This is a genomic window from Candidatus Eisenbacteria bacterium (genome assembly GCA_026388185.1).
Lineage (GTDB): Bacteria > Eisenbacteria > RBG-16-71-46 > JAFGJU01 > JAFGJU01 > JAPLKG01.
The window spans coordinates 346028-403698 of the sequence record JAPLKG010000008.1; the positions used below are offsets into that span (position 1 = coordinate 346028).

The 57671-nt window shown below is 55.7% G+C and carries 46 protein-coding genes (2 of these 46 running past the window's edge); 27 read left to right on the top strand and 19 right to left on the bottom strand.

The genetic code is table 11. From position 1 onward, the window contains the following. Both NTX17_04275 and NTX17_04280 read right to left on the bottom strand, forming a co-directional pair. A protein-coding gene (locus NTX17_04275; protein ID MCX5800582.1) for a hypothetical protein crosses the window boundary here: on the bottom strand, positions 1 to 455 show its start. It extends 1243 nt beyond the left edge of the window; 455 of the gene's 1698 nt are visible here — the first part of the coding sequence; its start codon is at positions 453 to 455; the stop codon falls past the left edge of the window. A 614-nt stretch (positions 456 to 1069) separates the two neighbouring features. After that, complete coding sequence (locus NTX17_04280) at positions 1070 to 4033, bottom strand: TIR domain-containing protein (protein ID MCX5800583.1); 2964 nt, start codon at positions 4031 to 4033, stop codon at positions 1070 to 1072. A 269-nt stretch (positions 4034 to 4302) separates the two neighbouring features. On the opposite strand from NTX17_04280, the gene NTX17_04285 reads away from it, so the two are divergent. Together NTX17_04285 and NTX17_04290 are read left to right on the top strand one after the other, a co-directional pair. Next, a complete protein-coding gene (locus NTX17_04285; protein ID MCX5800584.1) occupies positions 4303 to 6465 on the top strand; it encodes a DUF4062 domain-containing protein in 2163 nt (720 codons plus the stop codon). A 50-nt stretch (positions 6466 to 6515) separates the two neighbouring features. Further along, entirely contained in the window at positions 6516 to 7070 is a 555-nt protein-coding gene (locus NTX17_04290; protein MCX5800585.1) for an HAD family hydrolase, read from the top strand. Positions 7071 to 7103: 33 nt separating this feature from the next. On the opposite strand, the gene NTX17_04295 is transcribed toward NTX17_04290, so the two are convergent. Both NTX17_04295 and NTX17_04300 read right to left on the bottom strand, forming a co-directional pair. After that, the gene (locus tag NTX17_04295; GenBank protein MCX5800586.1) at positions 7104 to 7721 is read right to left on the bottom strand and encodes a toll/interleukin-1 receptor domain-containing protein; all 618 of its coding nucleotides are present in this window, start codon (positions 7719 to 7721) and stop codon (positions 7104 to 7106) included. 1650 nt (positions 7722 to 9371) lie between these two features. Beyond that, positions 9372 to 10319: a hypothetical protein gene (locus NTX17_04300; protein ID MCX5800587.1), complete on the bottom strand. Its 948-nt coding sequence runs from the start codon at positions 10317 to 10319 to the stop codon at positions 9372 to 9374. A 649-nt stretch (positions 10320 to 10968) separates the two neighbouring features. Here NTX17_04300 and NTX17_04305 point away from each other — a divergent pair. The 3 genes from NTX17_04305 (at position 10969) to NTX17_04315 (ending at position 14574) form a co-directional block, all read left to right on the top strand. Beyond that, positions 10969 to 11787, top strand: coding sequence for an NACHT domain-containing protein (locus tag NTX17_04305; protein ID MCX5800588.1), 819 nt, complete (start codon positions 10969 to 10971; stop codon positions 11785 to 11787). Between the two features lie 209 nt (positions 11788 to 11996). Continuing rightward, positions 11997 to 12611 carry a hypothetical protein gene (locus tag NTX17_04310; protein ID MCX5800589.1) on the top strand — a complete coding sequence of 205 codons (615 nt, stop codon included), beginning with the start codon at positions 11997 to 11999 and terminating at the stop codon, positions 12609 to 12611. Next, the gene (locus NTX17_04315) at positions 12577 to 14574 is read left to right on the top strand and encodes an AAA family ATPase (GenBank protein ID MCX5800590.1); all 1998 of its coding nucleotides are present in this window, start codon (positions 12577 to 12579) and stop codon (positions 14572 to 14574) included. The genes NTX17_04310 and NTX17_04315 overlap by 35 nt, the downstream gene beginning before the upstream one ends. Before the next feature lie 739 nt (positions 14575 to 15313). On the opposite strand, the gene NTX17_04320 is transcribed toward NTX17_04315, so the two are convergent. The 3 genes from NTX17_04320 to NTX17_04330 all read right to left on the bottom strand — a co-directional run bounded on the left by NTX17_04320 (position 15314) and on the right by NTX17_04330 (position 19135). Further along, complete coding sequence (locus tag NTX17_04320) at positions 15314 to 17185, bottom strand: hypothetical protein (protein ID MCX5800591.1); 1872 nt, start codon at positions 17183 to 17185, stop codon at positions 15314 to 15316. Positions 17186 to 17429: 244 nt separating this feature from the next. Continuing rightward, positions 17430 to 18761, bottom strand: coding sequence for an AMP-binding protein (locus NTX17_04325; GenBank protein MCX5800592.1), 1332 nt, complete (start codon positions 18759 to 18761; stop codon positions 17430 to 17432). Between the two features lie 44 nt (positions 18762 to 18805). Continuing rightward, entirely contained in the window at positions 18806 to 19135 is a 330-nt protein-coding gene (locus NTX17_04330) for a hypothetical protein (GenBank protein MCX5800593.1), read from the bottom strand. Between the two features lie 212 nt (positions 19136 to 19347). Between NTX17_04330 and NTX17_04335 the strand changes: the two genes are divergently transcribed. The 3 genes from NTX17_04335 (at position 19348) to NTX17_04345 (ending at position 22572) form a co-directional block, all read left to right on the top strand. Next, a complete protein-coding gene (locus tag NTX17_04335) occupies positions 19348 to 20784 on the top strand; it encodes a pitrilysin family protein (GenBank protein MCX5800594.1) in 1437 nt (478 codons plus the stop codon). Positions 20785 to 20798: 14 nt separating this feature from the next. After that, on the top strand, positions 20799 to 22226 hold the full coding sequence (locus NTX17_04340; GenBank protein MCX5800595.1) for a pitrilysin family protein: 1428 nt from the start codon (positions 20799 to 20801) through the stop codon (positions 22224 to 22226). 97 nt (positions 22227 to 22323) lie between these two features. Continuing rightward, entirely contained in the window at positions 22324 to 22572 is a 249-nt protein-coding gene (locus NTX17_04345) for a hypothetical protein (protein MCX5800596.1), read from the top strand. 302 nt (positions 22573 to 22874) lie between these two features. Here NTX17_04345 and NTX17_04350 read toward each other — a convergent pair whose 3' ends face one another. Beyond that, on the bottom strand, positions 22875 to 24320 hold the full coding sequence (locus NTX17_04350; GenBank protein MCX5800597.1) for an O-antigen ligase family protein: 1446 nt from the start codon (positions 24318 to 24320) through the stop codon (positions 22875 to 22877). Positions 24321 to 24753: 433 nt separating this feature from the next. Between NTX17_04350 and dcd the strand changes: the two genes are divergently transcribed. The 5 genes from dcd to NTX17_04375 all read left to right on the top strand — a co-directional run bounded on the left by dcd (position 24754) and on the right by NTX17_04375 (position 28717). After that, entirely contained in the window at positions 24754 to 25317 is a 564-nt protein-coding gene (gene dcd, locus NTX17_04355) for a dCTP deaminase (GenBank protein MCX5800598.1), read from the top strand. Positions 25318 to 25350: 33 nt separating this feature from the next. Then, positions 25351 to 26439, top strand: a complete 1089-nt coding sequence (nadA, locus tag NTX17_04360) for a quinolinate synthase NadA (protein MCX5800599.1) — start codon at positions 25351 to 25353, stop codon at positions 26437 to 26439. Positions 26440 to 26446: 7 nt separating this feature from the next. Beyond that, entirely contained in the window at positions 26447 to 27055 is a 609-nt protein-coding gene (gene thyX, locus NTX17_04365; protein MCX5800600.1) for an FAD-dependent thymidylate synthase, read from the top strand. 67 nt (positions 27056 to 27122) lie between these two features. Next, complete coding sequence (locus NTX17_04370; protein MCX5800601.1) at positions 27123 to 28550, top strand: aldehyde dehydrogenase family protein; 1428 nt, start codon at positions 27123 to 27125, stop codon at positions 28548 to 28550. Between the two features lie 11 nt (positions 28551 to 28561). Beyond that, the gene (locus tag NTX17_04375; GenBank protein ID MCX5800602.1) at positions 28562 to 28717 is read left to right on the top strand and encodes a hypothetical protein; all 156 of its coding nucleotides are present in this window, start codon (positions 28562 to 28564) and stop codon (positions 28715 to 28717) included. Between the two features lie 3 nt (positions 28718 to 28720). On the opposite strand, the gene ybgF is transcribed toward NTX17_04375, so the two are convergent. The 6 genes from ybgF to NTX17_04405 all read right to left on the bottom strand — a co-directional run bounded on the left by ybgF (position 28721) and on the right by NTX17_04405 (position 33544). Then, entirely contained in the window at positions 28721 to 29497 is a 777-nt protein-coding gene (ybgF, locus tag NTX17_04380) for a tol-pal system protein YbgF (protein MCX5800603.1), read from the bottom strand. Between the two features lie 61 nt (positions 29498 to 29558). Continuing rightward, positions 29559 to 30116, bottom strand: a complete 558-nt coding sequence (pal, locus tag NTX17_04385) for a peptidoglycan-associated lipoprotein Pal (protein ID MCX5800604.1) — start codon at positions 30114 to 30116, stop codon at positions 29559 to 29561. Between the two features lie 40 nt (positions 30117 to 30156). Beyond that, positions 30157 to 31536, bottom strand: coding sequence for a Tol-Pal system beta propeller repeat protein TolB (gene tolB / locus NTX17_04390; GenBank protein ID MCX5800605.1), 1380 nt, complete (start codon positions 31534 to 31536; stop codon positions 30157 to 30159). A 62-nt stretch (positions 31537 to 31598) separates the two neighbouring features. Further along, positions 31599 to 32345, bottom strand: coding sequence for a TonB family protein (locus NTX17_04395; protein MCX5800606.1), 747 nt, complete (start codon positions 32343 to 32345; stop codon positions 31599 to 31601). Between the two features lie 79 nt (positions 32346 to 32424). Then, positions 32425 to 32829, bottom strand: coding sequence for a biopolymer transporter ExbD (locus NTX17_04400; GenBank protein ID MCX5800607.1), 405 nt, complete (start codon positions 32827 to 32829; stop codon positions 32425 to 32427). 1 nt (position 32830) lies between these two features. Then, complete coding sequence (locus NTX17_04405; GenBank protein ID MCX5800608.1) at positions 32831 to 33544, bottom strand: MotA/TolQ/ExbB proton channel family protein; 714 nt, start codon at positions 33542 to 33544, stop codon at positions 32831 to 32833. A gap of 446 nt (positions 33545 to 33990) precedes the next feature. Between NTX17_04405 and NTX17_04410 the strand changes: the two genes are divergently transcribed. From NTX17_04410 to NTX17_04445, 8 genes are all read left to right on the top strand, one after another. Next, entirely contained in the window at positions 33991 to 34254 is a 264-nt protein-coding gene (locus tag NTX17_04410) for an HU family DNA-binding protein (protein MCX5800609.1), read from the top strand. A gap of 869 nt (positions 34255 to 35123) precedes the next feature. Next, positions 35124 to 40484 carry a sigma 54-interacting transcriptional regulator gene (locus NTX17_04415; protein MCX5800610.1) on the top strand — a complete coding sequence of 1787 codons (5361 nt, stop codon included), beginning with the start codon at positions 35124 to 35126 and terminating at the stop codon, positions 40482 to 40484. A 276-nt stretch (positions 40485 to 40760) separates the two neighbouring features. Further along, positions 40761 to 40988 carry a hypothetical protein gene (locus NTX17_04420; protein ID MCX5800611.1) on the top strand — a complete coding sequence of 76 codons (228 nt, stop codon included), beginning with the start codon at positions 40761 to 40763 and terminating at the stop codon, positions 40986 to 40988. Positions 40989 to 41075: 87 nt separating this feature from the next. Then, a complete protein-coding gene (locus tag NTX17_04425) occupies positions 41076 to 41660 on the top strand; it encodes a sigma 54-interacting transcriptional regulator (GenBank protein MCX5800612.1) in 585 nt (194 codons plus the stop codon). Positions 41661 to 42014: 354 nt separating this feature from the next. Beyond that, complete coding sequence (locus NTX17_04430) at positions 42015 to 43223, top strand: O-antigen ligase family protein (GenBank protein MCX5800613.1); 1209 nt, start codon at positions 42015 to 42017, stop codon at positions 43221 to 43223. After that, positions 43220 to 44365 carry a glycosyltransferase gene (locus NTX17_04435; GenBank protein ID MCX5800614.1) on the top strand — a complete coding sequence of 382 codons (1146 nt, stop codon included), beginning with the start codon at positions 43220 to 43222 and terminating at the stop codon, positions 44363 to 44365. The genes NTX17_04430 and NTX17_04435 overlap by 4 nt, the downstream gene beginning before the upstream one ends. Then, positions 44352 to 45761, top strand: a complete 1410-nt coding sequence (locus NTX17_04440; GenBank protein ID MCX5800615.1) for an undecaprenyl-phosphate glucose phosphotransferase — start codon at positions 44352 to 44354, stop codon at positions 45759 to 45761. Before NTX17_04435 ends, NTX17_04440 begins: the two co-directional genes overlap by 14 nt. Positions 45762 to 45787: 26 nt before the next feature. Next, complete coding sequence (locus NTX17_04445; protein MCX5800616.1) at positions 45788 to 47230, top strand: flippase; 1443 nt, start codon at positions 45788 to 45790, stop codon at positions 47228 to 47230. Positions 47231 to 47288: 58 nt separating this feature from the next. Here the strand turns inward: NTX17_04445 and NTX17_04450 are convergent, their stop codons facing one another. Further along, entirely contained in the window at positions 47289 to 48443 is a 1155-nt protein-coding gene (locus NTX17_04450; protein ID MCX5800617.1) for a glycosyltransferase family 1 protein, read from the bottom strand. Positions 48444 to 48890: 447 nt separating this feature from the next. Between NTX17_04450 and NTX17_04455 the strand changes: the two genes are divergently transcribed. Beyond that, positions 48891 to 49598, top strand: a complete 708-nt coding sequence (locus NTX17_04455; GenBank protein MCX5800618.1) for a class I SAM-dependent methyltransferase — start codon at positions 48891 to 48893, stop codon at positions 49596 to 49598. A gap of 32 nt (positions 49599 to 49630) precedes the next feature. On the opposite strand, the gene NTX17_04460 is transcribed toward NTX17_04455, so the two are convergent. Then, entirely contained in the window at positions 49631 to 50827 is a 1197-nt protein-coding gene (locus NTX17_04460; GenBank protein ID MCX5800619.1) for a glycosyltransferase family 1 protein, read from the bottom strand. Positions 50828 to 50834: 7 nt separating this feature from the next. Continuing rightward, positions 50835 to 51485: a class I SAM-dependent methyltransferase gene (locus NTX17_04465; GenBank protein ID MCX5800620.1), complete on the bottom strand. Its 651-nt coding sequence runs from the start codon at positions 51483 to 51485 to the stop codon at positions 50835 to 50837. Positions 51486 to 51760: 275 nt separating this feature from the next. Between NTX17_04465 and NTX17_04470 the strand changes: the two genes are divergently transcribed. The 3 genes from NTX17_04470 to NTX17_04480 are packed head-to-tail and all read left to right on the top strand — an operon-like array spanning position 51761 to position 53904. Continuing rightward, on the top strand, positions 51761 to 52192 hold the full coding sequence (locus tag NTX17_04470) for a DNA-binding protein (protein ID MCX5800621.1): 432 nt from the start codon (positions 51761 to 51763) through the stop codon (positions 52190 to 52192). A 46-nt stretch (positions 52193 to 52238) separates the two neighbouring features. Further along, positions 52239 to 53246 (top strand): aspartate-semialdehyde dehydrogenase, encoded by a 1008-nt coding sequence (locus NTX17_04475; protein MCX5800622.1) that lies wholly within the window; start codon positions 52239 to 52241, stop codon positions 53244 to 53246. Between the two features lie 10 nt (positions 53247 to 53256). After that, positions 53257 to 53904 carry a lactate utilization protein gene (locus NTX17_04480; protein ID MCX5800623.1) on the top strand — a complete coding sequence of 216 codons (648 nt, stop codon included), beginning with the start codon at positions 53257 to 53259 and terminating at the stop codon, positions 53902 to 53904. Between the two features lie 100 nt (positions 53905 to 54004). On the opposite strand, the gene NTX17_04485 is transcribed toward NTX17_04480, so the two are convergent. Both NTX17_04485 and NTX17_04490 read right to left on the bottom strand, forming a co-directional pair. Further along, a complete protein-coding gene (locus NTX17_04485; protein MCX5800624.1) occupies positions 54005 to 54763 on the bottom strand; it encodes a slipin family protein in 759 nt (252 codons plus the stop codon). 77 nt (positions 54764 to 54840) lie between these two features. Further along, positions 54841 to 56304: a nodulation protein NfeD gene (locus NTX17_04490; GenBank protein ID MCX5800625.1), complete on the bottom strand. Its 1464-nt coding sequence runs from the start codon at positions 56302 to 56304 to the stop codon at positions 54841 to 54843. A gap of 182 nt (positions 56305 to 56486) precedes the next feature. Between NTX17_04490 and NTX17_04495 the strand changes: the two genes are divergently transcribed. Next, a complete protein-coding gene (locus tag NTX17_04495; GenBank protein ID MCX5800626.1) occupies positions 56487 to 57470 on the top strand; it encodes a PfkB family carbohydrate kinase in 984 nt (327 codons plus the stop codon). Between the two features lie 89 nt (positions 57471 to 57559). Further along, on the top strand, positions 57560 to 57671 hold the beginning of the coding sequence (locus NTX17_04500; protein ID MCX5800627.1) for a hypothetical protein. The gene runs 350 nt beyond the window's last position; 112 of the gene's 462 nt are visible here — the first part of the coding sequence; its start codon is at positions 57560 to 57562; the stop codon falls past the right edge of the window.

The following is a 57671-nucleotide window of genomic DNA, read 5'->3' on the forward strand; positions in this document are numbered from 1 at the left end:
ACGTCGCAATTGTCGACTACATACTGACCCACCTGCTCATATGCAGCAGGGCGGGGCTCCACAGTCTTGAGGGCGCGTGGTTCAGGGCTTGCCAGACCAAGAAGGCGCTTGAACTCTTCCTTCGATTCTTGTGTCTCGAAGTCTTGAAGATAGTCTTCCTCAGGTAATGGAAGTACTACTTCCAGACGGGGTTGCTGGCTGCCATCGGAGACCGGCCACTGCACAATCTCTGTCGCGACCAGGCGGTCGGCACCCTCGGCTAAAGGTGAAAGCACCACATAGAGGTGCGGCGTGTGATCCAGAAGCTGGTCGATTCGCCGGAGCACGTCCTTCACTTTCCGGCGAAGAAGTTGCTCATTCGCAAGCTTTCTGTGGCCTGTTACGCCCATGCGCACAGTTGTGGGAATAAGGAGTTCCTTCCGATCAACTGACGAATCTGTGACCTTGTTTCTCACAGATAGGCCCTCCCACAGTTCTATGCCTCACGTTGTTCAAACCTGTCCAATGTAGTTAGCTTAAGCTGTCTCACATATGCTATCAGACCATGATTCCATTGCATAGGGAGAATCTCGCGGGCTATTGGTGTCAACGGTTCCGCTTACGCCGGCCTCTCTTGCTTTGCTGGCTGCGGACAATGGTGGAAGGAGCCACGAGCTATGCGATGATTGGGGCTCAGAGGTACTCGCCTCTTGAGAGGCGGTAGCGGATCACGCAATAGGGCATTTGTTGACGTCATTATCGCATTGTGGTATCTTAGAGTCCTGTGTAGACCGCAGAGCAAGGCTGCAAACGCTACAGCAGAAAGGAACGGTGGGAATTGAGAGCATTACTCTGGATAGGTTTGCCGGCACTGGTTGCGATCATTATTGTTGCCGCCCTCGTCCTCTGGGTTCGAAAGCGCCGGGAGGAAGAGGATCTTGCGAATTTCATCGCGGCGAGAGCGGCAAGAGCAGCGAGCCCAGAGGAAGAGCGCAGCAGCGCGCCATCATGCACTTCCAGTTCTCCGCTCACTAGGTAAGAACCGGATTCATGGCGCCGTAGGGCCTGATGTCGTCGGCCCAGTAAGCTTTCATCTCGGGAATATGTGCGAGGCGGACTGGCACAGCTTGATGCTCCGACGCGCCAGTTCCTCTCTAGTGGCGGACATGCTAGACGCGACACATAGAGCGTCAGCCCACACTCGTTCCCCTTGTTCGTGTTGACCGGCATGCCACGCGATGGCACCCTGACCGGTCAGTGCCCGGTACAGCCAAATCCTTATGTCTTTTTCACGGCAAAGGTCGGCAACGCTCTGATACCACTTTAGCGCCTCTGCCGAATCTCCTTGCACATGCGCAAGCGCTCCCAATTCCATTTCGTATTCAGCAAGCAGTTCCCCATGCTGCCGCTTTAGTAGCTTGCTGCCGGCCATCTCCAACCATTTGGCTCCTTCCTTGAGATCGCCCCGGACCAGTGCACACCAGCCCAAAGCCAATCTTGCCTCTAGAGTATAGTAGAGATCGTGCACGCGTTCGGCCTCACACAAAGCTTCCCGGAAAGCCGCGTCCGTTTGTCCAGGAGTCCAGCCTTCAAGCAGTGCCCGGTCGTACTCAAGCCAACCGCGGAGCATGAGCAGCCGCGCCTTTTCAAGATGAACCTGCTCCGTTTCACTGAGCTTGGCCGCGAGTTGCAGATATGAGTCTGTTTCATCGTATCTGCCGGCAGCTTTGTGGACCGTCGCAATCATGCGCGCGGCGGCAACAATGTGCCGGATATCGTGGGCCTGCCGCGCCTGTCGTAGGCCCCATGTCGCTTGGCGCATGACCTCCTCGAATTCGTAGCGCGCATAAGCGACTGTGGCCAGTCCAATCAGATTCGCCGCTGCTTCATCGTGATGGATCGGCATCCCCCACAGACAAAGACGCAGGGCCTGACAATAGCATCGCTTGGCGCTGACCGTGTCCCCATCGTAGAGATGCAACGAACCCAATTCGTGCAGTGCTATCGCCCGAATCCGACGCCCTCGCCACCAAGAGGTTCGGGCCAGTGCGTAATTCAATCTCTCGCGCGCCTCTTGGTATTCTCCTCTCAAGCTGCATATCCTGGCAGCCTGCGTGGCGAGCCCTGCGGCTTGCATCGGACTGTGCTCCGGCTTTTCGAGGTGACGGATCAGGGCGTCGAGACAGTACAGGCCAGTGTTGCCTTCGCCTTGCTCAACCCAGCGGGTTACGAGGTTCATCTCAGAGTCGAACACGAGATGCCTCAGGTCATGCCACCGCCTTGCCTCAACCAGATGCACCGGTAAATGGCGTGTGGCGTAGGGTGACATTGCCTTTGTGTCGGACTCATACTCCTTCCAGCAGGCACTCGCCAGTTGTTGATGCCCGGCCTGCGTAGAAATCGCGTATTCTAGGCTGTATTTCGCCTCCGTGAGCCAGTCCGCAAGACTGGAGTGAAAGAGTCTGATTCCTTCTTCGCGCCACCTTAGAAACTGCGCCAGATCGAGCAGGCCACAGCGGACGCCCGGCTCCTCTCCATTGACAGCACTGACCAGGAGTCTCTCGGGAATCGGTTCACGCGCTGCCACGAGGCAATTGAGCAGCGGCAATATCTTGAGTTCGTAGGCTTTGATGTCCTTGAACCGTTTCTGGAACAGCGAGTAGTACAGCCCTTTCAGTTCCGGGGGGATTGCCCCAATGTCCTGATGGCCCAGGCGTCTCTCCGGATCAGTGAGTGCTTCCAGAACCGTGTGGGCATATAGGAAATTGCCTTCAGCCCGTGTCTGCAGGCGAACGCATGTCGCCTCCAATTCCGAGTCCGACGAAGCGATCGACTCGATCTGAGAAAGTCTCTGTCGGACGTACGCCGCGACGTCCTCCTGATTTCTCTCTCGTTCGGCGCTCAGATCGAGGGTCTTGAAGCGGGCCAGGCGGATGAGAATGCTGGATACGGGTCGGGTGGTAACGACGATTCTAAGCCATGCAGGCAGTGTGTCAGCATGTTCTGCCAACAGGTCAACGATCGTCTCGCCTTCCATGGACGTTGCCTCATCCAGCGAATCCACAACCACTAACCTGGGTCCATCGGGTGCCGGCATCTTGCGGGTCGGCTCGACGATCAACTCCCGGAAGGCATCATTGGCGTTCGGCCGTCGGGCTTGTGGATAGGCCGGTTCGACTGCGGAATCATAGCCCTGCAACTCCGAATAGAATTGGGCAACCAGTGATGTCACTAACTCGTATGGATTGAGCGTACGTCTATTTCGGGTTGTGCAAAAGTGGATGCCGATAACATGTACAGGCCGCGTTTGACACAACCAGGCAGCAATCGCGCTCTTTCCAGCGCCTGGTTCGCCCACGACAACGAACACTCGATCTGACGCATCATGCAACCAGTGACTGATTCGTTGTCTCAGCCAATCCCGTCCCACAAAACCGAATCCGTACTGGGCAATCTCAGGCCCGAAGTCAAGTGGGGTCAGACCACTGACGGTCGGCAGCGCCGGTGGCAACAGGACATCTTCGGCTCCTGCTAGGAATTCGCGCAGGCGACGTAGACCCTCATCATAGTTGCGCGTAAAATCAACCCAGTTCCGACGAACCAGCGGCAATGTGAACTGAGCATCTGGTGAAACTCGTGCCGGAATCACTGGACGTGGCAACACCAGCGCAAACGCCACTTCATCGCGGCAGACGCTATCTTCACGCGTAGCATGTGGCGTCAAGACCGCGACCAGTAGAGACGAATCCAGGATTGCGCGTTCAATGGCAGCGTCCCAAGGCTGGCTGAGCCTGATGCCAGACTCATCCCACCACACTACGTAGCCTGTCGTCTCGAGATCGCGTCTCAGCCGTCCGGCAAAAGCCTCACCGTCTGCGTGACCGTAGCTTATGAATATCTGCTTCACTGCCGCCACCTTCGACTGCACCAACGGAAGCGCCGAATGCCAAGGCCATTCTGTACCCCGCTGCGGCGACGCTGCCCCGTTGATACCCAGAACCTTGACCGTTAATGGAATAATATCAGAGGTCACGGTGTCAATCCAATACTCCATTGGCTTCAGCAGGCTGGATTCCTCCGTGTCTGAGCGGCAGATTTTTGGGTACCACCGGAAAGGCCCTTCCCTGAGCTTAAGAATCGACTAGCCCACGGCAGTTGTAGTTGTGTTGCTGTAGGCACATGATGGATGTCTTCCATTGTGTTAGCGGTATTCTAGTGATATATTGCAGGATGCGCAGTGTGAACGTAGTTGGTGAAGTGAGTCGGCATCCATCAGCACATCGATTTCATGAGTCTGTTCTCGTCCTTTCTGGGGAGTAATTCATGGCAATTACTAAGAAGGAAGTGTTCATCAGCTCGAATTTCGACGAGTTTCCTGATTTGAGAAGAGAGCTGAGGGATCTGATCAACTCCAATCGTATCTTTTCTATGCAAGCAATAGATCTAAATGAAAATCGTGCCATTGGCCGACCCCCCCTCGTAAACAGCATTGATGCAGTCAAACGATCAGAAGTCATGGTTCTTCTTGTCGGTGAACAATATGGCGGAATCCCTTCCGGAGAACATCTTAGCTATTGTCACCTTGAGTATCGTGCTGCTCTCGAGAGCGATTGCGGAAGTGTCATTCTGCCGTATTTTTTTGGCTCTGAACCTGACGGAATGCGAAGAGGCGCGAGCGATCCCAGACTGTCCACCTGGCAGAGAGAGATTCTTGACAACCACACAGTTGCATTTTATCAGACCGCGTCTGTGGATTGGCCTGCTGTTGCTCAGTTGATATTCCAGGATGTTCAGAAAGCGCAGTACGATCTACTAACCGGAACTGATCAGATGGAGGTGGATGCAGCCGATGATACCGACAAGGAGTTCGGAGCTTTGGACCTGGCATCTCTGACCGTCGAAGAGTTAGCGTACCTGGAACGGCGATCTGGCGTCGATCCTTCCAATCTAGGAGAAGAAAAACTGAGGAGCAAGATTGATCTTGCCACAATGCCGGCAAGAGCAGCGGCCTTGGAACAAAGAGCAGAAGCCCTTCGGGCACTCAAGCTCGGAGAACGAAAACTTGCCGTAGAACACCTCCGTCGGGCACTCCAACAACGCCCACTAGACATGGAAGTCAATTACTGGCTTTCTCGTCTTCTAGTTTCAACCGGAAGACGAAAGGAGTGCAAGGAAGCTGTGCAGCTTGCACTGCGCTCCGCAAACCTAGCTACGCATGAAGAGCCCCCGCGTGATGTTCGCGCTGCTGCAGCTTACATAGTAGCATCTCAAGCTGAAGCCAAAATCCGAAATCTGGAGTCAGCACTGAGATACGCGGAAGCGGCCAATCAGATTGCTCCATGGTTTGCGGCCCCTTATATCCAGCTTGCCTGCGTCTATGCTCTGCAAGACGATCTAGACGCGGCCTTCAAATCCGCTGGAGAGGCTTTCAATCGACATCCTGTGAGTATACTGAAGTTAAATCGGGAACCCTTATTCCAACGCGTCTCCCCCCAGTTTCGGGAGTTCAAGCAAGATCTTCGCGGGAAACTGCAGGCGAAATTGAGAGCTATTCTAGACGCAGAGCTACAGATACTCTCAAGCTTGTCCTTGGATCCAGATGCTGAGGTTAGAAAATCTGAGGTCGGCAGTGTCATGGCCAGACTGGGCTCCATGACAATTATGGATTTGGTACATCAAGGGAGATCGTCGGGAAAGAACTGCCTCCGTTGGCTTCAGGGTGAGCTCGTAGAGATACGAACTATGCGGGAGCAAGATGCAAAGCGTGACACCATGAGGCGAGCGGATCTTCTTGCACTCGAAGATCAGTGGACGCAGGAGCATCCTCTCCCAGAAGTCGACCCAAAGGAAGCCAAACCGTACTATATCGTTCTAACGACCATTGTGCTTTCGATTGTAGGTCTATTTGTTGGCATTGGGTTCGGGAAGGCAATGCTATTCGTCGTGCTCTCTCTCTTGGGCATTGCGAATGACATTCGCAGGATTCTTCAACGGAAGGGCAAGAAGCGGCTTGCAGAGGAAGAAAGAAACTCGCTGCTGGCACGCCATAAAAGCAAAGTGGAGGCAGAGAGACGTGACAGGCAGCAAGAAATCGAGAACGAGAAAGCCGAACATCGCCGGCGAATATCTGTGTTTGAAGATAACGTGCGCCTTTTTGAAACGACCGTTGTCAGGTGGAACATGTTCAGCCCCAGCGTTGGAAACAAAGGCGCGAAGCAGGGAGACATAATCAGAGTTAGTGTCCTGGAGCCTGAGCGCGCCGACAAACCCGTAACAGATTCACAGTTGCTTCCTCCGGATCTGCTCGGCTCCGCTCTTATGCCCTGGTTCGCGAAGACTCCAAAGGCTGAGGTGAGCTCGAGCAGGGAGACCTCCGAGGTCCCGAGTGCCGCTGCAGAGCCGCAATATCAACTCTTTCGTATTTTAAGCGCGACCCGCGACAAGGTTGCAGCAGCAAGATGGGCTGTGTACCAAAGCAAGGACTGACACTCGTATCCCCCTCTTGCCAAAGACATAAAGCATTCGGGGTGTGAAGAATGGACCCACTACTTCTGATACTTGATTTGGATAATACCCTGATCTGCACGTGCGAGAAGCCGCTTTCGAGGCCAGCAGATTTCACCTTCGGCGAATACCACATGTATAAGCGTCCTGGCCTAGAGGCATTTCTTGAAGCCTGTCGAGGACAGTTTAGGGTAGCCGTTTGGACGTCTGCTACGTCCTCTTACGCTGGGTGTGTCATCAGTCACCTATTTCCGCCCGGCTACGACCTTGAGTTTCTATGGACGAGAGAGAGATGTACACCCAGGTATAATGCCGAGACTCGCGAGCTAGAGTATCTCAAGGACTTGAAGAAGGTGCGTCGTAGCGGCTATCGCCTCGAAAGGGTATTGATTGTAGACGACAGCCCTGGTGTTCTGCAGCGGAGCTATAGTAACGTGATATCGATCAGGCCCTTTACAGGTTCTGCCGATGATGCGGAGCTTGAGTACTTGCTGCCCTACCTTGACAGGCTATCACATCTTGAGAATGTACGCGTTGCCGAGAAGCGAAGCTGGAGGGGACTGATGAGAGGGCCAGGTTCCACCTAGCCTTGCATCAACCTAACCGTGCTTTCACGATCCTCATTCTCGGGTATCCTGACCCCCGTCGCGCATGAATAGAAGTACCCAATCGTCGAAATGCTTACTGGCAAGCTCAGGAGGTGGCGGAACAAGGTTTGGGGAGACCAATGGCACAGGGTCGATGAAATCCAGCCCTCGGGTTGATAGGGCACATCTCCACTCCATCTCCACCCACTTGGATGCCTTGGCATGGCTCGACCAGAAAAGGTAGAAGATATCCTGGGCCGGAATGACATTCACTAGCTCTTTCGCCCAGTACTGGCCAGATCGAAGTTCCACCGAGTCCACCCAAACCTTGAGCTCGGTTGATGTTTTCTGCATCCCTTGGAGGCGTGCGCCAACTGCCTTCTTATCCTGGCTGGCGTAGCAGACGAATGCTTTGCGATGCCTTTTCTCACTCGAAGCAAGAACCTCCTCCGTCTTCGTGCTGCCAGGGCTGCCCACTTCTACGACAAACGACAACCGTGCGATTTCTAACCCAGCGACACGAATTGAAGCAGTCCCTTGCTTTTCGCCAAGCGATACGCCTTCGGGGGCACTCGCAAGGAACGTCGCATTACCCATGCTCCCAACCCACAGGATGGTATCCTCCGGGTTAGGAATGATGAACCCTTCCAAGTTCAGCACCACCGTTAGCACAGTACCTCTTGAGATCAGAGCGGGACCCTTTGTGCGAAAACGGACCGGCTTTCCCTCCGCTTGCGCCTGCGCTCGCTTGAGAAGCAGTTCACGCTGTTTCTCAAGGTGAGCCCATATGTCGATGACAAACTTAGCTCCTCTCGCAACGACGGGCGGCGATGTCACTGAAAAATGTACTTGGTCAAGGGTCTCCTTAGGAGCTCCCGGTGAGCCTCGACGAAACAAGGTTCTCAGATATCCTGCTGGTTCGCGTCTAGGCCAAACGGAAGGCTGCCTGCCTTCTTGTCTGGTGTCCCCCTGGCCTGAGAGGATATGCTGCACAGCTTTGAGATTTCTCTCAATGGCCTTGTCCTTGGGCTCCAAGCTCCGTGCGTCTTGCAGCAAACGGGCAGCCCCTCGCATGTCCCCCCTGCGCACCGCGTCGTATGCTATCTGATTGAGACAAACTGCCCTGAGACGGCTCACTCCGCTAGATTGGACGAAGTCCCGTGCCACCATATCGACTTCAGCCACAGCCCCCTCAAAATCCTTGCACCTGAATCTAGAGAAAGCCTCTCGGAGAGCTTTCTCGTTACGGACGTGCGTCATACCTTGCTCGATTTCGTCGCAACCAGGTTTGCATTGAGATGCTTGGTGCAGTTGCTTGTCCGCTTCGTCAAACTCTTCACGTTCGATGGCTCGGAAAGCGAGGAAGCAATGAGATAACCCAAGCAACAGATGGTATCGGGGAGAAGCTTTCAACGATTGGCTTAGCCCGCATGCTTCTCGAAGAGCGACCTCAGCTTCCTTTTCAGAGCATTGAGCGGCGGAGTGAAGCCTGGAGGAAATCTCCGCCCATACTAATTGGGGAGTGGATGTTTCGGATGGAGCAGCGCTCATCATAGGCAGTCCAAAGAAACACCCGGCCCGGCGATCGCCACGAAAGTAGCGATCAGTCAATAGCCTAACAATCTGACTCACGAGAGTTAGTTTCCTATTGACGTCTCTCCAACGCGAAAAGTCGAATTGTTCCCAGGCAGCCAGGCCCACGGGTTCTAGTTCTGCGAGTGTCTGCCTGATATCTTCGAGCAGGGGCTCATGCTTGAACCGTTCCAAAACGGCCCTCGTAGTCTCTGCAATCCGCTTGAACTCTTCGTAGCTTGGTCGAAACAGCCCTTGTCGAGCCAGCGCAGCACCATCCATCAGCTCAAGGCCTGATAACACGCCCTCGACATGAAGGGCAACAAATTCCACAATGCTCTGCAGTTCGGTTGAAGAAAAAGACCCTGACGGATCGTTCACAGAGACTGGAACCAAGGGAAGGCGACGGTCGTCAGGGCGTTCCATTCTCAGAGCTGCAAGATCACCATCCGAAGTTTCCGTCGTAAGAGCAACAAGCAAGCAACAATCTGCGCTATCTTCTCGTCTGGTTGCATCACGGCTGGCGCCAAGTGAACCTTGGCGAAGAACAAGCTGGCTTGGGATGCCTCGGTCTTCTAAGGCTGAAGACATCCGCTGAGCGACTTGTCCATGGACTTGGCGATAGCTGATAAGAACCCATTTCCTCATGAAATCACCTTGGTTCGCCTGGGGGTTAACCCAGGACTATTTCAGATAGGCAATCAGTGACGTAGCATCTTAGGACGTGGTTCACAGCAGTTCCCATCGCGTGAAGTCGGTCAAGAGCATCATGCTTTCATCTATCGGGACATACTTGCCGGCTTCTTCCTTAACAAACTTCGGAATCTCTAGCTGCACAATAGCATTAGTCAAACGCGAGGAGATTTCCTTGTCTGCAATCTTGCGACTGATGCTGTCAGTACAGTCTTTGATTATTCTCTCTGCCATGAATTGCAGCGCGTATGCCGCTCTGAATGCCGGTCTAACGTACCGACCGCATATCAAGTGAGTCACAGGTGCTATGACCAGTGCGTTATCCTTGTTCAAGTCGGTCCAGAACTTGCAGTCGCATTTGTGATACATTGAAGATGCGAACGCATAGGCGCAGATTGTCCCGTCGGGGACCTCCTCGCTAGTGCGCTTCTTGAGTAGCTTCAAATCAGTGACGCGTAACAAGACGTCGTATTCATACTCCATCTTCTTCCAGTCGTGCATCCTCTCACAAATCTTCTGTAGAAAATCATCTTCAGCTTGAATGTTGCTCAGAAAAGCCTTCAAGTTCTCTGCGAAGTCAAGAGAACCCGGGATACTATTCTCGTAGGAAATGTATCGGAAAACACTAATGTCAAACGGAAATGTCTCATCGCAAGTGGACTCCCTAACCATAATCAATCGGGACTTGTCTTTTACTGCAGCCGCTACGCCGAGTTCGAAGAAGACATTGGGGTTATATTCCGTAACGTCAGCTATTATGACCGCGGCTCGCTGAATGTGGTCCCATATGTCGGCATGTATGATGCCAGGCTGCTGGATGTCCTTCGCGTGGACCGCCTTGAATCCACATTGTCTTACTATGGCATCAACTGCCTTTCTTATACCCTCGTATTTTGCCTTGAATGGCGAAAGGACGAAGCAGAGTTTTGGGTCCATCCGAACCTGTCGCTCAAAGAAATCTCTTGGATAGATGACGCTGCTCATATCACGTTCACCTCCTTCTGCGTTGGGAAAGATTGGTGTCGCGCGTAAGGGCATCTATGCCGTAGCCTGCTCGCTAACAGCAATGTAATCACGGAACGTGGACGCTTCGCCGTCATCAAAGCCATCCAGAACTTGTCAGGAAGTCTTCAGTTCCCAGTAGGACGGGATACGAGACCCCATAGCTCACGATGAGACTATACAGGATACGTTCCCCTAAATCAATGCCATCTGTCTAGCTATGTGACACAAGAGAAGAATCGCACCGCGCGTCGGTGTACAGCAGCGAACGGACGATGCCATACGGAACCGCACGAAGCAGGCCGTGGGGTGATCCGTCGCAACAGCACCCCTGAATTGCCCCGCCAATCAACACCCTTTATCGGCGCGCTCTCTGGCGCGCGTTCCAGGTCGCCTTCCGCCGGGCTCCGAACACTTTTAGGCAGACGGTGACATCAGGAGGAGCAACGCGATTAGGGGCGCGATATTGATGATAGTGATAGCAATCGCTGCTTCTTTGTAGCATAGTTGTCGGTCGTGGAATCTCTGCAGGTAGACGAGGAGTTAAGGCCCCATTATGACTGCCCAATCAGATTCCCTCACTGATACATTAGGCAGGCAGCGGGATCCGGAACCGCCTTTGCACATACCGGTGCCATCACCATCCATCCTTCTCTATGTACTTCTCCTGTCGCTTGCGGTCGTGTTGCTCTTCGCTGCCCTTACTTCTGGTACACAAGACTGGCCGAGTTTCTTTCTAAACCTTGCGAGTGAAATTGTAGGCGCGATCATTATCCTGGTCGTCGTGGAGCGCCGGTTCCGATCAAGCGAGCTCCGCGTTATCCAGCGCGCCCCCCAGACGACTAAGCTCTATCTTGCGACGCTCTTGTCCAGGGATGTGCGTCAGACAGTCGGTTACGTGCGAGTTCTATCCGCCCAGATGGACGCTGTGTGGAAGCCACACCATCTGCTGCGTCCCCAGATTGAAGCCACTCTGGCTGCCAAAATTCCGGAGGGATTTGTCCTGATCGGCCAGGCTGGCACTGGAAAGACCACCCTCCTTCATCGTTTGGTCCGGGGCCAGGCAGCAGATGTGATGAGAGAGCCGAGGAAGGCAAGGATTCCAGTACTCGTCTCTGTTCTTCGCTGGAGCGAGGGCGACGCTAAAGATGCGCTATTTGAGGCCATGCAGAGTTTCTATCCCGTTTCGGTGAGGACTTTCCAGCGCGTGGTGCAAAAGGGGAAGTTGCTTTGCATCTTCGATGGCATTGACGAGGCGATTCAACCGCCCGAACGTGTACAGGCAGTCAGAGAATTTCATCTTCAATATCCGGGAAATGCTGTAATACTCTCCTGTCGCAACTGTCCAGATGAGCTCCTGGGAGACTTGAACCTGCCACGCCTGCAAATACCACCGCTCACAAAAGAGGAAGTGGAAAGGATACTTGAACTGAGAAAGCGGTTCTCCTAGGCCGGTGTGGTCGGATTGTCGAACAGAGAAGGAATCTCGCAGATGGTGCCTCGTGACTTGACCTTCCGGGTCTTTGTCAGCTCGACGTTCAGCGATCTAATCGCCGAGCGGAATGCGCTTCATGAGCTCGTATTCCCCAAGCTGCGTGAGTTGTGCCTTCAGCATGGCTGCCGCTTTCAGGCGATTGATCTGCGCTGGACCAGCAGACGATGAACATCTGCCTCAAGGAGCTGGAGCGCTCACAATCGGTTACCCCTCGGCGCAACTTCATGGTCCTCCTGGGCGACCGCTATGGCTGGCAGCCGCTACCGCCGCAGATTGAAGCCGGAGAGTTTGAGGCAATTCTGAAGAAGGTTTCGCTCCAGGATAGGGAACTTCTCCTCTGGGATGATAAACAATCAAATGGCCCGAGAGGCTGGTATCGGAAGGATGAAAACGCCGTTCCGACCGAATACTGCCTCAGACCGCGTGAGATCAGGGTTCTAGAGAATGCTACTGATGAAGAGAGACGGGAGGCCTTAAACCAGGAGGCCATGGAATGGGAAGAGACAGAAAGGGTGTTAAGGTCAATTCTTCTTCGGGCTCTGGACCAGCTTCACTGGCCCGAGGCTGACTCCCGCCGCATAAAGCACGAGTACTCAGCCACTCACCAAGAGATAATAAACGGGGCATTACGTGTGTCAGATGCGCAGGAGCATGTCTACTGCTTTTTCAGAGAGATCGAGGATTTACCCGAGGGCTCAAGCGCAAGGGATTCTATCGACCTTGACCAGGCTGGACATCTGGATAGTGGGTCGCGCCAGCATCCTAGAACGGATAAGTAATCACCTGAGAAGCAAAGATACTCATCCATTAGTCATCTTCGGTGTGTCTGGTTCTGGTAAGACAGCCCTAATGGCGCATGCAGCGCAAAGGGCGCGGGAGGCGCTTCCCAATGCCCGGCTTTTTGTTCGCTTTGTAGGTGCTACTCCGGGCTCATCTGACGGGCGTGCCCTGCTGGAAAACCTCTGTCATCACATATATGAAGTGTTCGACTTCGACGGGCAAAAACGAAACCTCCTCATTGGTATAAAAGAGACTGGCAAGGAGGAACAGAGGAGACGACAGCGTATCGAGGAGGAGTATTCGATCCCCACGGAGTTTCAGAAGCTGTCTGTGACCTTCCGAAATTTCCTTGCAAAGATACCATCCTCAGAGAAACTAATTCTTTTTCTGGATGCTTTGGATCAACTTTCTGACAGTGACCATGCCCGAAGCCTGTACTGGTTGCCTACGGAATTACCCCAGAATGTGCGCCTCATCGTTTCCTGCCTGGCTGGCGAGTGTCTCTCCGTGCTCCAGAAAAAGCTGCCTGCTGCAAACTTTGTGGAGTTGTGGCCAATGGAGCCTGAGGAAAGTGAGAAACTCCTGAACCTCTGGCTCCAAGAAGCTGACAGGACCCTTCAGTCTCCGCAGCGGGCCGAGGTCCTGGCTAAGTCTCGGCAATGTGGTCTACCTTTGTATCTAAAGCTAGCTTTTGAGGAAGCCAGCCGCTGGAAGTCTCATACCGAAAAAATAGAGCTCAGTCCTGACATATCAGGCGTCATCCGCGACCTATTCCAACGGCTGTCCTCGGATGTCAACCATGGCGGGGTGATGGTGTCGCGCAGCCTGGGATACCTGGCCGCAGCCAAGAACGGCCTGACCGAAGATGAGCTCCTGGACATCCTGTCGCAGGATGAAGAGGTTATCGCCGATTTCCTGCGCCGCTCGCCACGGTCACCGGGAGTCAAACATCTACCCGTGGCTGTCTGGTCGCGCCTTTACTTCGACCTGGAACCGTATCTCACGGAACGCAGTGCTGACGGGGCATGTTTGATGACTTTCTATCATCTCCAGTTTAGCAAGGTCGTGGCGGAAGAGTTCCTAGCGGGCCAGGTTAGGGTTCACCGGCATGAAGCGCTGGCAGGTTATTTTGGACACCAACCTTTGTGGATCGAGAAGGAGGCTCAAGAGAATGTCAATCTACGCAAAATGTCCGAGTTGCCCTACCAGCAGACGCATGGCAAGTTGTGGAACGAAATAGAGAAGACCCTATGTGACCTCCACTTCATCGAGGCTAAATGCGCGGCGGGAATGACGTACGACTTGATCGGTGACTACGGCGCCGCCCTGGACGCCCTGCCCGAGGCTCAGGGGCAGAAGCGGAAAGAGCTCGAACACGAGGCACGGGTCAATAGATATACCGGAGACCTAATTGCCTTTGCCCGGCGAGAGATTTCTTCTCTTGATATCATCCCGTCCGTTGAGCTGTGGACCGATGAGATGATAAGAAAAGATACTGAAAGGATTGTCCATAACCCGACCCGTCTCGACCGGATTCAAGCCTTTCTGCAATTTGCGAACTCCGAATGCCATGGCTTGGTGAAGTTCGCTTCGCACAGCGGCTTCCGTATCCAGCAGGCTTGCAATTCAGCCGACTCTGGTCCTGTGGGAAGGGCTGCTGAGAGCGCATTGAATGCAGAAGTTAGCCACTGCCTGCTGCTGCATCACCGGTCACAGCGCTTCAGGCATAACCCGCACCCTGCACTCGTAAGAACACTTGAGGGTCACTCAGGTGATGTGAATAGCGTGAGCATTACTCCAGACGGGAGGAGAGCAGTTTCCGGCGCTTGGGACAGGACGCTGCGGGTATGGGACTTGGGAAGTGGACAAGATATCTCCATTTATCAGGCGAGGAGCGTGATAAGGTCAATATCAGGAATCGAAGCAAAGGGAAGTCTTGTGTTTGGTACGGCAACAGGCTAGGTCATTTTGCTTACAGGCTTTCATCTCGCTGCGGCGTTCCCGATAGTAACCCCGCTTCGGCTCTGGCAGTATGTGGATTGGTCAGGGATGGTGCGGGGCATTAAGGAGAGAGAAACCTCACTATTGGAGAAGAAAAAGACTCATGGCTGCTGGGACGATGACATCGCAGTATCATGCCGGTGGTGCGGTCAGCGTTTCCCGGTCTCGGTCGAAATCCTCAATGTGATAACTGATATTGCCCAGAATGCTAAACTATCTCCTGACTAGTCTCCTTGCCTTGAGCTTTCCACTGAAGCCTGGGACGAGCCGCGGCTGCTCTCCGAGTGTTCTCTTTGCCACAAGCCGCTGAAACTTAATCCTTTCGTCGTGGATAACAGGGGGAAGTACTGATGGCGCAAGCTGGTGTACCATCCGCGTTCTTGTCAGCACTACCTTCCGGGACATGGGTGGGGAGAGGAAGGAGCTCGTGAAGTTCGTCCTTGCACAGCTTTGAAAGCTGTGCAAGGAGTGGGGAGTTGCGCCGCAGGACCAGACGCAGAGAGAAGCCTCAGGAGCGATTCGGGCGACACCGATATATTACTCTCCGGCTCTTGTGTTTTCTCTCACCGCGTGCCGCGAGCGCTGGTGATCCGTTCAAAATCTCCAACAGTCTCACCTGAAGCTGATTCTGTCGCAATATAGGTAGGATGGGGCTCCCCGCACCAACCGCTTTGCGACTCTTTCCTCGCCTGAAGCCGCTTCAGTTCCTCGGCTTATATCGTAAGATCGTCACCGAGCCTTCGTCATAAACCACTTCAAAGAGGGAATCATTATCGACAAACAACTCGGACTTGAGGTCGAATCCTTTCTTCTCATGCGGACCGAGATACAGGTAATCGATATCGAGTTTGTTCATCACCGATTCTACCTGTTGAACCGAGTCGGCGTCGAACATCCCCTCAACTTCTCTTATACGTTCCATGGCCGGGCCGGGGCCTACTCCCCATAAGGCGGCCAGCATGTAGGTTCCCACGGCCACCGGGCGTTCGGCGAGCGCCGGAATCGGGTTGATGTCGTATTCGTAGTCGCCGTGATACCCCGGAGCGCCTTGAACGACGGCGTTCATGTCGGTGTGTTTCTGTATCCACCGTAACGCGCTGATCTCGGTTCCGTCGATGCGGTTTTCAAGTCCTCTACTGCCGAAGAAACCACCAAACGCCTGAATGTCTAGAACGACTGTCGGTATCGCGAGAATCATCAACGTAACGGCGACTTTCTTCGCCCACCCGCGCCCGTTGAGCGCATGGTCCAGCAGGACCACTGCTCCAATCAGCAAAACCAATTGTAGCGGCTTACCCGATTTGCGAAGCAGGATATCGCTTTCGACGGTGTGCCGGATGAACAGTCCAAACCCCAGCGCTATCAGGGCCATCAGCCAGATCCGTTTGGCCGGAAAATCGATCTTCTTGCGCCATATACGCCACCATCCCGCGACACCCAACAAAAACAGCGGACCGTAATCCAGCGTGAGGTAGAAGGGGAGCGTTGCAATTACACCCTTCATTGGGCGAAACGACCACATGCCGCCCTGGTTGCCGATCATGTCCATGCCGAACACGTACAGCGCGCCCACACATGCCACAATCACGACACCGCCAGTCAAGGCCAGATACGATCTCTTATCCTGAGAGCGGAGCAGGCTCAGGGTCGTGTCGACTGTGATCCACAAGGCGAGAATCGTGCCCATGAATGACTCACACCCGAACGAGCAGAGCATCAGCATCCCAAGAAAAACGCCTTTCCAGAAAGGTGAGAACTTGCCGATGGCCTCCGTTTGAATCAAGATCGCCGCGATGGCAAAGACCATCGAGGACACTGCGTGCGGCTCGACGAAGAAATCTCGCATGTAGCTGTGCGACAGTCCGGAGAATTGCTCGATTCCGGGCCAGATAGATTTCAATTGCGGTACCAGATTGACTATCCCAATCGCATTTCCCAACGCCCGGCCGATGATAAACAAATCGATATAGCTGTAGGCCAACAAGATCATGATCAGCCCCGCCTTGGCCGCTCTTCTGGAGACTCCGGTAGCAAGGAACAGGCGCCACAGCAATCCAAAAACGGCCAGGATATTGAAACTAACCAGCCAGCCGAGAGAATTGCCAAGATTGTCATTCAGTCCTGTCAGGTGATGGAACGATCCTGGAATGACGTGGAAGAACCAGTAGTAGTGCGCGGTGCCTCCCTGATAGTAGATGTTGGTTGGAGGCACGTTCTTGGCTAACTCTGCGCTGACAGCCAGATGATTGAAATAGTCATTAACATAGAGGGTTGTGAAAACGCGGTCGTTTCCATCCGGCCTTCCTACCCGGGACAGCACCAGAATGGTGATAGTAACAGCCGCCAGTCCGCACAGCCACGCGAACCGGTTTTCCGCCCACACAGCCCTGGCAGCAAGGGATCTCGAACACACGGTTGGCTTGATGAGAAGTGTCAGCCAGCTGAGAGGGAATAGAGCCGGCGCAATCCACGGAGACAAGTGCAGATGCAACATCATCGTCTGAGTGAGGATGGCAGTCGCATACCCGAGCACGTACCCGAACAACAGGGCATTGGTGCTAGTGCTGATCACGCCACGTCGAAGCATGTGAATGGCGACGACCAGCCCCGGACTCACCAGAGCGCCAAAATAGAGAGCGAAGACTATGCCGCTTAGTCGCAGATCCAAACTGTTGGATACTCCACTACTGTTACCGTGTGCTTTTGATCATGCTCGGATGATGCTGCTCATTGAACTATGCAGTGAAATATGCAGCGTCGTCCTCTGACGGAGGGGCAAGGCGCAGTAATGACCCGCCACCGTCTATGGCCTGCGTTCAGAGAGAAACTGGCAGCTTCTGAATGACGAAACTGAATTTCCCGTTCTTGTCTTTCGGTATTTCGTCGACGTAATCAAACAGGATGACCGTGTCTTTTCCGAGGCGCTTGCCCGCCTCTGTTCTGATGGTATTCTCGATGCTCCGCGTGTAGCCCGCCTGTCTTTCAATGCGGACAACCAACTCGCCGATCTTGGATTGCTCCAGTTGCGCGTTGGAGACGTGGTCCGCGTTCTTGAACAGATGATCCAACCGTCCCACCCAACGCCCGTCTCGGGTGAGGACATATTGGTCGAACGGGCGACCTATGATGGCGTCCAGCATGATCCCGGGCCGTCCGCAGTCACACGTCTGATTCTTGCTGAGAACGACGCGATCTCTTGTGTCGTAGTTTATCAACGGAAAACACGTGTTGGTGAAGTTTGTCGCCACAAGGCTACCTTCCTCGCCCGGTGCGACGTCACGACCTTCCTTGTCAACCACCCTGACTGCACTGTGGAGCGGCTGGGTATGCAGTCTGCCGAGGTCACACTCTGTGATGTGGCCGCAACACTCGGTATTCCCGTACCAGACGTGCACCTTGCAGGAAAACGCCTCTTCGATGGCAGTTCTTTGAAAGTCCAACAGCGTCTCGGAGGCACTCATGATCATCTTCGGAGCAAATCCGAGCACACACCGGTTTTCTCTGATGTGTTTCGCCACGAGGTAGATGCTGGAAGGATATCCGTGAATCAGGGCGGGCTTGAATTGTGACAGCTTCTCCACGTAGTATTTCAGGTTTTCTCTGGAAAGATGGTAGGAAGAGAAAATCAACTGATTCTCGTAACGATTGAGCACCCAGAAGGGCGGCTTCTTGCGGTCAATGTAAACGACTTTGTGACCTGCGAAGGTCGCAATTCTGTCTCCCTGCTTAACGTTTCTCATGCCTCTGTATGCCCACCAAAAGGCATATTCATGCTGGTACACCCTCTGGTTGTAGGGCACCGCCAGCGACCGGCCCGTGGTTCCGCTCGTCCTCACGACCTTGTAGGGGGACTCGAGAAGCAAGGCATCATAATTCTCCAGAACCTGAGCTCTTGCAATGATCGGCAGCCCGTTGAGCGAGAGGTCTTCCGGGATATGATATAGAGGTATCTTGCCCTTCAACGACTTGAGGAACTGCTCCAGTTCCTCCTTTGCGCGGTTTTCCTGTTGCTCCTTTGTGGACGACAGCAGGTAGTCAAACTGCGTCCTGAAATATCTGCCGTACTTCTTGTAGTGCTTGGTCGCCGCCACTGCGGAAACGGAGAGTTCCTTTCCAAACTGAGGCAATAGGTTATAGAATCTGTTCATGTTCCGACGTGCCCCGTTCAATTGGCGACGAACTTCTTCCCCGCTCAGCGAGGAATCAGCCGGTCAAGACGGATCTCTTCCCAATCCTGTTCTGTCTCGGACCATTTGAAAAGCTGCACTCTCTGGACCTTCTCGGTGGGCGAATAGACGTACTCAGTGGAATGGGCGCTCCCGATTCTCTTTGAGTAATGCGTCTTTTTGTCGAGCACGAGAGGTTTTGACGTTCTCTCAAGCTTCATCTTGCCTTCCGGTCCGGAAAAGATGACGGTCTCGATCTTGGTCTTGCCGTCCGAGCCAGTGACGCTCTTCTTTTCGGAGACCTTCAGCTTGAGCTCGATTCGATTGACGAGTTCTTCCCATCTTTCGTCGTCCATGCCTCACTCCCTGCCAGAATCGACGTTACAGCACGCCATTATATTGAAAACCTACCGGCACTTCAAGAAGAGATGTGACCGCCGCCTGAGCAAGGCACAACCGTCCAAGCACGGCGGGGGCGCAATTGGGCCGATACCTGTGACCCGTTGACGTAACGTGCCGTGCAATATATAATGCCACGGTCACGTCTTGGGCAAGGAGGAATCAAGAGATGTTCAAACCGGGGAGCCTTTCCAGCCTGGAGTGTTTTTCCGTCTCAAAGAGTGCCCTTTCCGGAAGGAGTGTTCTTGCCGTTCGGTCGAGGAAGCTTCTACATTCCGACCTCGCTCGGTTGATGGTGATCGCCGCTCTTGCAGTCATCGTCTTCGCGATCTCACCGTTTTACTGCGTGGCAAAGAGCGTCGACCTTGCCGTCCAGCGGGATAGTCTGGAGAACGGGCTTCAGATTCTGCTCTTGAGAGAGCCGACCGTGCCTGCGGTCAGCTACTACACCTGCTACAGGGTTGGTTCGCGAAACGAGAGGCCCGGCATCACGGGTATCTCGCACTTCGTGGAACACATGATGTTCAACGGCGCAAAGCGCTACGGTCCCAAGGAATTCGACGAGATTCTCGAGTCAAACGGCGGTACGTCCAACGCGTACACGACGAACGACGTGACCTTCTACTTCGAGGACGTTCCGAGCGATAAGATAGAGCTCGCCGTTGATCTCGACTCGGACAGAATGGAGAATCTTGCGTTCGCACCCTCTTCTGTTGACGCCGAGCTCGGCGTTGTCAGGGAAGAACGGCGGGTGAGCACGGACAACGACGTGGCCGGCGAGATGGAGGAAGAACTGTACGCCGCCGCATTCAAGGCAAGTCCCTATCAATGGCCCGTAGTAGGCTGGATGGGAGACTTGATGAGAATCACCAGGCAGGATGCAGTCGAGTACTTCAAGTCTTACTATGCGCCGAACAATGCGACAATAGTCGTCGTGGGCGACTTTGATCCGAAGGAGACGCTCTCCCTGATAAGAAGATACTATGCCAATATTCCGCCGGGGCCTCCCGTCCAAGAGCCGGTGGATTCCGAGGAAGAACAGATCGGGGAGAGGCGCATAAGAGTGGAGAAGGAGGCCCAACTGCCTGCCGTGATGGTCGGGTATCACGTTTCGTCCGTTGAGAGTCAGGACGCGTTTACGCTCGATGTTCTCCAGGCGATCCTGACCAAGGGGGAGAGTTCCAGGCTTTACAGGAGACTTGTGGATGAGGAACAGATGGCTCTCTCCGTGAGCGCCTCGTATAACTGGTCGATAGATCCGGGGCTTTTCTATTTCCACGTGGAAATGAAACCCGAACGCAGGCCGGAGGAGGCGGAGGCGGTTCTGTACGAGGAATTGCTGAGGCTCTGCAAGGAACCCGTGAGCGAAAGGGAATTGAAGAAAGCGAAGAACTTGTTGAAGGCCGGTCTCTTCAGATGGCTCAAGACAAACAACGGCAAGGCCGACGCAATTGGCGTCTTCGAGGTCGTGTTCGGAGACTGGAGGGAGTTGGGAGCGGCCACCGACATTTACGAGGCCATCAATGCCAAGGACGTTCAGCGTGTCGCTGAGAAGTACTTCGGCGAGAAGAACCGCACGGTGGTCACGCTCGTGCCGGCGGCGTGAGACGGAGGAGAACCATGTTTGCAGGAGTTTGTAGAAGACTCGCGATCCTTGTCTTAGTCTTGAGTTTCTTGACTTCTTCGTGCGCACTTTGTCTTGCCGCCGACAGACCCTTCAACCTGCCTCGCACAGAAAGGAAGGTGCTCTCAAACGGCCTGGTTGTGATTCTCATGGAAAAGCGGGACCTGCCTCTCATCGATTTTCAGCTCCTCATTCCAACGGGCTCCGCTGATGACCCACGTAACAAGGAAGGGCTCGCGAGTCTGACGGCGTCACTCCTCAGGAAGGGCGCGAAGGGACGGACGGCCCGGGAGATCGCCGACCAAGTGGATTTCCTCGGAGCCGAGCTGTCGATTGACACCAAAGAGGACAGGACGGTACTCTCGCTTGAAGTCATGAGCGACGATGCGGCCTTCGCGACGGGACTCCTGGCGGACATGGTCAGGAATCCTTCGTTCGTTCAGGAGGAATTCGACAAGGAAAAACAGAACGTGCTCGCGTCCTTGGAGAGTGACAAAGACGATCTTCCAAGATACGCCAGCACGGGATTCAGACGATTCCTGCTGCAGGGCCATCCCTACGCTCATCCTGCCGACGGTTACAGCGAGTCCGTGGCCCGCATTGAGAGATCCGACGTGGAAGAATTTCACGGGCAGGCCTTCACTCCGAAAGGCGCCATTCTTGCGGTCGTAGGAGACTTTGGCGCGGGAGAAGTGTTTCGACTCATAAGAAGAGACTTCTCCCCCTGGAAGGCCGGCGCCCGCGTGGTCAAGAGGACTCTTGTCGAGCCTCCCGTAAGGATTGAGGGCAGGAGAATATGCTTGGTTGACAAGCGCGACGCCACGCAGACACAACTTAGAATTGGGAATGTCGCGTTCGCCCGCAATAGCGCAGATTATTTTCCTGGTCTCGTCAGCAACGCTATTCTGGGCGGGGTGTTCTCCTCCAGGTTGATGACGGAAGTTCGGGTAAACAGGGGGCTCACTTATTCCATTTTCAGTCGCTTCATTCCCATGAAGGAAGGTGGGGTCTTTTCGATCAATACGTTCACGAAGACAGAGACGGTCGGAGAGGCAGTGAGCGTAATTCTGGAGGAGATGGACAGAATTGTTTCTGGTGGAGTGAATGAGGAAGAGCTTGAGAAGGTAAAGAGCTTCTTGAGGGGCCAATTTCCTCTTTCGCTCGAAGCACCCGAAGAAATGGCCGATCTTCTTCTGGAGGTGGAGTTCTACGGGCTGCCCGCCGACTATGCAGCCCGATTCAGGCAGAATGTGGACTCGGTAACGTCACAGAACGTAACCGAGATGGCTCGTCGTTACTTCGAGACGACCGACCTGGCTTTCCTGGCTCTGGGAAACGTGTCGGAGATTTCGCCTCAGCTTCAAACCGTAGGAAAGACGCAGACCCTGGACATGGATTGGAAACCGCTGGGCGCAACACAGTAAACGCCCGGCCCTGTACGGTCTTCACTGGTCCGAGGCTTGGAATGCGAACCGTCGCCTTTCTGCCTTGGACTGCGGATCCTGAAAGGAGCTGGTCCTGATGAAGCTCAAGGTGTTGCCCTTCGCTCTGGCCGCCGGCATCGTCTCTGGTGTCGCCTGTTTTCTGACAACGCTTTTTGTTCACGCTCAGGGTGGTGGGGGTCACATGTATCTGATGCACAGAATGTGGCCCGGCTACTGCGTTTCGGTAGGAGGCGCGTTCCTCGGACTCGTATACGGCTTCGTATACGGGTTTGCGATCGCTGGAGTCCTGGTCTGGCTCTACAACGCCATGGCTGGCACCAAGTGACAGGAAGAGAGATGCCGTGTTGACGATCGCTGCAACGCACGGTAATGGAGCCTCGTCGCGCCGCGCTTGAGGGACCGGAATCTCCTCAGAAAACACTTTTGGTGCCCAGGCTAACTTGCCTAATGCGAGCACGTTACGACACTGGAACTTTCACGTGAGTGTGGGTGTATCTCACTGTTGGATGGGGATGTCTGCCGTTCTCGTTGACCGGCCTGCAATTCGGTTCTCTTCCGGTTCCGTTTTCCGCTGGGTCGTGGCATCTGGTGGGCAGGTTAGGGACGGTTTCGGCGGACACCCCTCAATTATTTCTGCGCCGGTGCTGCTACGTCGGTCCGAAGGCCGGCCTCTTTCACCAGCACGTTTCTTGTCGCCACAATTAGTCCGAACACGTACCAAATAAAGAGCGGGTAATTGGAAGAGCTCGAGTAGTCGTCGACTGTCTCGTGTATCGTGAAAACGACAAGGAACGTCTGAAGCACGACCATCAGACCCATCAAGGATTTGTTTGAGCTCACCAGCCGAAGAGCTCCCGAGGAAGTCCTGAACAGGGACACCATAAGCCATATGAATCCGCCCAGCCCCAGCAGTCCGATGGTGTAGAAGTAGAGAAGGTACTGGCAGTGAGGGTTCTCGCTTCCCAACGCGATGAAGCCTCTCGACAACGACACGACAGGGCCGTGGCCGATGAACGGGTGCTCCAAGGATCTGGCGAAGACCTCGCGCATGACCGCGGCACGCTGAACGTGACTTCCACCCTTGTGCTCAAGCTCACCGAACCTCTCCCAGATGTTGGGCACTAAGCCCGCGGAGGAAAGCACTTGGTGGGCTATGAGGAAGACGACCACGCAAAGAAGTATGGCGGCTATGATCTTGCCCCTATGAAAGGCCACGTTACTTCTCCACACGAGGAACGCGAGTCCCAGCGCACCCGCTATGATGGCGCCGCGCATGGCCGTACTAACGAGTATCGTAAGGAATGCCGCGAAAAATAGAACCATAAGGACGCGCAGAAAACGCGATCTCTCTCGGCCGAACAACAGCGCTCCGATCAATAGATAGAAGACGGAATACTGTGATAGAACGCTGACGTTGCTGAAAGCCGAGCCCGCCCTCACGATGTCTACGCCACTGGATGGGCCGCGCGTCGTCAGGAAGTACGGGAGCAGTTGCCTGCCGGGGTGAGAGATCTCGTACAGGCCGAGGAGAGCGATGATTCCTGCTCCAATTGCCCCGGCGAATAGCAGGCGTAGCACGGCGGCAGTGTCGGTGGTGAGATTCACGATGAGGTAATAGATCATCACCGAAGTAAAGAACACGCTGAGCCCTCGCAAGTTCGCGCCGTACGTGCCGTGCGGCACGTTTATCAAGGAGAGCATGTACGCCGCGGCCATGACAAGAATGGGTAGGTCAAGCGGGGTTCTCACCGAAAGTCTCTTCCCTGCGATAACCTGCTGGGCCGCCCAGGCGGAAAAGAGAATCAACATGAATACCGTGTTGCTCGTGCCAATCGATAGGCGAGCGGGAAAGAGAAAAATGACGACAAAAGCAGCGATTGCACGCGAGGGCTTTACTAGAATTGCGGCGGCGGCGATGAAGAAGCCGGCGAGTATCTCTATTGTTCGATGGTGTGGGTGCATTATGACTGCACCGAGCAAGAATCCCAGCCCCGTAGGCAATATGATCTTGAGCAACGTGTGGCCGCTGGGGAAGTTCGTCTTGACCCTTTCCAGGTAAGTCGCTACGGACATCCTGTTTTCTCCCGACTCGACCCCACCATTTCCTCAGACGCTTCGAGCGGCTGTTGGCAGACAGTAGCACAACGTAGTCTCACTTGATTGACACCCACCATTCCATTCATTATACTACACCGGTGGCTTTCTTGGATCTTAAGTCCGTGCACGTTGCTTTGTAGATAGCAAGTGTCGTGCCACAATCACGCCACTTTATCGCGGTAAGTGCTTCAATCCCTTCATGAAAGAGCGTCAATCGTCCGGTAAGCGGTTTCCGTCGTCGAGATCGTTCGTCTGCGTCTGTGTTCTTGCCGCTGCGCTCAGAATTGGTCTGGTTCCTGTGGTCAAAACGAGCTTTCCCTCACCCGGCTCGGAATCGGGTTGCTGACGATGACCGCGATGGTTCGCCTGCGCTACCGGGCCGGCGATTTCGCACGAGATGGGTGCATGAATGGCCGTCAAGTCTGACAAGTGGATAAGGAAAATGGCGTTGGAGAACGCCATGATAGTCCCGTTTGAGGAAAGGCGGGTCGCCGGGGGAGTTGTCTCGTTCGGGCTTTCCTCCTACGGCTACGACTTGAGAATAGCGGACGAATTCAAGATCTTCGCCGGCACAAACGGCGCCATGGTTGACCCCAAGGACATTGATCCGCGCTCCTTTGTTGATTTCAGGGGGGACGTTTGTGTCATTCCTCCCAACTCGTTTGTTCTGGGAAGGACCGTTGAGTATTTGAGGATACCCAGAAACGTGTTGACCATCTGCCTCGGCAAGTCCACTTATGCTCGTTGTGGAATAATAGTGAATGTCACTCCGTTGGAACCGGAGTGGGAAGGGCACGTGACCTTGGGGATCTCCAACACGGCTCACTTACCGGCCAGAGTCTACGCCAACGAGGGCATAGCTCAAGTGGTTTTCTTGGAAAGCGATGAGATTTGCGAGCGTTCCTATGCCGACAAAGGCGGAGCTTACCAGAGGCAAATCGGAGTGACGCCTCCCAGAGTCTCCGATCGATAGACGGCCGGATTTGCGGCCTGGAGGCAGGCGATAATGGAAGAAACCGGCAGCATCATCCCGGAAAAGTACTTGAGTCTTTCCGTCGAAGAAACCGCCGGGCGGATCACGCGACGCAGGAAGGAGCTCGGACACAACCTCGTAATCCTGGCTCATCACTACCAGAGGAAGGAGCTGGTCGATCTCTCCGATTTCAGGGGAGATTCGTACGGGCTTTCCAGGCGAGCCGCCCAACAGGAAGCAGAGTTCATTGTCTTTTGCGGCGTCCATTTCATGGCCGAGAGTGCCGACATACTCACCCGGGACGACCAGAAAATCTATCTTCCCAACATGGCCGCAGGCTGCCCGATGGCGGAGATGGCCCAAATCGGAGACGTGGAAAACGCGTGGGAAGGCCTGGAAGAAATCCTGGGTCCGAATCTTGTGTCTCCGATCGTGTATGTGAATTCGAACGCCGAGCTCAAGGCCTTCTGCGGCAAGAGGGGCGGCGCAGTCTGTACGTCTTCGAACGCGAGGGCGCTGATCGAGTGGGGCTTGAGGCAGAGGGAGAAGGTGCTCTTCTTCCCGGACGAGCACCTGGGCCGAAACACGGCGAAGCGCTTGGGAATCGCGCCTGGTGAGATTGCGCTCTGGGACCCCGACCTGCCGCTGGGGGGCAACACCGCCGAGCAGATAATGAATGCGCGCATCTTTCTCTGGAAGGGTTATTGCCACGTGCACACGTGGTTTTCCACCGAACACGTCACAGCAGTGCGCGAAGCGTATCCTCAGGCGAAGATAGTCGTTCACCCCGAATGCCGGCAAGAAGTCGTGGACATGGTGGACGGATGTGGGTCCACCGAGTTTATCGTGAACTATGTCAGTTCCGCGCCGAAGGGATCGGTCGTAGTCGTCGGAACCGAAATAAATCTCGTGAACAGACTCGCCTCAGAGAATCCTGACAAAGTAGTGTTTGAACTCGCAAGGTCTCTCTGTCCGAACATGTTCAGGATAAACTCGAGGAACCTTCTGTGGACTCTCGAGTCCCTCAACGAAGTCAATCGCGTCAGGGTCGATCCTTCGTTGAAGGCGGACGCGAGGGTCGCGTTGGAGAGAATGCTGAGAATTTCAGAAACCAGGAAGTGAGGCAGAGATGAAGGTCGAGCTCATATCGGCCACTCCCGATGCGGAACGCGTGATAGAGATTTCCGCACGCACGTGCTATGACACGACGGACAGGATGGCGTCTTCCGACAGGCAGGTGTTCATACGAAAGCTGTTTGACGCAGGCCACCTTTCCGTTTTCGAGCACGCGAGTGCCACGTTCAGGATACGAGGCATCAGCAGGGCCTGTTCGCACCAGCTCGTGCGGCATAGGCTTGCGTCGTACTCGCAGAGGAGCCAGAGACACGTGCGCGAGACGCAGGCCTCGTACGTGACGCCTCCGACCGTGGAGCGTGCGGGCGAACGATCGGCCGGTCTATTCCGCAGCGCCATGGACGCTTCGTGGAAGGCATATTGCGAACTCATGAAAGAAGGAATACCGAGAGAAGACGCCCGCTACGTTCTTCCCAACGCGTGTACGACAGAGCTTGTCATGAGCGCCAACTTCAGGGAATGGCTTCACGTGCTCAGAGAGAGGTTGGCTTCCGATGCACAGTGGGAAATAAGAGAACTCTGCCGACTCATCCACGAAAAGCTCAAGGAAATCGCTCCGTCGGTGTTCACGCTCGTCGAACCGGACTCGAAAGAAGTCCAGTGACGTTGCACCGGACAGGGGTCTGTGAGAGCCGATGCCGGGAGAAGCAAGCACAAGAGAGGCTAGGGGTATGAAGAAAGAGTGGTCGTTCCTACTCGGTGGGAAATGGGTCGCTACCGACGATATTCTTGAGGTCAGATCTCCGTACGACGGCCTCCTGGTTGCCCGGGTGTCGCGCGCCTCTTCTGTCCACATGGAGGAAGCCGCTTCGCTGGCCGCGAAAGCCTTCAACGTCACTCGAACGCTGACCTGCCACGAGCGCTCGACGATACTTGAAGCCGTGAGCGCAACGATAGCTCGCAGAGCCGAGGAGCTTGCGAACGTGCTGAGTCTCGAGGCCGCAAAGACCATCAGGGACGCCAGAGTGGAGGTCGCTCGCGCGTCGAACACGTTCAAGGTGGCCTCAGAAGAGGCAAAGCGAATCGGCGGCGAGTACATCTCCCTGGATTGGATTCAGGGTTCGAGAGGTCGCTTCGGCATTACCAGAAGATTCCCTTTGGGGCCGGTGCTGGGCATAACGCCCTTCAATTTTCCTCTCAATCTTGTTGCGCACAAGGTCGCACCCGCCATCGCGGCAGGCAATCCGGTCGTCTTGAAGCCTGCGTCTTCCACACCCCTTTGTTCGTTGGCGCTCGGGGAAATCCTGCTTGAGGCCGGGTTGCCTCCCGAGGCTGTGAGCGTGCTTCCATCCAGGGCCGCTCTCGCCGAAACCATGGTGAGCGATGAACGCTTCAAGCTTTTCTCCTTCACTGGCAGTGCCGATGTCGGGTGGAGGCTCAAGGGTCTTGCCGGAAAGAAACGAGTCACTCTGGAGCTCGGGGGTAACGCGGCCGCCATCGTGGACGAAGATGCTCCGATCGAGACGACCTCCGACAAGTGCGTGAGGGGCGCCTTCGCAAACGCCGGGCAGATCTGCATCTCTATCCAGCGCATATACGTTCACAAGAATGTGTACGAGCCTTTCATCCAGACGCTCGTCACGAAAACTAAGAATCTTGTGCTTGGCGACCCGCTTGACGAGCGTACGGACGTCGGCCCTCTTATCGACGCCTCGGCGGCCGAGAAGACCGACGTGTGGGTTGCGGACGCGCTGGCGGGAGGGGCGAGGGCTCTCACCGGTGCGGCCAGACGTGGGACTCTATACGAGCCGACAATACTTGTGGATGCGAAGCCGAGCATGAGGGTGAGTTGCTGCGAGGTGTTTGCCCCCGTGGTGGTGGTAGACAGATTCTCCAACATCCAAGAGGCGATCGAAAAGACCAACGACTCGACATTCGGTCTTCAGGCCGGCATATTCACACAGAGGATCGACGCCGCCGTAGCAGCATTTGAGCTCCTTGAAGTTGGCGGCGTCGTGCTGAACGACGTCCCGACGTACAGGATTGACCACATGCCGTACGGGGGAGTGAAAGACTCCGGATTCGGTCGCGAAGGGCTCAAGTATGCCATAGAGGAAATGACCGAGCTCAAGCTTCTTGCGATAAACTCCAAAGGCTAGGGGAGAGGAAAATGAAAGTCACCGACGTGGCGGAAGCCCTGGCCATGATCGACGATGGAAGGATTGAGGACGCCAAGACAATTGCAGGTATACTCGAGTTCACGAGAAAGAATAAATGGTCTCTCTCCTGTGGGGGCGTCGAGAAGCGACGGACTGGAGAGAAGTGACCCTCACCGACCCGAAAGGGACTCCATTTTCTCCTGAGCCAGCCTGGCTTCTTCGCTCAAGGGAAACCTCGAGATCAGCTCCTCCAGATATTTTCGCCCTTCTTCCTTCTTGTCGAGAGCAAGAGAACAATAAGCAACCTTGAGCAGGGCGCTCGGTATCTTGTCGCCCTCCGGGTAGTTGTCGAGAACCTTCTTGAACGCTTCGTACGCTTCTCCGTACTGTTCTTGCGCGTAGTATGATTCTCCGATCCAATACTGGGCGTTGTCAGCAAGCTCGCTCTCGGGAAAGCTCTTCAGGAATTCTTCGAAGCCCATCCGGGCAAGCTCATATTTTCCCGCGGTAATGTCAAGGTAGGCGTCCCGGTAAGCCTTCGCAGCTTCCGGATAGGCGATGGCAAGAGTGTCACCGGAGGCTTCCAGGGTGTCGGCTTGCGCCTTGGGCGAATACTTGACCTCGTCCACTTTCTCAGAGAGTCTGGAGAAACGCTCGGCATTCTCGTCCACCTTTCCCCCAAGGACTCCCACTCCCTGCGCCAGCTCCTCGAAGCGGCTTCCTGTGTCGGCCCTGAGTTGTCGGAGAAATTCTGTGTTCTCGTCAAGCCGCGCTTCCAGCTCGCGCACGAGGCGCAGCGTCTCCTCCTGATTTTTGCGCAATTCTTCCACCTGTCCCCTGGTTTGGTCCACCGTGTTCGGAACGTTTACCAGTTTTCTTCCGTAACAGCCGGATTGGACCAGGAGAAGGGCCATCGTTAGGTAGAGAAATCCCAGACAGTATCTCATTGCAACCCACCAGTCTCTTTGAATCCCCTGCCCGACAGCCGGCGCCGGGCAGGGAACGTGACTACTTCTGGACGATGACGTGAGCGCGTCTGTTCTTCGCCCAGGCTCCTTCGTCGTGCCCGGAATCAAACGGGCGCTCCTTTCCGTAACTGACAGTCGAAATCCGAGAAGGGTCGATTCCGTAGTTCACCAGGTAGTTCTTTGCGCTCATGGCTCGCTTCTCGCCGAGCGCGAGGTTGTACTCGATCGTGCCCCTCTCGTCGCAGTGCCCCTCGATCGCTATCCTGAGCTTGGGGGTTTGCGCTATGACTTTTCCGTCGCTCGCAAGGACCCCTCTGGCCTCTTCGCTGAGCGAGTAGTCGTCGAACGCGAAGAAGACGTCCCTGAGCTTCGAGGCGGCAGCGACGAGTTCAGCCGCGAGTTCTTCCTCCACGCGTGCCTGAGCCTCCTGTGCCGTGACCTCAGGTTGTGTCACCTCTTCCGCGGGGGCCCGCGTCGGCGCTGGAGCGCTGGAAAGCTCTCCCGTCGGAGTTATCTTCTTCTTGGCGCAACCCAAGGACAGCAGCAACGCCAGGGCCGCGACAATAAGAGCGACATAAAGGATTCTCTTTCTTAGCAAAATTGTCACCTCCTTCCTGTATCTTGTTTGCATTCAGTCACTACTCTTCGCCAGTGCGCGGAGACCACGAAGGGTTGAAGTTCTCACCTCTGGTTGTCAGTCGCCTGGCGTTCGAACCGTCCGCGCTCATCAAGTATATGTCGCGCTTTCCATCTCTCGTGGAGCTAAATACTATCTGTCGTCCGTCCGGCGACCAGTTCGGGTTTTCGTTGTTTCCTTTGCCCGAAGTCAACTGGATAGGGCTCACACCTGCTATGTCTACCACAAAAACCTCGAAATTGTTTCCCATTCTTGAGGCGTACACAATCCTGTCTCCCTTCGGCGACCAGGCAGGCGAGTCATTGTAGGAACCGGCGAACGTGAGTCTTCTCACGTTGGAGCCGTCGGCTTCCATCAGATAGACTTGCGGGCTCCCGCTTCTGTCCGAGGTGAAAGCAATCTGTCGTCCGCTCGGAGACCAGGAAGGGGAGGAGTCGATGGCAGGGTGACTCGTCAGGCGTCTGAGGCCCGAGCCGTCCGTATTCATCACATATATCTCCGCGTTTCCGTCCTTCGTGAGCGTGAGCGCGATCTTCTTTCCATCCGGTGCCCAGGCAGGACTTGAGTTGAGCCCTCTGTAAGCCGAGAGTGTGTATGGCTTGCCGCCGTATCTTCCCACGACGTGGAGGTCGGGGTTTCCGCTCGAGTAACTCGTGTAGACGACTCTCTGTCCATCCGGGCTCCAGTGGGGAGAAAGGCAGATGGACTTTTCCATCGTTATCTGTTTGCCTCCGTATCCGTCGTAGTCCATGACGTGTACTTCCTTGGCCCCGGACGCATTCGAGACGAACGCGACGCTTGTTGAGGCGATTCCTCTCTCGCCGGTCAGTTGCAGGACGATTTCGTCAGAAAACCGGTGAGCGGCCTTCCTCAAGGCGCGTTCGACAAACTTGTAGCGCTTGTTCATTATCGTCTTACGACTCGCAATGTCATAGAGCCTGCCCTCGAAGACAATTTTGTCATCCTCGGCCGACACCCTTCCCTCGACGAGGACTTCCTCCTTGGAGCCGACTTTGGTCTTGAAACTATCAAGAAACGCGTTGAGATCGCCGGCAGGCGCGCGCGCGACCTCGAAAAAACCGGAGAATCGAAGGTCGGATTCCACTATCTTCTCGAAGTCTGCCGAATACCTGCCGAGGCCGCCGGCGCCGAGTGTGCCGAACCCCGCCACGTAGACTCTAATCGATATGGCTTGAGAAGTTCGTATTTCCAGGCGCACCTCCGGTGGCTCGGCGCTGGTCGCCGTGGGCGCATGAGATGACAGAACCCCCAGGGTAAGGCCTAACGGAACCATCAGATGGAGTACGAGCGCACGCAGGTAGGGACGCGGCCCGGTTGGGTGGGGTCTCGGGTGGAATGTTCTCGCAATGCTAGAAGACACGATGTTCACGCCTTTCAAAGAGTGTACGGCAGTCGAAAAAACGAGCTGTTGCGTCCTTGCCACTATTGAACATATTCGAATCCAAAATGAACGCCGAGCGAGCTGTCGGCAAATCCTCTGGGTAGAGAGGGAAAAGGCTCAGATCTCAGGACGGCCCTCAGTGCCGACTGGTCGAAGAACGGAATGCCAGAGGGCGTCTCTATCTTGAGGTCGGCGATCCTGCCGTTCCGCTCGATTCTGAAGAATACGACCGTTCTAACCGCGCTGGCCGCTGTACTGAGCCCGGCAGGCGGGTTCCAGCTGGAGCTCACCTTGTTTCTGACTGCCACGAGGTAGTAACTGAATTCGAAGTTCTCTATGTCCAGTTGCAGTTGCGAGTAGTACCCACCTGCGCCTGAACCTCCTCCGGGACCGACTCCTCCTTTGACAAGAGAATGAAGGCCTGACTTCGATGCGTCCGGCGATTTCCTCTCGGCGTTGGCAGAATGTGATGAAGCGCTCTTCGTGTCCGGCGCCTCTTTCTTCTTTTCCGCGATCGCCTTCTTTTCCAGAGATTTCTTCTCGGCGGGAAGCTTCAGCGCTTCCTTCGTGACCTCACCGGGTTCGGGGGTCGCCAGCGTCGCGTCGGGCGGCTCATTACTGCCTGCCGGAGGGTCTTGCGGACCCGGAAACCCGGCCGGCAGGGACACGAGACTTACCTCGTAGATCGTTCCCGGAGAGAGAATCGTCGCTCTTCCGGTCAGAGGGCCGAAGATGACCGCCAGCAAACCCAGATGTACTGAGAGGGAAATGACAAAACCTTTTTTCATGCGAATGGCGAACCGCTCCGCGACCGCGAGCAGGCAAGCGGCTGCGAGCCACCAACGACCGACTTCGTCTCCTGGCTTCTCATTGCGCTGCGCCTTCCGTGAATTCTGCAACGAGCCCGAGGTTCTCTATGCCGACCTTCTTCAGAATCGAGACCACTTTCACGACAAAACCGTACGGCACGTCTTTGTCGGCCCTCAAGAAGACCGGTCTACCCGGAAAGGCGTCTTTGAAGATACTCAACTTGTACTCGAGTTCGCTCAACTGAACGATCTCCTTGTCGAGGTAGATGTGCTTGTCTCTTGAAACCGAGATTATCAACCCTTCCTTGAGGTCCACTTGCTTTGCATCGGCGCGCGGCAAATCCACGTCCACGGCTCCCTGAATAAAAGGCGCCGTGAGCATGAATATGACCAGTAGGACGAGCACCACGTCGACAAATGGGGTCACATTTATGTCAGACAGGTTTCTCCTCTCCAGATTCATCTCACAGCATACCTCCGCTCAGTCTGTCACAGAATTCTGAGATGAACTTAGTCAAATCGTTCTCTGCACTCCTCACTCTGCCCAGGAAGAAATTGTAAGCGACAACCGCGGGAATGGCAGCCGCAAGCCCTGCAACTGTCGCAATCAAGGCTTCGGCTATGCCCGGGGCAACCACGGCAAGGGTTGCGGATCCCCGCAGACCCATGCTGAGAAAGGCGCTCATCACGCCCCAGACCGTGCCGAGAAGTCCGATGAAGGGTGTCACACTGCCGGTGGTCGCAAGAAAGGTCAGGTATGATTCCATCTTTGAGACCTGGGTGCTCGCGGCCCTATTCATTGCCGATCGCACCCTGACAATTCCCTCGTTCGCAGGAGTCGCAGCCTCTCTCGAGGCGGCGACGCTGCCGCCCCCGCGCGGCGCCATCTCGGGCTCGGCCTCCGTGATCAGGTTGGCGTAGGGGCTCGAGGGCTTCTGTCTCGAGATTGCAGAAAGCTCCTCCAGTCTTGCTCCCTCATGGAATCTTCTCTTCAGCAAATCCGAATGTCTATCCGCGGCTCTGAAGAAGCGTATCTTCTCAATGATTACGGCCCAGGAGATCACCGAAAACACCAGGAGCACGACCAAGATCAACTTCGCAAATGAACTTGCATCAGCGATCAGCCTGTAGATGCTTCCTTGACCCAGGGCGAGCGAATGTAGCCAGATTGAATGCATAGTTGCTCCTGCTTCGTAGTTGTTCCGGTTCTACCGATTGAACGTCGACAGCTTCAATTCGTTTCCCGGACTAGTGACGCAAACCAGCGAAGAGAATTCCGGCAGGGCGAAAAGACAGAGTCTTGTCACATGAAGAGCCGCAGAGCGCCGTTTCCGCAAGAGACTATATTCTCTGAGGCCCCGATGTCAAGGGCAATCGGCGCGGCGACACGACCGTCGGTGTGTGCGAGCCGATGGAGCACGATTTCTGGAATCGAGAAGCTCATGAGAGGCAAGATACGCAAGGGATTCCAACGGCGCCCCCTCCGTTTTCCCTGTTTTCATGCCGAACAGCCGCCCATCTAAATTTCGAAAAGGTGCAGTTTTCTCTTGACCTGTTTTGTGGCCTGTGGTACACAGACATCAAAGCGGCAAGTTAAAATCCGGCATGAAGGTGAGGTGATAGTATGAACAAGGCCGAACTGATAAGCACTGTTGCGAAGGCAGCGAAGCTCACCAAGAAGGACGCCATGATGGCCGTGGAGGCAACCCTCGATGCCATTAAGAAGAACACCAAGAAGGGTGTCCAGCTAGTAGGCTTCGGTAGTTTTCAAGTGGCAAAGAGGAAGGGCAGAATAGGGCGCAATCCGCGCACTGGTGAGGAGATCAAGATCCCGCCTTCCAAGACGGTTCGTTTCAGACCAGGCAGTGCCTACAAGGAGCAACTGTAGTCCTTGACTGGATGCCAGTAACAAAGGGGTGATCCTCAGTGGTCGCCCCTTTGCTTTTTCCCCTTTCCCCGGTCCCGCGCTCGTCTTCGGGAACGCCGCTTTGATTCCCTCCGAGTCTCCGGCAATCTCTTTCAGGGCATGTCACCAGTGGGAAGCCGACAGCGTTTTGTATGGATAGTAAGTACCCATGCGCAACTTCTTGATACACTTTGAGTAGTATTGCGATCCCATCGAAAGGGTGACGGCGGTTTCGATCGACCCCTTGCCGTGGTTCGGCAACGAAGACGCGCAATTCCACCGCGGCGCCATCATGCGTTATTGCAACACAATATAGCATCAAGTGAAAGGACGATTACTTTCGTTTCTGGCACAGTGTGTGCAATGTACGTTGGATGCAAAGGGCTCTGAGACCGCGACCTGTTTAACCAACCCCGGCAGGAGCAATCCGCCAAGAAGGCAACAGGGCAGCCACAGGCAGATTGCGGTCGCGGCTCAGAACCTTTCGCACGAATGAACCATCAGAGGCCGGAAGAAATAGGAGAGACGGAGAAAGCAGTACCGAAGCAAGACAGCCCACAAGGCTGCCACACAGGGCGCGGTCAAAGGTGACCGTGCCCGAGGAAGTCTGGAAAGGCTCCCTGCCACTCTCGTGACGCTTCGCAAACACGACCATTTTGCGGTCGAGCTGATGCCTCCCTTGCGTTTTGTAGAAGCCACGGTGTTGACGGGGAGCCAATCTTTTGTGGCGGCCGTTGGCTCCCGGTACCGTGCCCTGCGCGGTGCCGTGAGGCGGCCGGCCGCCTCTCTCGCGGACCGCGCAGGGCCGAATTTACTTGATTCTAGCCCTGTCTAGTGATACAAGAGAAGGTGTGGAAAGGCGGCGTCAGGGTCCTCACTTTGTGAGGCCGAGTGCCTCAGATTGCTCGAACCCTTTCATGGGAGCGATTCCAAATCGGTACACGGTGGTCGAGTCTATCTCCTACGGGGGAATGGCCATTGTATTCAAGGTCACCGATGAGGAAGAGGGCCGAATACGGGCTCTCAAGCTTCTCCCCCTGACTGGTTGTAGTCCCACCGCGGTAGAGCTCTTCAGGTTGGAGTTTGCTCGCGTATCCTCACTAGAACACCCTCACATAGTGAAAGTTTATGATTTTGGATCGGCCGGTGACGAGGCGCTTTACTTCGTCATGGAGTACCTTGAGGGTCTCCATTTCGATGAGGCTCTGAGAGACCGGCCCTTCGATACGGTCATCAAGCTCTCAATACAAATATGTGATGCACTCTCCTACATCCATTCGAGAGGGATCGTGCATGGTGACATAAAGCCGGCCAACGTGCTGGTGGTAAGGGGCGAAGGCGGAAACGGGTCTCCGGAGAAAGCGGGTGACGTTCCGGAGAACGGAGGATTGACCGTCAAACTTACAGATTTCGGTCTTTCTCGCGCCATGAGCCAGGCGGGCATCGCAGGAGGAACGCACGCCTACGTCGCACCCGAAGTAATAAGAGGTCTACCCGTGGACGCACGCGCCGATCTCTACTCTTTCGGCGCGATGCTGTACGAGCTGGTGGCGGGAGCGAGGCTTTTCAGCGAGACCTCCGAGGAAGCCCTCTTGAGAGCGCATGTGCTCAAGAGACCGATATCGCCCAGGGAAATCAACCCATCCCTTCCTACCGAACTCACGAACGTGATTCTCAAACTGCTCGAGAAGGACCCGGAGCGGAGATATCAGTCCGCGCGCGAGCTCTCGCGGGTCCTGACGCACGTTGCGGGGCTTGAAGCCGAGACTGAGATTCTCTCTCCTCAGCCCGTGGCATTGCTGTCGCCGGAGATTGTCGGCCGAAAAGAGGAGATTTCTCTATTGAGAGAGAGCCTGGCGTCGTGCAGAGCGGACGGGAAAGGTGGTTTCTTCTTGGTGACGGGGGAGGCGGGGATTGGCAAGACTCGACTCTTGGATTGGCTCAGACTCGCGGCTTCCATGGACGATCTGCGGGTGGCACTCATGAGATCGGACGAGTCTTTTGCCTCCTCCGGCCGAGTTCGCTTGAGATGGAGCGGCAAGGCAATTGGAGCCGGGCCGTGCGCGCATTGTGAGGTGCCGGAAGTGGCGGAGTCTAACAGACCGGCTGACGGTGGTTCGGGAAGAGGGCTCGCGGAATTCTCGGGTGCGGATCCACTGTTCAAGAGTATTTTCCCCGGAACCACGGACAAGCTGGAACCTAGCGTCGTTCTCATAGACGATGCCCACTTGGGAGGACCCGAGCTCTTGAGTAGCCTCATAGCCAACGTTCCCTTCACGTGTGCCATGCCCCTTCTGTTTTTTTGCAGTTGTGAGGTCGAGGCCTTTGAAAAGGGCACCGCCGCGGAGAGACTCTACTCGGAGCTGGAGTCGCACGCGGGGGTTCGGAAACTCGCGCTTCGCAGGCTTTCGATGGAAGAGGTCTTCCAACTTGCCTCGTCCATGCTGGCGGTCGAACCTCTTGATGAGATGAGACCGCTGGCCGAGTGGCTTTTCTTGCGGTCTCAGGGTATTCCCATGCTGGTCGAAGAGCTCTTGACCGAGCTTGCGTCGCGGGGCTGCATCAAGAGAGTCGGAGAAAGAATAACGTGGGACCTATCCGGTGAGGCTTCGATTGTCTCTGTCCTGGGTGCCCCTGATCTGCTGGAGAGGAGGCTTGGGGCACTGAGCCCGGACGAGTCCATGCTGCTCAAGGCGGGCTCGATTTCAGGAAACGCCTTCCGCACAGAGGCCCTGGGCTTCGTTCTCTCTAAGCCGCCCGCCGAAATCGCGCGACTCATCAGCGGTCTGAGAGACAAGGGCATCATCGAATCCGGTGAACCGGGTTACTACGTTTTTTCCCACCCTGTCGCGAGGCGCACGGTGTTCCAAGGAATAGACGCGGGAGTCAAGCGCGAACTCCACGCGAAGATGGCTCTGTGGTTGGAGAAGAATGAGCCGGAGACCGGGTTGGCGGAACTTGCCTTGCATTTGGAGGAATCTGGCCGGAACGAAGACGCGCTGGCGTGCCGGATGAGATGCTTCGAACTCGCGGTGGGGGAAAGCTCCTACCTGGACGCCCTTCAGCACGGTAGGGTTGCGATCTCGCTCGCGAGGGCAGCCGGGCAGAAGGACTTACTCACGCGCGCACTGGGGTTGACCGCAGACTCGGCGGAACGAGCCGGCAGTCACGCGGAGGCGCTCCGGCTTTGGGAAGAGCGCCTGAGTCTCATTCCTGGAGAGAGCAGAGGCGAACGGTTGCAGACAACCCTCAGAATCGCCAAACTCAAGCTCAAGTTCTCGCGGTACGATGAGGCGGAGGAGAGACTCCTTGAGGCCATGAAGCTGGCTTCGGCTGGAGGGTTTGAAAAAGACAGAGCAGAAATCCTTGCGGACATGAGCTGGGTGTATTTCAGAACATCCAGGGACGACGAAGCGCTGAAGTGCCTGGAAGAAGCTGCAAGATTGGCTTCCGAGAGCGGAATGGAGGCGTTACTGGCCCGCATCGAGAACCGCTCGGGAGTGGTGCTCTCCAAGCTCGGGCGTCTCGAAGAGTCCGAACGGCGCCACAGGGAGGCCGTGCGCCTGGGACGGCTGAGCGGTGGAGCGGACGTAGTGGCACCCTGTCTCAATAATCTGGGATTGATCCTCCTGAAGAGAGGTCGCTTTGAAGAAGCGGAATCAGCCATTTCTGAGGCCTGCGATAAGGCTCAAGAAGCCGGCGAACTGATAGTCCTGAGCGCCTGTCACAATAACTTGGGACTTGTGCGCAAGGAACTCCTCGAGCTTGACGGGGCTCTCGAGAGCCACCTGAGGAGCATGGAGCTGCGCAAGAGATGTGGAGACCTGGTGGGGAGCGGCAGAACATCGGCGAATGTCGCGGTCATTTACAGACTCAAAGGAGAGATACCGCTCGCCAGGCGATTCTACGCAGAGGCTTACAGAATCGCAGAACAGTTTGACCTCAAGCATGAAAGAGCCGTTGCTGCAGGAAACCTTGCAGAAGTCGAAGGCCTGACGGGCAGCCTGGATGAGGCCGAGAGACTTTACCTGGAGGCCATGGAGATCCACAGGGAAAGCGGTGACAGGGACGGCGTTTCCACTTGCGCGGCAGGACTTGGTCATGCTTTCTTGAGAAACGGAGACTCCCTCGGGGCCCTGCAATGGGTCAGAAAGGCGATCGAGGCTTCCTCGACCGGATCTCAGGAGAAAGTAGTCGCAGAGCAAGTGCTCGTTGAGACTTTGTGTTCGCTAGGAGAGATCGAAGAGGCCGGGAAGGAGCTGGGGCGTCTGTCGCTACACACGGACGAAGAGACTCGCAGCGTGGGACTTGGGATTCTGAGGAGAATGGAGGGACTGATTCTGGAAAAGAGCGGGAATCTTAAAGAGGCGATCGAGAAATACCGGTCCTCATGCTCTGTATTGAGTCAGGAAGGGGATTCGCTGGAGAGAGCGCGAAGCCTTCTCTCCTTGGGCGAAGCACTCCTTGCCTATCGCAGAGAGACGGCGTCAGGCGAATCCTCGCAGAGCAAGAAGGAGCTTCTGGCCGAGGCCTTGTCTGCCTTGGAGGAGGCTGATCGGATCTTCGAGAGAATGCAGGCCGGCCCGGAGAGAGCCAGGGCGATGTCGGCCCTACTGAATGCCTACAGGGAAGCTTCGTCGCTACCGGGGGCCACGGCGCAGAAGGAGGAAACCGACACTTTGTTCAAGACCGCAGAGCTCATCAACTCGACGCTGCCGTCCTCGGTGGTGCTTGAGAAGATAATGGACCTGGCCCTGGAGAAGACCGGTGGCGAGAGGGGTCTCATTGTCTTGACGAACACAGAGTCAGGAGAGATTGAGAAGGTTCTGAGTCGCTCACTGGAGGATCAAACGGAAATAGACGCGCTTGAAATAAGCCGCACGGTCGTTAAGCGCGTGACACGAGGGGGTCAGGCCTTGGCGACGCCCGACGCCTCAGTAGATCCTGAGCTCAAAGACATCAAGAGTGTTGCTCAGCTTGAGATTCGCTCCATCCTGTGCGTGCCTCTCAGGGCGAGAAACAAAGTCATCGGCGCCGTCTATCTTGACAACCGGAGTGTTCCGGCGGCCTTCGGGTCGGCTCACCAGAATTTCATGGAGGGTTTTGCGAATCTCGCAGGCATGGCCATCCAGAACAGCATGCTGCGCGAGGAACTGGAGGGAATGAATCAGTCTCTCAACCGTGAGAATCTGGAACTCAGAAAGCAGGTCGCCTCTCACTACAAGTTTGACCAGATCGTCGGCGAGAGCCCGCAGATGAAGAAGGTGTTCGGCGCCATCGAGAAGGTGGCGAGCAGCGGCGCAACGATCATGATCACCGGCGCGAGCGGCACCGGGAAGGAACTCGTGGCGCGTGCCATACACTTCAACAGTCCAAGAAAAGACAAACCCTTCATTCCGGTCAACTGTGCGTCCATTCCGAGAGAATTGATTGAAGGCGAACTGTTCGGCATAGAAGATCGCGTCGCCACGGGTGTGTCAAAGAGGATCGGGGTTTTCGAGCAAGCAAACGGAGGTAGCATATTCCTGGACGAAATAGGCGACATGAGTCTTGACCTTCAGGCCAGACTCCTGCGAGTGCTTCAGGAAAGAGAATTCACGAGGGTGGGTGGGAGACGGAGCATCAAGGTGGACGTGCGAGTAATCTGCGCCACAAACAAGAATCTGTCTGACGAGATGGCCCGGGGTAACTTCAGAGACGACCTGTATTACAGGATTTCCGGCATTCCCATCAACATCCCTCCCCTGAAAGAGAGAAAGGGCGACATACCCCATCTGGTAGCGTTCTTCCTCAAGAAGTACAGTGCCCTCCACACGAGAAGCATCCCGCCCAAGATAGGCGAGGAGATCATGAGAGCACTCATGGAGGGCGAGTGGGAAGGTAACGTTAGAGAACTGGAGAACTGCATCGAGAGGTTTGTAGTCATGTGCGCGCCCGGAGAGGAAGTGCGCTTCGGTCTCCTTCCGCAGGAGTTGAAGACGAAGGCCTTATCCTTGAGCCCGGCGTCCACCTCTGGCACGACAGGCAAGAGGAAGCTGAAAGAAGAGGTCGCCCAGGTGGAGAAACAGAGACTCATGGAGGCCCTGATCCGCAACAACGGGAACAGAAGCAAGGTTGGCAGAGAGATCGGAATCTCCGAGCAGAGCGTCAGATACAAGATACGAAAGCACCACATCAACGTTCGCCAACTGTGTCGAGGCACTCTAACTTGAGTCGCGCCCACGTGTTCCCTGCGGCCAATCTTGCACCTGCCGAGGTCCATTCCTAGATTTTGTCGAGCCGTTCCTGGCGGTCTTTAAGCCATCCATTCAATCTGCCGCGTAACTCACGACTCAATAATACGTTACCGCGCCGTGTTTTTTGACCTTCTTGGCACGCAACTTGTTCTCCTACCTGATTATAGTTGGCTCTCTAGTACAGCTTCCTGACGCTTTGCCCGGCCGCCAAAGAGAGTGCTCTGTCCACGTTTGTCCAAGGAGGTGTTCCGCATGAACCTTTCTACAGTATCCAGACGATTGGTGATTCTATCCGTTCTGGTCTTGTTCTTGTTGGTCGTACTGGCTCCAGTCGGCGTCGTCACTGCGGGTCCGGCCGGTCTTCCGGAGCCAATACCGGTTGTTCCTCCAGATGAGGATGGTTCGGGTGGTGCAGGCACGGGTGGTTCGCTTGCGCTGCTGAATCTGGTCGTCAGTGTGGGGACGGCAGTCGTCCTCTAATGTCATCCTTTGGCAAAGGATGCCTGGAGCAAAGCGGCGGTCGGGTCTTCTCCAGGTGCATTACTCTTGGGAACAGGAGGTCGTGTGATGGCGATGTGGAACGATGGAAAGTCGCGGAACGCCACTCATGAGACCCTGAGAAAGGTCCTTGAGCGGGACAGCAATTTCCTTCCCAACGTTCTTGTGATAGGCAGTGATGGGGCACGCAGAAAGTGGGTTGCACGCATGTTCCACGCGGCCAGCTTCCAGAACAAAGGCGCATTCACCGTGCTCAGATGCAAGAACGGATCGCAGGGACCAAAGAGTGAGTTCTTGAATCTGTTCTTTGCCCTGACGAGAGACGGGGAGTGTCCGTGTTCGCGGACCTCCACGTTGCTCTGGGGTAGAACACTTTTCATCGATGAGGTCGAGCAGATGGACTCACAGGGCCAGAGGCTATGCCTCGAATTCCTGAAGCAATTGCAGAGATTCAAGAATGAGAGGCCTGGCGAAGTGGGATTGAGGGTGATCGCGGGAGTGAGCAAGGATCTCTCTGACTCAGTGACCCAAGGCAGCTTTCTTCCCGGCCTCCTGGACTTGCTCGACAAGGTGCGGATAGAGCTTGACCCGGCGGGCAAGAAGAAGATCGAAACAACATTCCCCAAGCGCGCGTGCGCGGGCGTTGAGGCTTAGCAGGGCAAGGCCGGCCCGGTTGGCGCGCACAAGAACATCTCCCGGCACAGCCGCATGGCGCCGCAGGCAGCTCTCCACCCCTCCCAGAGCCCTCCACAGGCATGACGCGAGGGCTGACACACAGAAAATGACGCGGACCTTGCCTGCCGGCACGTACACAAAGCTCTGGTCAAGAGTTGGCTCAATGTGTATGATGTCTGCTGCCTCGTACGCTCAAACATAGGTGGCGTCAGCGTCTTTTTCTCCATCTGACGGAACGTGCTAGGGAGGAAGAGAAGTTCCTCATTTTCTTTGCGTTTGTGACTCGTTGCAGCCAACCCGAGTATGCCGACCACCAGTCGAGTTCAGTAGATCATGAAGTTGGATTCTATTCTTCTAAGAAAACTCCTGAGCTTCTTCATACTTGTCTTCATCGGGGCGTGTCCCTTTTCCATCGCCCTTTCTCAGTTCGGTCTGTTTCTGGCGCTCGCTCTTTGGGTTTGCATCATGTTGTTGGAGAAGAAATCCTCGGTTCCGCGCACTCCCCTCGATCTGTATTTCCTGGCGTTCGTGCTGGTGGGTATTAACTCGGCCATTTTCTCCGGTGAGAGGGGAATGGTGGTGATCTTCGTCAAGCGACTCTTGCTCATCCCCATCGTCTACTTGATCCTGGGAAGTGTGACAAGCAAACGATTCCTGGCTGTGTTACTCGGCACCCTCGCCGGGGTCATGGCCATCCTGTCTCTGATAGGCATCCGAAAGTATCTCGTCGGGGTCCAGGGACTGGAAGGTCGCCTGGAGCTCTTTCATCACTACATGACGTCGGGCGGAATCCTGATGATGCTGAGTTTGATCGCTTTCTCGTTCGCCATTCTCGGAACCCCTCTGAAATGGAGAGCGGCAGCCTTGGCCAGCGGCGTGCTTATGCTTTTTCCGCTCGTTTTCACGTTCACGCGGAGTTCGTGGTTGGGGTTTCTTGCGGGATTCTTGATCATAGCGATCGCACACAGCAAGAAAGCCCTTCTGGGAGTCGGAATGATAATTGTCCTTTTCTGGCTTACTGCTTCACCCTCTCTGAAAGACAGGGCGAGCAGCATCTTCAACCCCTATCATCGGCACAACGTCGAAAGGGTCTGCATGTGGAAGGCGGGCATTCAGATAATCAAGGATCACCCGCTGGGTGGAGTGGGGGACGTGGATCTGGGGGAATGGTATGAGCGCTACAAACCGCCGGAAGCAAAGCAACGCGCGGGTCACCTTCATGACAATCTCATCATGTTCGGCGTAACACTCGGAGTACCCGGACTGGTTTTCTTTGTTGTGTTGTCTCTCAAGCTTCTCATTATGGAGTGGAAAATCCTTCGCTCCATCCCGAAAGAAGAATGGCTCTTGAAAAGCACGGTCCTCGGAGCTCTGGCTTCGTACGTCGGTTTTCAGATTAACGGGTTGTTCGAGTGGAATTTCGGCGACGCGGAGATCGCAATGCTGTTGTGGCTGACAGTGGGTCTGGCGCTGTCCGCACAGAAAATGGCGAGGCTTGCGGTGCTGTCCGGCGCAGGGCTTCCGTCCGGGAGGCGACCTTGAGAGTTGCGCTTGTTCACGACTGGCTCACAGGCATGCGTGGCGGGGAGAAGTGCCTCGAAGCGCTGTGTGAGCTTTTCCCCAGCGCAACGCTCTTTACCCTCGTGCATGTCAAAGGATCCGTCTCGGAAACCATCGAGAAGATGGCCATACGTACGTCGTTTGTGCAAAGACTTCCTCTTGCGCGGAAACGTTATCGAAGCTACCTGCCTCTTTTCCCCGCGGCGATTGAACAGCTGGACTTGCGGCGCTTCGATCTTGTTATTTCGTCGAGCCACTGCGTGGCCAAAGGTGTGATTCCTGGGGCGGATTCCGTCCACGTTTGCTACTGTAACACACCCATGCGGTACGTGTGGGCGATGTACAACGAGTACTTCGGGGGAAACCGGCTCCGCGGAATCGCAAGACTCGCAATTCCTTTCGTGGCGAGCTACTTGAGAACTTGGGACGTGGCCAGCAGTCAAAGAGTGGACGCCTTTGTTGCGAATTCAGAGAACGTGCGGAAAAGAATATGGCGCTGCTATCGCCGGAAGGCCGAAGTCATCTTTCCGCCGGTGGACACCGATAGCACCTGGCTATCCACAAAGGACGTCGGGTATTTTCTGATAGTCTCTGCCTTCGCACCATACAAGCGACTGGATCTTGCAGTCGAGGCATTCAATCGGCTTGGGGAGAGACTGGTCGTCATAGGCAGCGGCCAGGAAGAACAGAGACTCAAGAAGATGGCACGCTCCAACGTGGAGTTTCTCGGGTGGGTGGAGCCCGAGGATCTCAGGAACTACTACGCCGATTGTCGCGCCTTGATCTTTCCGGGAGAAGAGGATTTCGGCATCGTACCCGTTGAGGCGCAATGCTTCGGAAAGCCCGTGATTGCGTTCGGGAGGGGTGGTGTCCTCGAGACGGTGAGGGGGCGTTGGCCGTCCGAGATTCAAGAGAGGAAGCAGCAGAAACACACGGGGATTTTCTTCCGCGAGCAAGAAGTCGATCAGCTGGTGGAAGCTCTGAAGAAGTTCGACGAGCTTGAATTCGACCCCGGATCCATCCGGGAACACGCGCTTCAATTCGACAAGACTCGATTCAAGAGCAAGATGAAGGAATTCATTGAGCGGCAACTATCGCCCGGGGAGACGAATGAAGGGTCTTAGAGACAAGAACGAGCTGCTCATTCCTTTTCTGCAGGTGCTCACAGACGTTGTGGGAATCGAGGCCTCTTTCCTGGCGTCCTATTGGCTCCGCTTCTATTCTCCCCTGACCGCCGTTTTTCCCGTTGCCAAGGGCTTTCCTTCGCTGCATGTCTATCTCGTCAGTTCACTGGTCGTGATGCTGGTGTGGCTGCTCATTTTTAGAACGATGCGATCGTATGGGGCCAGAAGGAACGCGGGGGCGGTCGACGAAACATATTCGGTGGTGAAGGGTGTGACGTTGGGAATGCTGGTGGTCATGGCGAGCGCGTTCTTCTATCGCGGATTCTCCTACTCGAGGCTGGTGTTTGTCCTGATTTGGGCGACCAGCATCGTGATTCTGACCGTCAGCAGGATTCTTCTCATACACCACGAAAAACGTCTTCACCGGAGACGAAGGGGACTCTTGAGGGCGGCCATCATCGGATCGAGCAAGTGGGGCGACACCCTGTTTACGAAGGTCAATCGCCGGCCCGGACTGGGGCTGCACATCGTCGGTCACATGGGGCAAAACGCATCTCTGGCCGAGAAAATTCCGTGCCTGGGGGACTTTCGTGACATTGCGGGCGTGGTGGAACGAGAGGGGGTTTCCATCCTCTTTCTGGCTCTGGACGAAACGGAAATGCAGCAGCTCTTCCTGCTGATCAACGAGTGTTCGGGCCTGAACGTCAAATTCTATCTCATTCCAAACCTGCTGGAAATGATGACCAGTCAGCTTTGTGTTGAGGAACTGGAAGGAATTCCCGTTCTCAAGATCAAAGACGTGGCGATGAGCGACTGGAATCGCGTTTTCAAACGCGTGTTCGATGTCCTTGTTTCTTCCGTTGCCCTGTTGCTCATGTGTCCCTTGTCTTTCGTGATCGCGGTTGCGATCGTTCTGGTTTCCAAAGGGGGAGTGTTCTACAAACAGACGCGGCTGGGAATCGATGGCCGTGAGTTTGAATTGTACAAGTTCCGAACAATGCCTGAGGGAGCCGAGAGCGACACTGGTCCGGTCTGGACGGTGAAGGGAGACCCCCGCGTCACCGGCGTAGGAAGACTCCTGCGGCGAACCAGCTTGGACGAGTTGCCACAAGTGTGGAATATCCTGAAGGGAGACATGAGCCTGGTGGGCCCCCGGCCCGAAAGGCCCCATTTCGTGCGACAGTTCAGCACGAGGATCCCCAAGTATCTGGAACGTCAGAGAGTCAAATCAGGCATGACGGGGTGGGCCCAGGTCAATGGATTGCGCGGCAACGTTGCCGTTGAGGAAAGGACGCAGTACGATCTCTACTACGTGGAGAACTGGTCGCTCCTGTTGGACATCAAGATTCTTCTCATGACGTGCATGGCGGTGCTGAGGGGCGAGAACAGTTACTGACGCAACCTTTGATCTACAAGGGCTCAGTGCGAAAGAAGGCGATGCAGACCACCCTCACTTCCCGCGTGGCTTACAACACGATAGTCCAGTTTGTCGGCAAGGGAATCACGACCGTCATCGGAGTGATCACCCTTGGTCTCTTGACTCGCTATCTCGATGTCAGCGGATACGGGGAATACACGATCGTATTTGCCTTTCTGGGATGCTTCGCCGTCGCGGCCGATTTCGGCCTGTGTTCCATCGCCGTGAGGGACATTGCGCAGACCCCGGACCAGAAAGAGAAGATATTCGGCAACATCTTCACCCTGAGAATCATTCTGGGAGTAGGCCTTCTGGCCCTGGCACCGCTCGTCGCCTATTTCATTCCCAACTATAATCATGACATCAAGGCAGGGATCGGCATTTGTGCCTTTGCGTCGTTCTTCATCCTTCTGAATCAGACGCTGTTGGCAATCTTTCAGGTGAACCTCAGAATGGAGAAGGCGGTCATCATTGACACCGCCGGTCGAGCCATGATCCTTGTGCTCGTCGTGCTTTGCATCAAGGAACAACTTGGCTTTCTCTCCATAATTGCCGCACACGGCCTTGGCAACCTGGCGACGTTCATTCTGTCGTTGTTCTTGGCGCGACCTTTCATCAAGATCAGGCTTCGTTTTGACCGGGTATATCTGCGCCATCTGATCCCGCAGGTCTTGCCTCTGGGGGCAGTCGCGGTCTTGGGTATCGTCTATTCGAAGATTGACCAGATCATTCTCTCGCTGTTTTGGAGCAGCTGGCACGTCGGTATATATGGCGCCCCGTACAAGATTCTGGAGATTCTTGTTTCTCTGCCGGCAATGTTCGTTGGATCTGTGTTGCCGATCATTTCGATGTACTCGGCCAGCCGTGATTCCAGGTTTTTTGAGAGCCTCCAAAGGGCCTTTGATTTCTTGGCTTTGATGGCTCTTCCGACTGTGTTTGGAGTCTTAATGGTTGCGCCGACCATAATCAGGGTCTTTGCCGGTCGAGAGTTTGCCCCTTCCACGCCTCTACTTCGAATCTTGATTCTTGCGGTCGGCCTGATGTTTTTCGGCACCCTTGCAGGCAGTACCATTGTTGCTGCGGGCCTGCAGAAGCGCCTCGTGAAGATCTATGTCATCAGCACCGTGTCTAATATTGTTCTCAACCTGCTCCTTATCCCCATCTACTCCTTCTACGCGGCAGCCGTGATCACTGTCTTGACCGAGGCGTGGGCGTGCAGTGCCGCCTACGTTATTGTTTGGAGGCACCTGGGGTGGAGACCGCGGCTTGACCGTCTGTCGCGAGCGACGTTGGCCGCTCTGGTCATGAGCCTAATAGTGTTGCTTCTGAGGGGTGAGAATCTGGCAGTTCAGGTGGCCGTGGGAGGTGGGGTCTATTTCGCCGTCCTCTTTCTGACCGGTGCGATCAACAGAGAAATGATGAGAACCCTGCTGGGCAGGGTCGATTGAAATTGAGAACACCTCGGCCCGTGTCCACGGTTTCGCAGAGCGTGAAGGACCTCCAGGCCTAAACTTGTTGCTTCTTCGTTTCCTTGAGCGATCGAAAGACTTCCAGCGTGAGTTGCGCGGTGCGCCGCCAACTGAATTGAGCCGCACGGCGAAGACCCTTCTCTCGCATCGTTGACGCCAGGGCTTCATCAGTGAGAACGCGTGCTATGGCCTCGGCCAGACCTTCCACATCATCCGGGTCGACCTGCATCGCAGCGTCTCCCACGACCTCCGGTAGAGATGCCGCGTTACTGCAAATGACCGGTGTGCCGCAGGCCATGGCTTCCAGTGCAGGTAATCCGAATCCCTCATAGCGTGAAGGCAACACGAATACCGCAGCCTGGCGATACGCCTCGACCAGTTCCCAATCGGTCAGATAGCCCGCCCATTGTACAAGAGGTCCAAGACCGAGCTTTTCGGCCAACCGAGGAGCCTCGGGGTATCGATCGTCCTTCGGACCCACGATTCTCAGTGTTGCTTCCGGTGCGGCAGTCTGCCGGACTCTCCAAAAGGCTTCAACAAGCCTGGGAACGTTCTTGTATGGATCGAGTCGTCCGACGTAGAGAATCGTCTTGGTGTGAGCCTTGGCCGCACCAGACGGCGTAAACCGCGCGTCCACCCCGTCAGGAATCACGACCACGGTTGAAGGATTCGAAATCTGCAGCTCGCGCAGAATATCCGAGCGGGCGGAGGAGCTCCCGGTGATGATCACATCCGCGCGGCGGCCCACCTCAGTCATTAGCAGGCGATACAGGGGAAGCAAACGCGCCTTCTTTGAGCGCGGCGAATAGTGTGGAAACAAGAGTGGAATCAAGTCGTGCAGGTTGACCACGCACAGAGTGTCTCCGGCCCGATTCCTCGGAAACGCCAGAAACGGAATCATGTAGTTGGCAGAGTGGAAGACATCCAAACGCAGTCTTGTGAACAGGGAAGGAAGCACCAGTTGGCTCCACGGTGAAAAGGGACCGTGCGCCAGAAGAGAAGTGCTGAAATTGGGCGCCTCTTCCAAGTGCGCGAATGCACGGACTTCTTCCAGCGCGGCAGCCCGATCGAAGAAGAGTACGTATTCATTCTGGCGGTCAATCTCCGCCAGGTGCTTGACCAGCTCCCGCGTGTAAGTCCCGATGCCGCTGAGCTCGCGAAAAATCCATCGGGCGTCAATGCCGATTCTCATCCGTTGCCTCTCCCATGCCAGGTCTTACGTGCCGCCTCTCACCGGGTTGGGCACTGATCTGCGCCCACGGATTGTACCACTTTCTGTGTCGGTCAATAAGCCCCATGAGCCCCATCCAGCCGGCTACCCCAGCGTAGTCAGTTCGTGCCACGGGCACTTTTCGCCAGGCCTGCTCCTCGTGCCCCCGCTCGTACGAGTGGATTTGGACGTTGATGAGGGCGTGACTCTATAATATGATACCTGACTGGAGCAGGTGTGAAGGATCGACGTTGAGGGAAGAGTGGTGAAAGAGGTTAGATCATGGCCTTTCTGAGAAGGCTCTTGAATCTCCGACGAACTACCGAAAAGAATCGACACGACGGCAAGCTGCGTTCATGTCAATGCACCCAGTCACAATTGCAGTCCGAGACATTTCAGGCATGGTGTGCTCGCCTTCATGAGCGCCCCATGCAGATGCATAGAAAGGCCTGGGAATACTGTTACATCGTACAAGCGCTTCACGAGTGCGGCATGTTGGCGCCTGGGCGGCGGGGACTAGGCTTTGCGGTCGGGCAAGAACCGCTCTCGGCAATGTTCGCCAGCCTTGGGTGCGAAATAGTGGCGTCCGATCTAGATATGGATAAGGTGGACAAGGCCAAGTGGGTCGAAACAAATCAGCATGCGGCCTCCCTCGAAGTACTGAATCAGCGGGGCATCTGCGAGGCAGACTCGTTTCGTCGGCGAGTCACGTTTCGCTTCCTTGATATGCGGGAGTTGCCCGATGGATTGGGAACGTTCGACTTCATGTGGTCATCATGCTCACTGGAACACCTGGGAACCATAGCACAGGGAGAGAAATTCATTCTTGAATCCTTGAAGTATCTCAAGCCAGGCGGCGTCGCTGTTCACACGACGGAGTTCAATGTGCGATCGAACCTCTTGACTCTAACGCGAGGGCCTATCGTTGTGTTCCGACGCAGAGACCTGGAGCGAATTGCGAAGCGGTTGGGCCGATTGGGATACGCAGTGGATTTGGATTTCTCGTCGGGCAATCTTCCGTACGACAAGGTGATAGACAGGCCACCCTACAAAGAAGAAATCCACCTCAAGCTGTGGCTGAGTTTCTACGTTGTCACATCCTTCGGGCTGATCATAGAACGCCCTCGAGGTGATTAGTCCGGCAATGTCCGGTCGACGACCGGTGCAGCCTACTCTCGTCCGAGCGGTTTTCGTCGCGTTCGGACGACTTCCTCGTAGACAGCCAATGTCTCTGCCGCAGTCTTCCCCCATGAAAAGAGCTTTGCCTGTCTCATTCCGCGCGCTCCGAGATCGTGGCGGAGCGACTCGGTGCCCAATACCGCGGCCATCGCAGCAGCAATCGCATCGACGTCCTCGCAATTCACGATGAGACCGCTGTCACCCACAATCTCAGGGAGAGACGAGCGGTCGGAAGAAATCACCGCCGTGCCGCACGCCATCGCCTCCAGGAGCGGCAGACCGAAGCCTTCATACAGCGAGGGAAATACGAAACAATCGGCGGCAGAGTAGAGTGCGGGGCACTCTTCCGTTGCGACGAAGCCGAGCAGCCTGATTCGCTCCTCCATGCCCGTGGCCTGAATCTCCCGCTCGAGTTCCGGAAACTCTGGTTCGTTCCGGATGTCCCCCGCAATGACGAGGTCGTGCGGAAACGCGGAACGTTTTATCAGCCCGGCGTATGCTGCAAGCAGTCGCCTCACGTTCTTCCTGGGATCAATACCTCCCAGATAGAAGATGAATGGGTGAACAAGGCGATGTTTCTCCCGCACTGCAGCGAGCTTCTCCGGATCGGTGACTCGCTCGAACACCGGATCGACGCCGAGGTAGATGACGCGAACTCTGTCTTCCCGGGCGGAAAGGTAGGTAACGGCATCCCGCTTTGAACACTCGGAATCGGCGATTACGATACGTGCGCCCCGAACGATGCTCTTGAGGGCCCGTTGATACCCGCGGCGAAGAACGGTGCCGTTAGTATGGTAGAGCTCGGGAAAAACCAGGGGAATTGCATCGTGGACGGTCACAACCACCGCCTTCTTGTGCATTCCGAACCAAGGCGCATCGAGGTGAGAGAAGAAGTGAATCACGTCCGCCTGGCACCTTTGCAGAGTCAGCGGCAGATAGGCGAACGCGTCAATGATCGGATGGTTCAATGAAAGAAGGCCGGGCACCGAATGGATAAGATAATCAACATTCTGCCTCCGAAAGCGTTCGTCAACCGGCTTGTTCTTCTCGAATATGATCGAAAACTGAACGTGAGGGGCGAGCGCGGGCAGGTAACTGAGCAAGTTCTCCGCGTAGGTTCCGATGCCTCGATTCTTGTGGCGCTTGAAGCCGGGCTGAACCGGCCTTCCGTCCAGACAAACCCGCATTGTCTGCCTATTGTCGCTTGCGTGCGATCATGAAGGAATCGCCCCGGGCGTAGTATTCTCCGAACCGGAGCTTCTTGAGAAGATATCTGGGGTCAAGCCGGCTCTCTGACCTTCCGGTGTCCCTGTCGAACCCGCTCGCCACGATCTCAAACCCCGCGAAATGAGCCATCTCCTTCAGGAGGGGAAGGGGATATGGTCTCGTGTGGGTCAAGTCGAGCCAGAAGCGCTCGCTCATCACTTCGATACTCCCGAGATTGGGCGTGATGACGATCAAAATGCCGCCCGGTTTGAGCGCATCGAATGCATCGCCCAAGAAACCGAGCGCCTCGTCGGGCGTAAGATGCTCGATGAAGTGAGCGCAGAATATGCCGTTGTAAGTGTCGGCCTTGCCCTTCAGGAATTCCCTCGCATCGCCCTGCACCACGCTCAGGGTCTTTTTCTGAAGCTTGGAGAGCATCAATTCCGATCGTTCGAGGCCAATCGCCTCTATCCCCGCATCCTTCAGCAATTCGAGGAAGTCCCCCTCGCCGCATCCAACGTCGAGCACCGTGTCGCCCTTCGTGAAATAGGAAACGTATTTCCTCTGGTAAAACCGCGTTGCCTCGGGAGAGCCCGAGAATGCGCTGTAATTGAACTGGCTCAGCCGGGGCCGCGCCATGTCGATGCTCCTTTCGACTCTCCATCCACTGCTTTGCCCTCACGAGACGTTCGGCCGGAATGGCTCTGCCAACGGAGAGACGCAGACAATATACCAGATTTGCGAACTGCACGACAACGGAAAACCGAGGCGAAGCCCGGTGCAATTCGCGCGAGTCTCACGTACGTAGCGTCAAGAGTTTTGTGTCAGATTGGCCGTGAGCATGAGAATTGACACCGACGCTCTCAAAAAGGTAAAGTAAGTCCAGAAAAGAAGTGACCCAATGAGGAGGCATCATGAAATTCTCAAAGACGGAACTTGGATACGTCGTGAGACTGGAGCCGGGAGAAGAGATCATCTCCTCTCTCTCGTCATTTGCCGGAATTCAGGGCTTCGCGAGCGCGTCCCTGCAAGGCATCGGTGCAGCCACAGATCTTACGATCGGCTATTTCGAACGCACGAAGAAAAGCTACGTCAAGAAAGCACTGGTCGGGGAATATGAGGTCTTAAGCCTTTCCGGTACCATCTCTTCATTTGAGGGCAATCCCTGGGTTCATGCTCATGTTGTAGTGTCCGGCCCCGGGTTCGACGTGGTCGGCGGCCACTTGTTCTCCGGGAAAGTAACGGTTACAATCGAGCTGGTTCTCACGGTGAGTCAGAAGAGAATCGAGCGGAGAGAAGACGCTCAGGCCGGCTTCAAGTACATGGACCTGGAGCACTCCGTCTAGGAGATTCCGCCTGGGAGAGTCGCGAAGAATCTACGAAGAGTCGAGCATGAAGAAGTACGTTGTCGGTATCATAGGAGCCACGGGCGCGGTCGGTTGCGAGCTCATCAAGATTCTGGAGGAAAGGGATTTCCCCGTCGGTGAATTGAGGCTTTTCGCCTCGAAGAGATCGGCAGGAATGCTGAAGGAATTCAACGGACGGAGCGTCGCTGTCCAGGCGCTGGACGCCTCCTCTCTTGACGGGATCGAGCTGGCGCTGTTCTCGGCCGGCAGTCCGGTCAGCCGGGAATTCGCCCCCATTCTTGCGTCTCGCGGTGCGCTGGTGGTGGACAACAGCAGCGCGTTCAGGGCCGACGTGAAGATTCCCCTCGTCATTCCGGAAGTCAACGGCCACGAGGCGAGGGGCAAGCGCGGCATAATCGCGAATCCAAACTGTTCCACGATACAACTGGTTCTTGCCGTCGAGCCCGTCCATCGCACGTGGGGCATAGAGCATCTCTTCGTGGCGACTTACCAGTCCGTGTCGGGTACGGGCGGCAAGGCAATGCGCGAATTGCGTGAGCAGTCCTCGGCGCATTTGAACGGACGCCCCCTCGAGAAGGAGATCTACCCCAACGAGATCGCCTTCAACCTGTTTCCGCACATCGGCGATTTTGGCAACGATGGGCTCAACCTGGAGGAGAGGAAGATTGTCTTCGAGACTCGACGCTTCTTGAGAGATGAGAATCTGATGCTGTCGGTTACGGCAGTCAGGGTGCCCGTCTTTCGCTGTCACAGTGAAGCCGTCGTCTTGATCACGAAAAAGAAAACCACCGCCGGTGCAGTTGCGGATGTCCTCCGGTCCTGCCCGGGCGTTTGCTTGACGGACGGGAGGGACGTCGCATCATATTCGACGCCTCGCTTTGCGGAGGGGCGAGACGAAGTTTTTGTGGGACGCTTGAGAGACACTTTTCCGGAGGGCCGCGGGATCAGCATGTGGATTGTGTCCGACAACCTGAGAAAGGGCGCGGCGCTGAACGCCGTCCAGATCGCAGAAGTGGCCCTGGAGTTGAGATAAGGGGGAGCTCATGGACGAGGTTTATTCATCATACATCAGTAAGTTGATCGCACGAACAGTCGAGTCACTTGAGAAGCGTGGTTTCGACGCGTTTTCTGCCGAGAGCGGCGCCGCCGCCAGGGATTTAGTCCTGGGTATGATCCCTGCCGGTTCCACCATAGGCGTGGGTGGCTCTGTGACGCTGCGGCAGATAGGCCTCGTCGAGGCTTTGGAGTCGCGCGGTCACACGGTCTATCAGCGCTGGGGATCACAGGTTACTAAGGCCACTGCCACCGATACGGATTCTCGACGCGCACAGCTCGCATGCGATGTGTTCTTGAGTAGTTCAAATGCTGTTACGGTCGAGGGCGAGCTTGTGAACGTCGACGGAATCGGAAACAGGGTAGCCTCGATGATTTTCGGACCCGGGAAGGTGATCGTGGTCGCCGGATGGAATAAGATAGTCCCGGACGTGAACGGAGCGATCCAGAGGATAAGAAACGTGGCCGCCCCGCTTAACGCGAAGCGGCTGGAACTGAGCGTTCCCTGCGCCAAGACGGGCTATTGTCTTGACTGTGATGCCCCGGACAACATGTGCAGGGTCACCACGATCATCTCACGAAAACCTAGAAGAACAGACACGGCCGTCGTCCTGGTGGCGGAACAACTGGGCTTCTAGATTCACGCGGGGCGAGACTTCGTTTCGGCGGCCGCTCTTTCTTCGCAGCGGCCGCCGATCCGTTTCCGGTTCCGTCTTGTATGTTCCTCGGCCTCGGCCGCTATGGCTTGAGAGCCTCCTTGGCCTTTCTTATGAACGGCTCGAAGAGGTCGATGGGGACGGGGAAGAGAGTAGTGGAATTATTCTCGGCGGCAACCTCTTTCAGCGTCTGCAAGTACCTCAACTGAAGCGCGTACGGGAACTCCGATATTATCTTCGCCGCATCCGCAAGCTTCTGAGCAGCCTGATACTCACCCTCAGCGTTAATGACCTTTGCCCTTCTTTCTCTCTCCGCCTCGGCCTGCTTGGCAATCGCGCGCTGCATCTCTTGCGGGAGGTCTACCTGCTTCACTTCCACGGCGGACACCTTGATGCCCCACGCATCCGTGTGCTTGTCCAGGATGGTCTGCAACTGGAGGTTGATCCGTTCCCTATCGGAGAGCAGGTGATCCAGATCTGACTGTCCCACGACGCTTCGAAGCGTCGTTTGGGCAAGCTGGGAAGTGGCAAAGAGGTAGTTCTCGACTTCCACAATCGCTTTCTCCGGGTACAGTACTCTGAAATAGACAACGGCGTTGACCTTGAGGGAAACGTTGTCCCTCGTGATCACGTCCTGTGGTGGAACGTCCATGACGACGGTTCGCAGACTGACCTTGATCATACGGTCGACTATTGGAATGAGCAGGAATATCCCGGGCCCCCTTGCTCCTACAAGCCTTCCCAGCCTGAAAATCACGCCTCTTTCGTACTCCCTGAGTACTTTTACGGCGCTCAGGATTATTATGACTAGAATGACAATGAGTGTTGAAATCGCCGGCATAGCGTCCCTCCTTGCCTGGTAGATGATGGCGGTGACATTGATGATGGCACCGATGACGAAACGTGACTAAGTCGTGACTACCGCGAGCTCCTCTGCTTCCTCACGGTGAGCTTGAATCCATCCACTTGTGTGACTTGTATCTGGTCACCCAATTCCAGAGCCTCGCCGCTCGCGGCGTTCCAGAGCTCGCCGTGCACCAGTACCTTCCACCCGTCATCCGGCTTGCTGACGACGGTCCCGCTCTCGCCGACGAGGCCGGTGGCGCCGGTCGTGGGTTTTCTGCGTTGCGCCAAGAGGGCCTTGCCGACCGCGAAAATGAAGAAACCGGCCGTGGCGGCCACGGCCGCCGCTATCACTTGCCAGGAAATACGCATGAAGGGCTGCGGAGACTCGATGAGCATGAGGGATCCGATCGTCATGGACACTACTCCTCCAACTGCGAGCATGCCGTAGCTCGTGATCTTGATCTCGGCGATGAAGAGTATTATTCCAAAGATGATGAGGAGAAGTCCGGCGTAGTTCACGGGAAGTGTCTGCAGCGCGTAGAGGGACATCAAGATAAAGATGCCGCCGAGCACGCCCGGAAGTATCGCGCCGGGATTTGAAAGCTCGAAGAAAATGCCGTAGATTCCGAGTATCAGAAGAATGTACGCGATGTTAGGGTCAGAAATCACGTTGAGAATTCTGTATCGAAGATTCATGCGCAGCGTTTTGACTTCGCTCCCTTTCGTCCTGAGCGTCTTCGTCCCTGAAAGGACCTCCACGGTCATACCGTCGATTTTCTCCAGCAACTCCGGGACACTGGCGCAGATAAGATCCGCAACGTGAAGTTTGACTGCTTCGCTGTCTGCCACTGACACGCTCTTGCGCACGGCGTCCTCGGCCCATTGTTCGTTTCTCCCATGCTTCTTGGCGAGACCTCTGATGGAAGCAACCGCGTCGTTCACGACCTTTTCCGTCATTTCTGGCGAACTCTGTTCTCCGCCAAGACCGACTGGATGGGCGGCGCCAATGTTCGTGCTAGGAGCCATGGCCAAGATGTGCGAAGCGAGTGCGACGAAGACCCCGGCGGAAGCCGCGCGAGACCCTGACGGCGCCACGTAGGTGACGACGGGTACGTTGGACGAGAGAATGGCCTTGACGATGACCCTCATGGATTCCATCAGCCCGCCGGGAGTGTCGAGTTGGATTATGATGCACTCTGCGCCCTTCTTCTGAGCGTCCTCGATGGAACCTACTATGAAGCCGGAGGAGGCAGGGTTTATGACGCCGTTCACTTCGATAAGGTAGACGGAGTTGTGAGAGACTGCCTCCGAACCCGAAGTTTCGTGGGCTCCGGTCTCCGATGACGCAGTCTCAGAACGTGCGGCCTCCGAGGACGAGGTCTTGCGTGACACGATTCCGGCGGAGTCGATCTCCGACGCGACCGCCGAAGGCTGAGTTCTCGTCTCGCGTGCGGCCAGGGAAAGGCCGACGACACCCAAGACGCAGAGGATCACGCTCGCCAAGAGAACTATCGAAGCCGGTATTGTCTTCTTCATTTCAGGAACCCTTCTGGTGGAGAAACCTTGCTGAGACATGACACTAGCACCGGGGGATTGAATAGTCAACCGCGGTTTGATTTGACACACTTGCTGATGTAGTATCTCTCAAGACGAGAGTCGGTCGAGTTACCCGCGTTTGTTTCTGTCTGCTTCTGTCCGGGGCTGCGAGGACTACAACTATGCAAACGAACGTTGAGAAAGGCGACAGCAAAGTCGTCGACGTGGTCGGTCTTGGTTACACGGCGACGGACTATCTGTCAATAGTGCCGCGCCTGCCGGAGCCTGACACAAAGCTAGAGGCGCTTTGTCTTTCGATTCAGGGCGGGGGGCCCGTGGCCACGGGTCTTGTGACCGTGAGGCGGCTCGGCTTGAGCGCGTCGTACGTGGGCAAAGTCGGTGACGACGACTTCGGTAACTTCATGCTCCGCGAGCTTGAGAGAGAGGGTATCGATGTTTCTCGCGTGGTGTGCGAGAAGGGGGCTACATCACAATTTGCGTTCATCATGGTGGACGAAACCAGCGCCACCAGAACCATCGTCTGGACCAGAGGATCCGTGAACAAGCTCAAGAAAGGGGAGGCCGACCTGGACCTGGTCGACGCGTGCAAGTGCCTTCTCCTTGACGACCTTGAGGTGGAGGCGGCGATCGAGGCGGCGAAGCGAGCCCGTCTGGCAAACGTGCCCATCGTACTTGATGCCGGTAGTCTGAGGGACGGCATGCGAGAGCTTGTTGGCCTGTGTGACTTCGTCGTGGCCAGCAAGGAATTCGGCAGACAGTTTAGTGGCGAGGCCGGTCCTCTCGCCGCGGCGCAGAGAATCTATGACGAGACGGGCAGAGTTTCCGTTGTCACTGCGGGCGCCGAAGGTGCCGTCTGTGTCTGCGCCAACGGCGTTTGGAGACAAGAGGGCTTTCGAGTTCGAGCCGTCGATACCACCGGCGCGGGGGATGTCTTCCACGGGGCCTTTGCGGCGGGGATCATCAAAGGGTGGGAGATCCCCAAGGTTCTCGAGTTCTCATGCGCGGTCGCTGCGATGAAGTGCAGGAGCCTTGGCGGCAGACCGGGGATTCCGAGTTTCGTGGAGGCAATCGCATTTCTCAGGAGGGAGTCTACGGAACGTTGGTGGGGATCGGAGGGCGCACCGACAACCGAGGATGTACCGTGATACTGCGCGGCCCTGTCTCCCGCGGACCATCCTCGCTTGAAAGTGAGCGCACTCTCGCATAGACTGGTGACGTGACTGGAGAAACAAGTGTGCCTAAGCTCCTGGTGGATTCCACCGCCGCGCGGCTCTCAAAGTGGCTGAGATTCCTGGGCCTTGACGCCGCCCTCGATAGAAGCAAGAGCACCGCAGGTCTCCTCGTGA

Coding starts and splice junctions, on each gene's coding strand:
- NTX17_04495 (MCX5800626.1), top strand. CDS start 56,487: ATGCAAACGAACGTTGAGAAAGGCGACAGCAAAGTCGTCGACGTGGTC.
- NTX17_04410 (MCX5800609.1), top strand. CDS start 33,991: ATGAACAAGGCCGAACTGATAAGCACTGTTGCGAAGGCAGCGAAGCTC.
- thyX (MCX5800600.1), top strand. CDS start 26,447: ATGAAGGTCGAGCTCATATCGGCCACTCCCGATGCGGAACGCGTGATA.
- NTX17_04470 (MCX5800621.1), top strand. CDS start 51,761: ATGAAATTCTCAAAGACGGAACTTGGATACGTCGTGAGACTGGAGCCG.
- NTX17_04345 (MCX5800596.1), top strand. CDS start 22,324: ATGAAGCTCAAGGTGTTGCCCTTCGCTCTGGCCGCCGGCATCGTCTCT.
- NTX17_04465 (MCX5800620.1), bottom strand. CDS start 51,485: ATGGCGCGGCCCCGGCTGAGCCAGTTCAATTACAGCGCATTCTCGGGC.
- NTX17_04475 (MCX5800622.1), top strand. CDS start 52,239: ATGAAGAAGTACGTTGTCGGTATCATAGGAGCCACGGGCGCGGTCGGT.
- NTX17_04280 (MCX5800583.1), bottom strand. CDS start 4,033: ATGGAGTATTGGATTGACACCGTGACCTCTGATATTATTCCATTAACG.
- NTX17_04430 (MCX5800613.1), top strand. CDS start 42,015: ATGAAGTTGGATTCTATTCTTCTAAGAAAACTCCTGAGCTTCTTCATA.
- NTX17_04400 (MCX5800607.1), bottom strand. CDS start 32,829: ATGAATCTGGAGAGGAGAAACCTGTCTGACATAAATGTGACCCCATTT.
- dcd (MCX5800598.1), top strand. CDS start 24,754: ATGGCCGTCAAGTCTGACAAGTGGATAAGGAAAATGGCGTTGGAGAAC.
- NTX17_04310 (MCX5800589.1), top strand. CDS start 11,997: ATGAACATCTGCCTCAAGGAGCTGGAGCGCTCACAATCGGTTACCCCT.
- NTX17_04335 (MCX5800594.1), top strand. CDS start 19,348: ATGTTCAAACCGGGGAGCCTTTCCAGCCTGGAGTGTTTTTCCGTCTCA.
- NTX17_04460 (MCX5800619.1), bottom strand. CDS start 50,827: ATGCGGGTTTGTCTGGACGGAAGGCCGGTTCAGCCCGGCTTCAAGCGC.
- NTX17_04420 (MCX5800611.1), top strand. CDS start 40,761: ATGAACCTTTCTACAGTATCCAGACGATTGGTGATTCTATCCGTTCTG.
- NTX17_04300 (MCX5800587.1), bottom strand. CDS start 10,319: ATGAGCAGCGTCATCTATCCAAGAGATTTCTTTGAGCGACAGGTTCGG.
- NTX17_04455 (MCX5800618.1), top strand. CDS start 48,891: ATGCAGATGCATAGAAAGGCCTGGGAATACTGTTACATCGTACAAGCG.
- NTX17_04340 (MCX5800595.1), top strand. CDS start 20,799: ATGTTTGCAGGAGTTTGTAGAAGACTCGCGATCCTTGTCTTAGTCTTG.
- NTX17_04450 (MCX5800617.1), bottom strand. CDS start 48,443: ATGAGAATCGGCATTGACGCCCGATGGATTTTTCGCGAGCTCAGCGGC.
- NTX17_04325 (MCX5800592.1), bottom strand. CDS start 18,761: ATGAACAGATTCTATAACCTATTGCCTCAGTTTGGAAAGGAACTCTCC.
- nadA (MCX5800599.1), top strand. CDS start 25,351: ATGGAAGAAACCGGCAGCATCATCCCGGAAAAGTACTTGAGTCTTTCC.
- NTX17_04485 (MCX5800624.1), bottom strand. CDS start 54,763: ATGCCGGCGATTTCAACACTCATTGTCATTCTAGTCATAATAATCCTG.
- NTX17_04480 (MCX5800623.1), top strand. CDS start 53,257: ATGGACGAGGTTTATTCATCATACATCAGTAAGTTGATCGCACGAACA.
- NTX17_04395 (MCX5800606.1), bottom strand. CDS start 32,345: ATGAAAAAAGGTTTTGTCATTTCCCTCTCAGTACATCTGGGTTTGCTG.
- NTX17_04285 (MCX5800584.1), top strand. CDS start 4,303: ATGGCAATTACTAAGAAGGAAGTGTTCATCAGCTCGAATTTCGACGAG.
- ybgF (MCX5800603.1), bottom strand. CDS start 29,497: ATGAGATACTGTCTGGGATTTCTCTACCTAACGATGGCCCTTCTCCTG.
- NTX17_04330 (MCX5800593.1), bottom strand. CDS start 19,135: ATGGACGACGAAAGATGGGAAGAACTCGTCAATCGAATCGAGCTCAAG.
- NTX17_04370 (MCX5800601.1), top strand. CDS start 27,123: ATGAAGAAAGAGTGGTCGTTCCTACTCGGTGGGAAATGGGTCGCTACC.
- NTX17_04290 (MCX5800585.1), top strand. CDS start 6,516: ATGGACCCACTACTTCTGATACTTGATTTGGATAATACCCTGATCTGC.
- NTX17_04350 (MCX5800597.1), bottom strand. CDS start 24,320: ATGTCCGTAGCGACTTACCTGGAAAGGGTCAAGACGAACTTCCCCAGC.
- NTX17_04375 (MCX5800602.1), top strand. CDS start 28,562: ATGAAAGTCACCGACGTGGCGGAAGCCCTGGCCATGATCGACGATGGA.
- NTX17_04490 (MCX5800625.1), bottom strand. CDS start 56,304: ATGAAGAAGACAATACCGGCTTCGATAGTTCTCTTGGCGAGCGTGATC.
- NTX17_04440 (MCX5800615.1), top strand. CDS start 44,352: ATGAAGGGTCTTAGAGACAAGAACGAGCTGCTCATTCCTTTTCTGCAG.
- NTX17_04405 (MCX5800608.1), bottom strand. CDS start 33,544: ATGCATTCAATCTGGCTACATTCGCTCGCCCTGGGTCAAGGAAGCATC.
- NTX17_04425 (MCX5800612.1), top strand. CDS start 41,076: ATGGCGATGTGGAACGATGGAAAGTCGCGGAACGCCACTCATGAGACC.